Source organism: Moraxella sp. CTOTU46934 (assembly GCF_031979465.1).
Classification (GTDB): Bacteria; Pseudomonadota; Gammaproteobacteria; order Pseudomonadales; family Moraxellaceae; genus Faucicola; species Faucicola tetraodonis.
Genome location: NZ_DALZEG010000002.1, coordinates 57672 through 115342, shown reverse-complemented (window position 1 = coordinate 115342; position 57671 = coordinate 57672). Strand labels below are relative to the sequence as shown.

52 protein-coding genes (1 of these 52 only partly in view) are annotated in these 57671 nt (G+C 44.7%); 30 read left to right on the top strand and 22 right to left on the bottom strand.

The features are described 5' to 3' along the window. The 4 genes from fkpB to ribF form a co-directional block, all read right to left on the bottom strand. Positions 1 to 107, bottom strand: partial view of an FKBP-type peptidyl-prolyl cis-trans isomerase gene (fkpB, locus tag RTN07_RS03070; protein WP_312175632.1) — the 5' end (the start) only. The gene continues 388 nt to the left of window position 1, outside the view; 107 of the gene's 495 nt are visible here — the first part of the coding sequence; it begins with the start codon at positions 105 to 107; the stop codon falls past the left edge of the window. 23 nt (positions 108 to 130) lie between these two features. Then, positions 131 to 679: a signal peptidase II gene (gene lspA / locus RTN07_RS03065; RefSeq protein ID WP_312175629.1), complete on the bottom strand. Its 549-nt coding sequence runs from the start codon at positions 677 to 679 to the stop codon at positions 131 to 133. Continuing rightward, complete coding sequence (gene ileS, locus RTN07_RS03060) at positions 672 to 4016, bottom strand: isoleucine--tRNA ligase, N-acetyltransferase domain-containing (protein WP_312175824.1); 3345 nt, start codon at positions 4014 to 4016, stop codon at positions 672 to 674. The genes lspA and ileS overlap by 8 nt, the downstream gene beginning before the upstream one ends. A gap of 459 nt (positions 4017 to 4475) precedes the next feature. After that, positions 4476 to 5489, bottom strand: coding sequence for a riboflavin biosynthesis protein RibF (ribF, locus tag RTN07_RS03055; RefSeq protein WP_312175626.1), 1014 nt, complete (start codon positions 5487 to 5489; stop codon positions 4476 to 4478). A 125-nt stretch (positions 5490 to 5614) separates the two neighbouring features. Between ribF and RTN07_RS03050 the strand changes: the two genes are divergently transcribed. Further along, positions 5615 to 6139, top strand: coding sequence for a GNAT family N-acetyltransferase (locus tag RTN07_RS03050; RefSeq protein WP_138018604.1), 525 nt, complete (start codon positions 5615 to 5617; stop codon positions 6137 to 6139). A gap of 70 nt (positions 6140 to 6209) precedes the next feature. On the opposite strand, the gene RTN07_RS03045 is transcribed toward RTN07_RS03050, so the two are convergent. Both RTN07_RS03045 and RTN07_RS03040 read right to left on the bottom strand, forming a co-directional pair. Continuing rightward, positions 6210 to 7361: a PilT/PilU family type 4a pilus ATPase gene (locus tag RTN07_RS03045; RefSeq protein ID WP_312175624.1), complete on the bottom strand. Its 1152-nt coding sequence runs from the start codon at positions 7359 to 7361 to the stop codon at positions 6210 to 6212. Between the two features lie 89 nt (positions 7362 to 7450). Then, positions 7451 to 8500 carry a type IV pilus twitching motility protein PilT gene (locus RTN07_RS03040; protein ID WP_095355904.1) on the bottom strand — a complete coding sequence of 350 codons (1050 nt, stop codon included), beginning with the start codon at positions 8498 to 8500 and terminating at the stop codon, positions 7451 to 7453. Between the two features lie 253 nt (positions 8501 to 8753). On the opposite strand from RTN07_RS03040, the gene RTN07_RS03035 reads away from it, so the two are divergent. The 3 genes from RTN07_RS03035 (at position 8754) to RTN07_RS03025 (ending at position 12130) form a co-directional block, all read left to right on the top strand. After that, positions 8754 to 9479 carry a YggS family pyridoxal phosphate-dependent enzyme gene (locus RTN07_RS03035; RefSeq protein ID WP_312175620.1) on the top strand — a complete coding sequence of 242 codons (726 nt, stop codon included), beginning with the start codon at positions 8754 to 8756 and terminating at the stop codon, positions 9477 to 9479. 425 nt (positions 9480 to 9904) lie between these two features. Beyond that, positions 9905 to 10429 carry a C40 family peptidase gene (locus RTN07_RS03030; RefSeq protein WP_007117192.1) on the top strand — a complete coding sequence of 175 codons (525 nt, stop codon included), beginning with the start codon at positions 9905 to 9907 and terminating at the stop codon, positions 10427 to 10429. A 351-nt stretch (positions 10430 to 10780) separates the two neighbouring features. Next, positions 10781 to 12130: a GGDEF domain-containing protein gene (locus RTN07_RS03025; RefSeq protein ID WP_065253303.1), complete on the top strand. Its 1350-nt coding sequence runs from the start codon at positions 10781 to 10783 to the stop codon at positions 12128 to 12130. 36 nt (positions 12131 to 12166) lie between these two features. Here the strand turns inward: RTN07_RS03025 and truD are convergent, their stop codons facing one another. Beyond that, positions 12167 to 13255 (bottom strand): tRNA pseudouridine(13) synthase TruD, encoded by a 1089-nt coding sequence (gene truD, locus RTN07_RS03020; RefSeq protein ID WP_312175615.1) that lies wholly within the window; start codon positions 13253 to 13255, stop codon positions 12167 to 12169. A gap of 316 nt (positions 13256 to 13571) precedes the next feature. On the opposite strand from truD, the gene RTN07_RS03015 reads away from it, so the two are divergent. Both RTN07_RS03015 and RTN07_RS03010 read left to right on the top strand, forming a co-directional pair. Continuing rightward, entirely contained in the window at positions 13572 to 14198 is a 627-nt protein-coding gene (locus RTN07_RS03015; RefSeq protein ID WP_050324741.1) for a GNAT family N-acetyltransferase, read from the top strand. Positions 14199 to 14295: 97 nt separating this feature from the next. Beyond that, positions 14296 to 14805, top strand: a complete 510-nt coding sequence (locus RTN07_RS03010) for an META domain-containing protein (protein WP_312175613.1) — start codon at positions 14296 to 14298, stop codon at positions 14803 to 14805. A 65-nt stretch (positions 14806 to 14870) separates the two neighbouring features. On the opposite strand, the gene RTN07_RS03005 is transcribed toward RTN07_RS03010, so the two are convergent. Then, positions 14871 to 16166 (bottom strand): glutamate-5-semialdehyde dehydrogenase, encoded by a 1296-nt coding sequence (locus tag RTN07_RS03005; RefSeq protein WP_409455534.1) that lies wholly within the window; start codon positions 16164 to 16166, stop codon positions 14871 to 14873. Positions 16167 to 16397: 231 nt separating this feature from the next. Between RTN07_RS03005 and RTN07_RS03000 the strand changes: the two genes are divergently transcribed. The 16 genes from RTN07_RS03000 to RTN07_RS02925 all read left to right on the top strand — a co-directional run bounded on the left by RTN07_RS03000 (position 16398) and on the right by RTN07_RS02925 (position 32685). Next, positions 16398 to 17192, top strand: coding sequence for an ABC transporter ATP-binding protein (locus tag RTN07_RS03000; protein ID WP_186303395.1), 795 nt, complete (start codon positions 16398 to 16400; stop codon positions 17190 to 17192). Between the two features lie 255 nt (positions 17193 to 17447). Beyond that, positions 17448 to 18254, top strand: a complete 807-nt coding sequence (locus tag RTN07_RS02995) for a transporter substrate-binding domain-containing protein (RefSeq protein WP_239742979.1) — start codon at positions 17448 to 17450, stop codon at positions 18252 to 18254. A 76-nt stretch (positions 18255 to 18330) separates the two neighbouring features. Beyond that, the gene (locus RTN07_RS02990; protein WP_312175609.1) at positions 18331 to 19137 is read left to right on the top strand and encodes an ABC transporter substrate-binding protein; all 807 of its coding nucleotides are present in this window, start codon (positions 18331 to 18333) and stop codon (positions 19135 to 19137) included. Positions 19138 to 19227: 90 nt separating this feature from the next. Continuing rightward, complete coding sequence (locus RTN07_RS02985; protein ID WP_312175607.1) at positions 19228 to 20148, top strand: transporter substrate-binding domain-containing protein; 921 nt, start codon at positions 19228 to 19230, stop codon at positions 20146 to 20148. 229 nt (positions 20149 to 20377) lie between these two features. Beyond that, a complete protein-coding gene (locus tag RTN07_RS02980; protein ID WP_007117180.1) occupies positions 20378 to 21097 on the top strand; it encodes an ABC transporter permease in 720 nt (239 codons plus the stop codon). Between the two features lie 11 nt (positions 21098 to 21108). Further along, complete coding sequence (locus RTN07_RS02975; protein WP_007117179.1) at positions 21109 to 21834, top strand: ABC transporter permease; 726 nt, start codon at positions 21109 to 21111, stop codon at positions 21832 to 21834. 57 nt (positions 21835 to 21891) lie between these two features. Further along, positions 21892 to 22452, top strand: a complete 561-nt coding sequence (locus RTN07_RS02970) for a hypothetical protein (protein ID WP_282841318.1) — start codon at positions 21892 to 21894, stop codon at positions 22450 to 22452. 50 nt (positions 22453 to 22502) lie between these two features. Further along, positions 22503 to 23564 carry a tRNA (adenosine(37)-N6)-threonylcarbamoyltransferase complex transferase subunit TsaD gene (gene tsaD / locus RTN07_RS02965; RefSeq protein WP_312175602.1) on the top strand — a complete coding sequence of 354 codons (1062 nt, stop codon included), beginning with the start codon at positions 22503 to 22505 and terminating at the stop codon, positions 23562 to 23564. A gap of 19 nt (positions 23565 to 23583) precedes the next feature. Further along, positions 23584 to 23943 carry a fluoride efflux transporter CrcB gene (gene crcB / locus RTN07_RS02960; protein WP_312175600.1) on the top strand — a complete coding sequence of 120 codons (360 nt, stop codon included), beginning with the start codon at positions 23584 to 23586 and terminating at the stop codon, positions 23941 to 23943. A 394-nt stretch (positions 23944 to 24337) separates the two neighbouring features. Then, positions 24338 to 25498, top strand: a complete 1161-nt coding sequence (pstS, locus tag RTN07_RS02955) for a phosphate ABC transporter substrate-binding protein PstS (RefSeq protein WP_312175597.1) — start codon at positions 24338 to 24340, stop codon at positions 25496 to 25498. Between the two features lie 136 nt (positions 25499 to 25634). After that, positions 25635 to 26585 carry a phosphate ABC transporter permease subunit PstC gene (gene pstC / locus RTN07_RS02950; protein ID WP_036593090.1) on the top strand — a complete coding sequence of 317 codons (951 nt, stop codon included), beginning with the start codon at positions 25635 to 25637 and terminating at the stop codon, positions 26583 to 26585. Positions 26586 to 26602: 17 nt separating this feature from the next. Beyond that, positions 26603 to 27472 (top strand): phosphate ABC transporter permease PstA, encoded by an 870-nt coding sequence (pstA, locus tag RTN07_RS02945; RefSeq protein WP_050324752.1) that lies wholly within the window; start codon positions 26603 to 26605, stop codon positions 27470 to 27472. A 61-nt stretch (positions 27473 to 27533) separates the two neighbouring features. Beyond that, positions 27534 to 28289, top strand: coding sequence for a phosphate ABC transporter ATP-binding protein PstB (pstB, locus tag RTN07_RS02940; RefSeq protein WP_312175594.1), 756 nt, complete (start codon positions 27534 to 27536; stop codon positions 28287 to 28289). Positions 28290 to 28493: 204 nt separating this feature from the next. Further along, complete coding sequence (gene efeO / locus RTN07_RS02935) at positions 28494 to 29378, top strand: iron uptake system protein EfeO (RefSeq protein ID WP_312175591.1); 885 nt, start codon at positions 28494 to 28496, stop codon at positions 29376 to 29378. 79 nt (positions 29379 to 29457) lie between these two features. Continuing rightward, the gene (gene efeB / locus RTN07_RS02930) at positions 29458 to 30798 is read left to right on the top strand and encodes an iron uptake transporter deferrochelatase/peroxidase subunit (protein ID WP_312175588.1); all 1341 of its coding nucleotides are present in this window, start codon (positions 29458 to 29460) and stop codon (positions 30796 to 30798) included. Between the two features lie 90 nt (positions 30799 to 30888). Continuing rightward, positions 30889 to 32685, top strand: coding sequence for an FTR1 family iron permease (locus RTN07_RS02925; protein ID WP_312175586.1), 1797 nt, complete (start codon positions 30889 to 30891; stop codon positions 32683 to 32685). Positions 32686 to 32826: 141 nt separating this feature from the next. Here RTN07_RS02925 and rsfS read toward each other — a convergent pair whose 3' ends face one another. The 4 genes from rsfS to RTN07_RS02905 form a co-directional block, all read right to left on the bottom strand. After that, positions 32827 to 33228: a ribosome silencing factor gene (gene rsfS, locus RTN07_RS02920; RefSeq protein WP_050324756.1), complete on the bottom strand. Its 402-nt coding sequence runs from the start codon at positions 33226 to 33228 to the stop codon at positions 32827 to 32829. Between the two features lie 144 nt (positions 33229 to 33372). Continuing rightward, positions 33373 to 34125, bottom strand: a complete 753-nt coding sequence (nadD, locus tag RTN07_RS02915; protein WP_312175584.1) for a nicotinate (nicotinamide) nucleotide adenylyltransferase — start codon at positions 34123 to 34125, stop codon at positions 33373 to 33375. Between the two features lie 291 nt (positions 34126 to 34416). Continuing rightward, a complete protein-coding gene (gene pta / locus RTN07_RS02910) occupies positions 34417 to 36576 on the bottom strand; it encodes a phosphate acetyltransferase (protein ID WP_312175582.1) in 2160 nt (719 codons plus the stop codon). Positions 36577 to 36640: 64 nt separating this feature from the next. After that, on the bottom strand, positions 36641 to 37816 hold the full coding sequence (locus tag RTN07_RS02905; RefSeq protein ID WP_076773988.1) for an acetate/propionate family kinase: 1176 nt from the start codon (positions 37814 to 37816) through the stop codon (positions 36641 to 36643). 337 nt (positions 37817 to 38153) lie between these two features. Between RTN07_RS02905 and lptM the strand changes: the two genes are divergently transcribed. From lptM to RTN07_RS02885, 4 genes are all read left to right on the top strand, one after another. Then, positions 38154 to 38465 (top strand): LPS translocon maturation chaperone LptM, encoded by a 312-nt coding sequence (gene lptM / locus RTN07_RS02900; protein WP_312175580.1) that lies wholly within the window; start codon positions 38154 to 38156, stop codon positions 38463 to 38465. Beyond that, positions 38455 to 39762, top strand: a complete 1308-nt coding sequence (gene lysA / locus RTN07_RS02895) for a diaminopimelate decarboxylase (protein ID WP_409455533.1) — start codon at positions 38455 to 38457, stop codon at positions 39760 to 39762. Before lptM ends, lysA begins: the two co-directional genes overlap by 11 nt. Before the next feature lie 226 nt (positions 39763 to 39988). Next, the gene (gene dapF / locus RTN07_RS02890) at positions 39989 to 40921 is read left to right on the top strand and encodes a diaminopimelate epimerase (protein ID WP_096489232.1); all 933 of its coding nucleotides are present in this window, start codon (positions 39989 to 39991) and stop codon (positions 40919 to 40921) included. A gap of 24 nt (positions 40922 to 40945) precedes the next feature. After that, positions 40946 to 41980, top strand: a complete 1035-nt coding sequence (locus tag RTN07_RS02885) for a tyrosine recombinase XerC (RefSeq protein ID WP_312175576.1) — start codon at positions 40946 to 40948, stop codon at positions 41978 to 41980. 105 nt (positions 41981 to 42085) lie between these two features. Here RTN07_RS02885 and RTN07_RS02880 read toward each other — a convergent pair whose 3' ends face one another. Together RTN07_RS02880 and RTN07_RS02875 are read right to left on the bottom strand one after the other, a co-directional pair. Beyond that, on the bottom strand, positions 42086 to 42544 hold the full coding sequence (locus tag RTN07_RS02880) for a cyclic nucleotide-binding domain-containing protein (protein ID WP_219299023.1): 459 nt from the start codon (positions 42542 to 42544) through the stop codon (positions 42086 to 42088). Between the two features lie 17 nt (positions 42545 to 42561). After that, positions 42562 to 43575, bottom strand: coding sequence for a nitrilase-related carbon-nitrogen hydrolase (locus RTN07_RS02875; RefSeq protein WP_312175571.1), 1014 nt, complete (start codon positions 43573 to 43575; stop codon positions 42562 to 42564). A 243-nt stretch (positions 43576 to 43818) separates the two neighbouring features. On the opposite strand from RTN07_RS02875, the gene RTN07_RS02870 reads away from it, so the two are divergent. Continuing rightward, positions 43819 to 45618: an RNA polymerase factor sigma-54 gene (locus RTN07_RS02870; protein ID WP_312175568.1), complete on the top strand. Its 1800-nt coding sequence runs from the start codon at positions 43819 to 43821 to the stop codon at positions 45616 to 45618. Between the two features lie 283 nt (positions 45619 to 45901). After that, entirely contained in the window at positions 45902 to 47140 is a 1239-nt protein-coding gene (locus RTN07_RS02865) for a cation:proton antiporter (protein ID WP_312175566.1), read from the top strand. Positions 47141 to 47196: 56 nt separating this feature from the next. On the opposite strand, the gene thiS is transcribed toward RTN07_RS02865, so the two are convergent. The 4 genes from thiS to RTN07_RS02845 all read right to left on the bottom strand — a co-directional run bounded on the left by thiS (position 47197) and on the right by RTN07_RS02845 (position 49437). Next, on the bottom strand, positions 47197 to 47397 hold the full coding sequence (gene thiS / locus RTN07_RS02860) for a sulfur carrier protein ThiS (protein ID WP_060995472.1): 201 nt from the start codon (positions 47395 to 47397) through the stop codon (positions 47197 to 47199). A 47-nt stretch (positions 47398 to 47444) separates the two neighbouring features. Continuing rightward, positions 47445 to 47813, bottom strand: coding sequence for a DUF423 domain-containing protein (locus RTN07_RS02855; RefSeq protein ID WP_312175564.1), 369 nt, complete (start codon positions 47811 to 47813; stop codon positions 47445 to 47447). Positions 47814 to 47818: 5 nt separating this feature from the next. Beyond that, positions 47819 to 49000, bottom strand: a complete 1182-nt coding sequence (rpoH, locus tag RTN07_RS02850; protein WP_312175562.1) for an RNA polymerase sigma factor RpoH — start codon at positions 48998 to 49000, stop codon at positions 47819 to 47821. A gap of 74 nt (positions 49001 to 49074) precedes the next feature. After that, positions 49075 to 49437, bottom strand: coding sequence for a sulfurtransferase TusA family protein (locus RTN07_RS02845; protein WP_312175560.1), 363 nt, complete (start codon positions 49435 to 49437; stop codon positions 49075 to 49077). Positions 49438 to 49724: 287 nt separating this feature from the next. Between RTN07_RS02845 and RTN07_RS02840 the strand changes: the two genes are divergently transcribed. Next, the gene (locus RTN07_RS02840; RefSeq protein WP_312175558.1) at positions 49725 to 51344 is read left to right on the top strand and encodes a M48 family metalloprotease; all 1620 of its coding nucleotides are present in this window, start codon (positions 49725 to 49727) and stop codon (positions 51342 to 51344) included. A 3-nt stretch (positions 51345 to 51347) separates the two neighbouring features. Here RTN07_RS02840 and yihA read toward each other — a convergent pair whose 3' ends face one another. Next, a complete protein-coding gene (gene yihA, locus RTN07_RS02835; protein WP_312175555.1) occupies positions 51348 to 52049 on the bottom strand; it encodes a ribosome biogenesis GTP-binding protein YihA/YsxC in 702 nt (233 codons plus the stop codon). Between the two features lie 489 nt (positions 52050 to 52538). Between yihA and RTN07_RS02830 the strand changes: the two genes are divergently transcribed. After that, the gene (locus RTN07_RS02830) at positions 52539 to 53207 is read left to right on the top strand and encodes a c-type cytochrome (protein ID WP_312175553.1); all 669 of its coding nucleotides are present in this window, start codon (positions 52539 to 52541) and stop codon (positions 53205 to 53207) included. Between the two features lie 162 nt (positions 53208 to 53369). On the opposite strand, the gene tuf is transcribed toward RTN07_RS02830, so the two are convergent. The 3 genes from tuf to rpsG all read right to left on the bottom strand — a co-directional run bounded on the left by tuf (position 53370) and on the right by rpsG (position 57644). Then, positions 53370 to 54560 (bottom strand): elongation factor Tu, encoded by a 1191-nt coding sequence (gene tuf, locus RTN07_RS02825; RefSeq protein WP_007117403.1) that lies wholly within the window; start codon positions 54558 to 54560, stop codon positions 53370 to 53372. Positions 54561 to 54749: 189 nt separating this feature from the next. After that, complete coding sequence (gene fusA / locus RTN07_RS02820) at positions 54750 to 56876, bottom strand: elongation factor G (RefSeq protein ID WP_036590979.1); 2127 nt, start codon at positions 56874 to 56876, stop codon at positions 54750 to 54752. A 294-nt stretch (positions 56877 to 57170) separates the two neighbouring features. Beyond that, complete coding sequence (gene rpsG, locus RTN07_RS02815; RefSeq protein WP_007116467.1) at positions 57171 to 57644, bottom strand: 30S ribosomal protein S7; 474 nt, start codon at positions 57642 to 57644, stop codon at positions 57171 to 57173. Between the last annotated feature and the right edge of the window lie 27 nt (positions 57645 to 57671).

The following is a 57671-nucleotide window of genomic DNA, read 5'->3' as shown; positions in this document are numbered from 1 at the left end:
GAGTCGATGACGGTGCCATTTTCTAAGCTGACCTCAAAATGCAAATCAACGGTTGAGTCTTGAGTGATGCGGGTTTGTTCGTTTGGCGTAATAATGTCATGATTCATGCGGTTGTTCATCCATCTAAAAATTAAAGGGTGTTACGTTTGGATTCTAATAAAAACGCATCGATTAAAATCAACGCAACGCCAATATTAATCGCCACATCAGCTATATTAAAAATCGGGAAATGCCACGCATCGCCATAGTGGACATGCAAGAAGTCAATCACATAGCCCAAACGTACCCGATCAATCAAATTGCCCAAAGCGCCCGCCAGCACCAATGATAAACCCAAAGCCAATAATTTGGCTTGTTGGGGTATTTTGCGTAGATACGCCATGAGACCCAAGGAAACAGCCAATGCCAGTCCGCTAAACAGCCATTTTTGCCAGCCGCCTTTATCTGCCAAAAAACTAAACGCCGCACCATAGTTGTGGGCAAGGGTAAAGTTAAAAATCGGCTCAATAATCGGCGTGGTTTGGTACAGCTGGTAGTTGTGCTCAAAGTACAACTTGGTAAGTTGGTCGATAATCATTACCAAAACCGCAATACCATACCACATCATGGCTTTGTTGCCGTTGATGGGTAGGGTAGTGGATGAATGAGTGGCAGCAGTCGTTACATGTGTATTAGGCATAATGGCGTACCTCGCCTTGACCTTCGACATTCTGGGCGCAGCGACCACAGATTTCTGGATGGGCAGGATTGATGCCGATATCCTCGCGAATATGCCAACAGCGGATACATTTTTCACCCGAGGCAGGCTTGACCACTACCGCAACTTGGTTATTTAAATCAGTGGCTTCATCGGTATAGGTCACATCGCTTGGTTTTTCGGCGAATGGTTTTACGCTTGCTTGGCTTGAAATCAACACAAATTTGAGTTCATCGCCTAATCGATTGAGTGAAGCCATGGTAGTATCTGGTGCATACACGGTGACATTGGCCGATAAATTGGCGTTAATCACTTTATCAGTGCGCGCAATTTCATAAGCTTTGTTAACAGTTTCTTTGACATTCAAAATCGCTTGCCAATCCGATTCGCTCACGTCATCTAAGACCACTTCTGGGAATTCATACCACTCTTCGGTAAAGATGTAACCATTGCCATGGCTTGTATGCGTCCCTTTTAAGATTTCCCAGGCTTCTTGTGCGGTAAACGACAAAATCGGTGCAATCCAGCGCAGTAACGCATGGGCAATATGATAAATCGCGGTTTGTGCTGAGCGGCGCGCTTCACCATTGGCTTTGGTGGTGTATTGACGGTCTTTGATAATGTCTAAATAAAAACCGCCCAAATCTTGTGAACAAAACCCCACCACCGCTTGACACACTTGGTGAAAATCCATATTGGTATAAAATTGGCGAATGTCAGCTTGTACCGCTTCAGCGCGTTTTAAAATGTACTTGTCAAGGCTGACCATATTGCTAGCATCCACCATGTCGGTCGCTGGGTCAAAGTCGTCTGTATTTGCCAGTAAAAAACGAATGGTGTTACGAATACGGCGATACATATCGGTAGTGCGCGCAAAGCCTTCAGTCGATACCGCCATCTCGTAACGATAGTCACTTGAGCCGACCCATAGACGCACGATATCAATACCATATTTATTGGCAAGTTCTTGCGGCTCAAACCCTTTGGTATTGCCTTTGGATTTTGATAATTTATAGCCTTTGGCATCTACGGTAAATCCGTGTGTCAACACTTGCTTGTACGGTGGACGACCATAAATCGCTTCACTCACCAAAAGCGACGACTGAAACCAACCCCGATGTTGGTCAGAGCCTTCAAGGTATAAATCCGCAGGATTGGCTAAGTCGGGACGATTGGCGAGCACGGCAAAATTGGTTGACCCTGAGTCAAACCACACATCTAGCGTATCAGTCGATTTTTGATACTCTTTAGCATCATCCCCGATAAAGTCTTCAGCCGCGGCATCAAACCATGCTTCCACACCACCTTGCTCAATCACTTGCGCGACTTTTTCCATCAGCTCAGCCGTATTTGGGTGCAAATCGCCCGTGTCTTTATGGATAAAAAAGGCAATCGGCACGCCCCAAGTACGTTGGCGGCTGATACACCAATCTGGGCGACCATGCATCATCGATTCGATACGATTTTGTCCCCAACTTGGCGTCCATACCACCTTTGGAATATCGGTCAATGCTTGCTCACGCAGACCTTGCTCACGCAAACCTTGGCTTTCCATGTTGATAAACCATTGGGGCGTTGAACGGAAAATAATCGGCGTTTTGTGTCGCCAGCAATGCGGATAGCTGTGAGTAATCACGTCATGCTTGAGCAAATGGCCACTGGTTTTGAGCGTTTCGATAATTTTTGGTTGCGCTTTATAAATATGTTCGCCGACAAAAACTTTGGCTTCAGGCAAATACACGCCGTTACCTGCGACAGGGTTTTCGGCGGGCAGGTGAAATTTTTGCCCGACCATATAGTCATCGACACCGTGCGCGGGCGCAGTGTGTACCAAACCCGTACCGCTATCTGCCGTCACGTGATCGCCTGTGATGATTGGCACTTGGCGCTCGGCAATCAGTGGATGCTGTGCTTTAAGTACGGTTAATGCATCGCCTTTCACGGTCCCCAACACACTGTATTCTTTGGCGTTAAACACACTCATTAAATGCGGAACTAAATTGTAAGCGACAATCAAATGGCTGATTCTCGGCTGTGGTTTTTCGCCTGCCATTTGATAAAACAAGCGCTCGCCCGAACCGTTGTCAGCGGTTTTTTGATAAGTTGCGCCAATTTTTTCTAACGCTTTGGCAGAACGCTGATTATCGGGGGCAACATGAAACCAAATCGTTTCTCGCTGCGGTAGGGCATGACTTAGCATAACCGATTTAATTTCAGCATTGGCCCCTGAACCCCAATATTCACGGGTCAAAAAGGTATAGCCAATGGCAATCGAATTTTCTTCAATATTATCATCGTAAAAACGGGTTGTGCCAATAATGTTATTGGTTTTTTTATCGACAATCGCAAAGGCTTTTTGCTCAAGGGCTTTTTTGAAATACGGCTCAAATACCGCAGGTTCGTGGCGTTTTTCCGGTAACGCTTCCCAAATCAAAGGGTCAGATGCACTTGCCTGTAAAGCGGTTTTATCGTCTTTGGTTAAACGGCGAAGTAAATAATTAGGCGTGTCAAGCGTAGTAGGAATAGCAAAGGCTTGTTTGTTAAACGTCACTTTTACCACGGAGTATTCTAGCTCAGAGCTTGCGGTAATCGCCTGATTGGCAGGCAACGTCCAAGGCGTGGTGGTCCAAATCACCGCCTGCAAAGCGCCATCAATCGCTTTAGTCGCCGCTAATGCCTCACGGTTGACGATATCAAAACCGACATAAATCGCATCGGATTTTTTATCTTCATATTCCACTTCTGCTTCTGCGAGCGCCGAACCACAATCCAAACACCAATTCACCGGCTTCATACCACGAGTGATATGCCCGTTTTTGTAGATTTCTGCCAATGCACGGACCGTATCAGCTTCTTGCTTGAAGTTCATGGTCAGATAAGGATTTTCCCAGTCACCCAGTACGCCCAAGCGTTTAAAGTCAACCATTTGCAGGTCAATTTGGCTTTTGGCATAGTCACGGCAAGCGCCGCGAAATTCGGTTGACGTCACGATGGCACCGTTTTTGCTTTTATCTTTATGGGGTTGACCCACTTTACCGATAATGCCTTCTACCTTTTGCTCAATCGGCAATCCATGACAATCCCAACCCGGTACATACGGCGCGTCATAACCGTCAAGCGTCTTGTATTTGACAATCATGTCTTTAAGCACTTTATTCACCACGTGACCCAAGTGAATTTGACCGTTGGCATAGGGAGGGCCATCATGCAATACATACTTTTCACGACCTTGGCGAGCGCGACGAATTTGGGCATACACATCGTCGGCAAACCATTGTTCTAGCCATTTAGGTTCGCGTTTGGCAAGGTCGCCACGCATGGGAAATACGGTATCGGCAAGGTTTAGGGTGTCTTTATAGTCGATTGACTGATTGTCAGTGTTGTCGGTCATGTAACTCTCGGTATTCTATAAAAAGTGCAAAAGGTAAAAAATTGATAACAGGGTATTATATGTTAAAATTGGCAGATTGACAAAGCGTGGTTTGGCTTATCTCACTCTTAATTTTGGTAAGTTTGTCACAAAAAAATCTCACTCACCAAAATACCTATAAAATGCTGAAAATAGTTGAAAACGCTAAAGATAGTTGGGGAAGGATACAATTTTCCACTAGCTTACAAGGGTTAAAGCATTTACAGTCAATGCCAAATGGCAGCGCAGCGTATAAGGAAGTATAGGCAGGTTATTTTTAACCCTACCGACTCAAAGAATTTGGCTAGCTTGGGTAAGTCTAGTATGTTGCTTAGGAGTAGCAGGGTGGAGGCTGACACGCCAAAGTCATTAAGGGATTGATTTCGCAAAAGCTTGCTGCTCGCGCCAGTTAAGTAAATCCACCACGTCTTGGGCAATGCCTTGTTTTAATGCGTCAAGCCCAGCATAATTTTTTTCCCCATGTAAAAAATGCAAAAACGTCACCGTCAGTTCTTTGCCGTACAAATCTCCATCAAACTTCGGAAAATTGACTTCCAGTCGCCATTCTACCCCATACTTATTTTTTAGCGCAGGACGAGTACCCACATTGCAAGCGCCAAATAAACTGCCTTTAGTAAGTCCTTGCACGCCAGTTTGACTGTTTCTCCCCAGTGTTGATAAATCTGTGCCATCGGTAGCGGTCACCGATACGGCAAAAATCCCATGTAGGGCAGGCTTGATGCGGTTTAGCGCAATATTGGCGGTGGGAAAATCAAGTGTGCGACCGATTTTATCGCCATGTTCCACCATGCCAGTAATCGCATAATCTCGCCCTAGCAGATGCTTTGCGGTTGCCAAGTCCCCTTGCTGCAAACAGTCTCGAATGCGGGTTGAGCTGACGCGCTCATCTTGATGCGCATGGTCGGTCACAGTATGTAAAATTTGCACAGGCAAGCCAAACGCACGCAAAAACTCACTATCGCCAGTGCGGTCATGCCCAAAGCGAAAATCATCGCCCAATACCAGATGCTTCACGTTTAATTCGACCAACATTTTTGCAAAATCGTGTGCCGATAAATTCCGAAAGTCATTATCAAAATTTGCCACAATCAAGCTATCGATATTGTGTTCAGCAATCAATTGGGTTTTTTCTGCCAAATTGGTGAGTCTTGCAGGGGCGGTTTGCGGGCTAAAAAACTCACGCGGCTGTGGTTCAAATATCATCACCATACTGGCAAGTTGCTGAGATTTTGCCAAAGACTTGGCTTTATCCAGCATCGCTTGGTGACCCAAATGTACCCCATCAAAATTACCAATCGTCAGTACCGAATCAGGTAATAGGGTTGGATTTTTTAGCCAGTCAGATAAATCAATCACGTTCATAGGCATCGCAAACTATCAATTTTATGAAATCGCTTATTATAAAGTAAAAATGTTGCTAACATACGCGCTAATAAGATTTTTCGGCAAATTTTAGCCGCATTTTTTAGTTCAATTTTGGAGTCGCTATGTCTGCAGCGCATCACAACCTTTGTATTCGCCTAGCTGCGATTGATGATTTACCGCGCATCGTTGAAATTTATAACCAAAGTATCGCAGGTAAGCAAGCCACGGCAGATTTACAGCCTGTGAGCGTGGCAGATAGGCAAGCGTGGTTTGACGCTCATACGGGCAACCGTCCGTTGGTGGTTGCCCAAACTAGCTCCGAAAATAGCTTAGGTGAAATCATCGGTTGGGGCAGTTTATCTGATTTATATGCGCGTCCTGCCTATCATATCAGTACTGAAATCAGTATCTATGTGGCACAGGAAGCCAAAGGGCAAGGTGTGGGCAAGGCGTTGGTCAATTATTTAATCGAAGTTGCGCCAAGTTGTGGGGTACAGCAAGTTGTTGCGCTCATTTTTGCGCATAATACACCAAGCCTTGCGATGTTTGGTAAGCTAGGATTTGAGCCATGGGGCAAGTTTAAGCAAGTTTGTGATATGAACGGATTTATTGCTGATGTGGTGATTTTGGGAAAAAGTGTAGCTTAGATAAACAAGGCGCATGTTGAGCCTTGTTTGTGTTACAAAATTATTGTTACTAGCAGACGATTACGTATTATTAGGATATTGCGTTGTCATTGGCTGCGCTATTATCATCAGATTGCAGTGAGAGCTCCAGCTCGCTTTCCTCGGTTTTATTGGCCGATTTACTCTCTAGCTTAATAAGTAGGCGTAAATCGTTGGGTGAATCAGCGTGTTGGATGGCATCGCGGTAAGTGATGTCGCCATTTTCATACAAATCAAACAACGCTTGGTCAAAGGTTTGCATCCCTAGTTCACGGGAACGTTTCATGACAGGCTTAATTTCGTGGATTTCCCCTTTACGGATGTAATCACCAATCAGTTGCGAATTGAGCAAAATTTCAATCGCAGGGCGGCGACCTTTGCCATCAGGGGTAGCAATCAGTTGCTGCGCCACAATGGCTCGAAGGTTCAATGATAAATCCATCAAAATCTGCTCGTGATGTTTTGCTTCAAAGAAGTGAATAATACGCTCAAGCGCTTGGTTGGCATTGGTGGCGTGTAGGGTGGCAAACACCAAGTGTCCTGTTTCAGCATATTGAATGGCATAATCCATGGTTTCGCGGGTACGAATCTCGCCAATCAAAATCACATCAGGTGCTTGACGTAGGGCGTTTTTTAATCCTGCTTCAAATGACTTGGTATCAATGCCAACTTCGCGTTGGGTGATGATACAGCCTTTATGTTCATGCAGGTATTCAATCGGGTCTTCGATAGTAATGATATGACCGCGCGAATTTTCGTTGCGATACCCCATCATAGCTGCCAGTGTGGTGGATTTACCTGTACCTGTCGCGCCGACTAGTAGCACGATGCCGCGTTTTTTCATGGCAATTTCATTCAAAATCGGTGGTAGATTGAGTTGCTCTACCGTTGGGATTTTGGTTTCAATTTTACGTAGCACCATGCCCGCACAGTCTTTTTGGACAAAGGCAGAAACACGAAAGCGTGCGGTTTGGTTTTTGTCAACAATGGCAAACTGGCATTCTAGGGTGTCGTCAAACTCTTTGCTTTGAGCAGGCGTCATCACGCTTTTGACCAGCGTCATTGATTGCTCTGGGGTCAGCGCTGACTTGGTGACTGGCGCGATAGTACCATTGACTTTCATTGATATGGGCGCATCGGCGGTGATAAAAAGGTCGGAGCCGTTTTTTTGTATCATTAGCTGCAGTAATTTATCAAGATCCATAACGCGTCTCTCGCATTGTTTGTATAAATTTTTAGAAACCGTGTTTTGATAAACACTGTTTCTATAAGATAGTTTCTACAAAACAGTGATTACATAAAGCTTTCCGGTTGTTTGGCATATTGGCGCGCTGATTCTTTGCTAATCACGCCTTTATTGACCAGTTCGCGAAGACTTTGATCAAGTGTGGTCATACCATCGCCTGCACTGGTTTGGATGGCAGAGTACATTTGGGCGACTTTGTTTTCACGAATCAAGTTACGAATCGCAGGCGTACCAATCATAATTTCATGCGCGGCGACACGACCACCCGTTTGGCGTTTGAGTAGCGACTGCGAGATAACCGCTTGCAGCGACTCAGATAACATCGCACGAATCATGTCTTTTTCGGCGGCGGGGAACACGTCGACCACACGGTCAATGGTTTTGGCAGCAGATGAGGTATGCAATGTCCCAAATACCAAGTGCCCTGTTTCAGCAGCGGTCAATGCCAAGCGGATGGTCTCAAGGTCACGCATCTCACCGACAAGAATAACATCGGGGTCTTCACGTAGGGCAGAGCGCAGCGCAGCATCAAAGCTTAAGGTATCACGGTGGACTTCCCGTTGGTTGATGAGGGATTTTTTTGATTGATGCACAAATTCAATCGGGTCTTCGATGGTTAAGATATGTTCTTTACGGGTTTCATTGATATAGTTAATCATCGCCGCAAGGGTTGTTGACTTACCCGAACCCGTTGGACCTGTGACCAGTACCACGCCGCGTTTGTAGTTAGAGATTTTCTCAAAAATCGGTCCCATACCAAGCTGCTCCATCGTCAATACCTCAGATGGAATGGTACGAAATACCGCACCTGCGCCCCGGTTTTGGTTAAAGGCATTGACACGAAAGCGCGCCACATTGGGAATTTCAAACGAAAAATCGGTTTCAAAAAACTCTTCATAATCGGCACGTTGTTTGTCGTTCATGATGTCATAAATCAAACTATGCACTTTTTGGTGATCGAGGGGCGGCATGTTGATTTTGGTGATTTCACCATCTACCCGAATCATCGGCGGTAAGCCTGCTGAAATGTGTAAGTCAGAGGCTTTATTTTTGAATGCAAAACGCAACAAATCGTCAATCGATAATTCCTTTGCCATGATAGCGAATCCTACAGGTGGGTAATGAAAATACAAAAGCAGCAATAGAAAAAAGCCGCGGGAAAAAAAGATAGCTATACTATAATCATACGTCCACAAAAAAAACAGAAAAAACTGACTAGGGGTCATAGTTTTTTGTTGATTTTAGCTTATGTTAAACTCAATTGGAAAATTGGGCACACAAGTGCAAAAAAAACGTTACCTTAACCCGGTAGCCATCAAGCCAGTCCACTATCAACAGGAAAAGTTAACCATGCAAACATTCGACGCACAGCAGCCATTGGCGACAAGCGCAACAGATGCTGAAAACCAAGCCTTGATAGCGCGTTGGCAACAGGTGAAAACTGACGTTGCTAGGCTCAATCCAACTGTCAAACTGCTTGCGGTATCCAAAACCAAACCCAACTGGATGATTCGCACCTTAGCGCAGCAAGGTCAGCAAGATTTTGGTGAAAACTATGTGCAAGAAGCGGTGGCAAAAATCGCCGCACTCAAAGACGTTACTGCCAACGAGCAGCCATTGGTGTGGCATTATATCGGTCATATCCAGCGTAACAAGACCAAAGAGTTGGCGGCGCATTTTGATTGGGTGCATGGGGTCGATCGCTTAATTATTGCCCAGCGTCTCAATGGGCAAAGGGGTGAACACCTTCCGCCACTCAATATCTGTATCGAAGTCAATATTGACGATGAAGCCAGTAAATCAGGTTGCCAGCCGGACCAGTTACCCGAATTGGTGACAGAGATTAGCCAATTACCCAACTTGCAATTACGCGGACTGATGATTATCCCCGCCAAAAACTCAACCGCTGCCTTTGTCAAAACCCAGCAATTATTTGAGCAAAACAAGCGATATCATGCGCATCCTGAGCAGTGGGATACTTTGTCAATGGGCATGAGCGGCGATATTGAGCAAGCCATTGCCGCGGGCGCCACCATCGTTCGTATTGGCACCGCCATTTTTGGGGCGAGAGATTAGTGCGAATGACGGGGTAAAAAGACAGCAATTTGACAATTTTTATCATTTTTTACTCAACGATGACGCAGGGTCAGTTACATATTGACCCTGCTTTTTTTACATGACACCAAAATAAATACAGAGTAATAGGCGTTGATTTAACCCAATGGTGTGTTAAATCAACGATTTTCTTACACAATTATTGCTGTATACTTTCTATAGGCTTTCTGTAAGCAAATTAGCTTACATTGTAATATTTTTTAACATTTTCTGGATAAAAGATATCTACATTCAAAAAACTTTATTGGTATGATGGCGTTGTTTTACAGAATGTAACCAGTACAATAGTTATGTAATTTTTATCCGTATATCAACTTTTTAGCATTTAGCAATCAATTGTGATATAGCCCATATACGGATAAAAGTTCTGAACGGATTAAAGCCCTATGAACTTTCTTCAAAAAACTTTATTAACCGCTCTACCTTGTGTCTTGTTAAGCGTAGCCCCAACCGCTGCCAATGCCGACAATGGTATCACAGAATATTTTGGTAGCTTTAACTCAAGCGTTTCTGAAAACCCAGAGGGTGGCTCAAAAGTAGATAGTCTCATTGCAAAAGCCAAAAACTTTATCGGCTTGCCATATCGTTTTGGTGGTACCAGCCCAACGAGTGGTTTTGACTGTAGCGGCTTTATGCAATATGTTTATAAACAAACCGCTAACATCAATCTACCACGTACCTCAAGCAGCATGGCGCAAGTGGGTGAACGTATTAGCCGTAATGAGTTAAAGCCAGGCGATATGGTGTTTTTCTCTCAGGGTGGTGGTCGTATCTCTCATGTGGGCATGTATATCGGTGAAGGTCGTTTTATTCATTCCCCATCAACCGGCAAAAGCATTTCTATTACAAGTTTAGATTCTGGCTATTGGGCAAACAAATTCGTGACAGCACGTCGTGTCTTGGACGCTTAAGTTCAATTGACAACGTCACGATGAATGTTAAACAATCAGGTTAAATCAACCAATCAAGTTAAAATGCTGTAAACTGTAGATTAAGGTAAGCTTAGGCTTACCTTTTTTATTTGGTCGAGGAAATTTTGATAAAAATAGATAAGTCAAGACTCATTAAAAAAAATTAAACATTTACCCTTTGGTTATTAATAAAGTATTAGAATGAAGCAACAATACCTTATATAATCTTTAGGGTAAGTTAACTGCAAACGACTAAAACTAATCAATGAACGACAATGACTGACATCGCTGTTGATTTGTTTAATGCGTGACGCCCTTTTTTAATAGATTTATTGATTTTGCAATAATCCTATGACCCAAACCGCCTTGCCAAGCTTTAAAGAACAATTGCAGCAAACGCTAAAATTTTTTAGCTTTAAACCTTCGCTATATATCAATTCGCCAAGAGTCAACGATACCAATAAATTCATGCTGTTTATTATATTGGCGTTGGTTGAGACATTTTTTCATTTAATTTGGTATGCGACAGTTCTTGTCATCACATTGCCCATAGATATCTTTCCTTTTGCTCAGACGTTCAATCAAATTTTTAATCGCAGCTTGATGATAAATATCACCTATTTGGGACTGGCGATGGTGTTGTTTTGCGGGTATTCACTATGGGTCATTACCCGCATTCCTGAACAGTCAAGACTTTGGCGAGAGTACCAAATCTTTTTTGTAATCATCTATTTGATTTATGAAAATCTTTTTATCGTCTGGATTGGCAACAACAGTGCGCTTGAAGGTGTAATGCTGATTAGTGCCACCGGTCTTGGGATGGTGCTATTAAGATGGCGACTGGTCTGGGTGTCATTTGTCAGTTGTATTGTTGCGTTATTTATTTTTAATATGAGTAATAGCATGAATTGGTGGCAATTGCTGCCTAGGTTGTATCCAAGTTTAGCAGCGCGTAGTCATTGGCTTTGGGGATTGTCTTTTAGCTTTTTGGTAACCGCCAAGGCAACAGTCACGCTGTATTGTATTTTGCAGGGCATGAAAGTCATGAACTTTCAGCGCCGCAAGATTTATGATTTGCTAGAAGCTGATGCGCTCACCAATATTGCCAATCGGCGTACTATTTATAGTTTTTTGAGTTATTTATGGCAACGTAAAAGCGATTGGCATACGCTTAGTGTGATTTATATTGATTTGGACAAATTTAAACATATCAATGACAAATATGGTCATGATGCGGGTGATGCGACGTTGATTTGTACCGCGAATACCTTAAAAAACTTCTTACCGACAGGGACGATGTTTGGACGCGTGGGTGGGGAAGAATTTTGCATCATCTTGCCTAATATGGGGATTGAGCAAGCCTACGATATGGCAGAGCAGCTGCGCCAGGCTTTTGAAAAGCAAGTGGTGAGATATGGCATCTTTGATACAGAAATTCGATTTACCGCAAGCTTAGGTATAGCCAGCCTTTATCAAAATCATGGGGGGGATAGCGAGCGTGCGATTGATAATCGCAGTTTTATCGAATATATGCGCGAGTATATGCATAGTTTACCAACCATGCCTGCACTGCCGCCTGCCCTTGAGCGCATTATCAAATTCTCCGATTTGGCAATGCAGCAAGCCAAAGCCAATGGTCGCAACTGCGTGGTCAAAGGTCAATGTTATTTATTGATGACGCAAATCAATCAGCATTCATAACTTAGCCTTTATAATTTAGCTTCTATAACCCAGCCTTCATAATTCAGTGGTGAGTACCGAGCTTGCAACAAGCGTATCAATCATCGTCGTTGCAAAACTGCCTGCCGGTAATTCAAAATCTAACACCAATGTCTCACCGTCTTGCCAAACCCATTGTAAGTTACTGGCCAGCATACGCAGGGAGCGGCGCTGCTGCTTTAAACCAAACTCAATCAGACCTTGACTTAGCTGCTGATAAATGGGATTGTCAGTGATGACTGATAGTTCTAATGCGTTAACCTTACCACTGCTTTTTAACTCACCTGCGCCCCACATCGGTGCAGTCAAATGGATATCGCCACTTTGTAGCCTTGATAGCATGGTTTCATCTATATGCTGTGCCACAAAAATACTGTTCGAACCCGCCAAATTCATCACGTCGCCATCAAGCGGTTGGTTCCAGATGCCCAATGCGATACGTTTTGCCAAGATGGCATTGAATAATTCACTACGCGCTGCCGACAGATACAGACTGATTTTATCTTGGTCAAATTTGCGATGAATTTTTTTGCCCCTAATTGTATGATGGGTAAATAGTTCGATAGCGGCATCAATATTATTGGCATCTTGCCCAAAGCGCTGCTCGCCAAAATAATTGGGAACACCTTGGGTTTTGATGGTCGCAAGTTGTTGCTCGATGGCGGCTTTCTCGCCCACTACGTTGCGTAGGGTGATGATAAACTGATTGGCCTGATGAGTACCGCGACCCAGTTTTTTATGATGCCAATGCTGTGCCAGTATTTCTAGGGTTTCATCGCTAGCTAATTTGGTCTGGACAAATTGCTGAAAGTTTTGTTCAGGGGTAATTTTTTCTGGCAAACGAAGACTAAACCACTGCGTCGTCAGCGCATGACGATCTTTGAGCCCCGAGTATCCCACATCCTTGAGTGGGATGCCTGCCCATTGTGACAGCAACTTTGCCACAAAATTGGTATTCATACGGGTTTTTTGAATATGAAGCCAAAGATGTTCGCCTGTATGGCTGCATTCAATGCCTAGTTTTTCATGGACAATAAAATCAGTGGGTTGTTGTTTATAAATAGCGGACTCAATCGCAGGGGTATAGGGTGAAGGCAGTTTTGGCATGCTAGGGTTACTTGCAAAAGGTTTATTTTAACAAACGGATGATTGATAAACCATCTCGATTACAGATTCGATTACAGCAGCGGTTTATTATAACCATGCTTTATTGTCTTATGCTAATAGGTTAAAAATATGACGGCAACAACAATGACGTCAAATACGGCTTGAATGCCAAAGTAATAGACAATAAAGTAGTGCTTGCTAAGTTAGGTATGTTGGTTAATTTAGGTGCATTGGGTGGCAAAATCGGTCAGCTGACTTGGCAAAATTTTTAACGCATCCTATGTTTAGCCAATGTGAGCATAAAAAGAGAAAAAACATGAAAGACCCTGATAGCAATATCGATAAAAACGCCGTGCAATTACGCGTTGCCACGCAACAAGACGTCGAAAATTTGGTAACTTTGCTCAATCGCTGTTACCGCTCAGATGAAGGCTGGACCAATGAAGCTGCTTTAATTGGTGGGATTCGTACCACTGCCGAGGAAATGACAGCCTTGATAGACAACCCCAACGTTTATCTATTCGTGTTTGAAAATCCGCACGATAGCGATGATTTGCTCGGGTGTATTTCTGTGGATTTCTCACCCATTAACCATAAGCCAGCGGCGTATATTGGCACTTTTGCGGTTCATCCTGCTGTGCAAGGTAGAGGCATTGGCGATACGATGTTGTCTGCGGTAGAAACATTTGCTATCAGACACGCCCACGCCAAAAACGTAACCCATTTACCTTTAACCCATTTATCCATGTCGATTTTAAGTCATCGACCAGAGCTGTTAAGTTATTATCAGCGCCGCGGTTATATACTGACAGGAGAGAGGATGGCATTTCCAAGAGACGGCAACAATGGCGACCCCAAACGCGATGATGTATTTTTAGAGTTTTTGCAAAAACCCATTCAAGCAAATGAAGTGTCCGTCAAATCTAGTAATACAATCGAATAACAGTAATCGTCATGCTTAGCAATAAAGTCTTAAGAGTATCTTATATAATGATTGCAATAATTTTTTACACAATAATTTTAAACAAAAGGAAATCATGATGAAAAAATATGCCAAAACCTATTCACTAGCGCTAGGTTGCTTGATAGCAGGAACGCTGGCAATGACAGGCTGTCAAACCATAGCGGATAGTAAGTTAGGGATCGTGAACCCGACCCAAGCGGTCACCTTACCGTTAGCCGATGCCACGTTGCAAAATTATCGCTGGCAATTGGTCTCGGTGACTGATTTGTCGGGTAAACCCACTAAACCTGAATTATTTAACCAAGCCAAGCCGCTATTGGTCAGCTTTGATAAAGGTCGTGTCAGCTTTGACAATACCTGTAATCGCATGTGGGGCAATTATAGCCTGACCCATGACAATGTATTGATAAAAAATATCGTTTCCACGCGCATGATGTGTCTGCCAGAATCGCGCATGGCATTTGATGCCGCTGCGCCATCCACACTACAAGGGCAATTTAAACTGACCCAAGATACTAAAGGTCAACCCGTACTGACGGTTACGAGTGTAAATCAAATCAGTATCTTTAAATCTGTAGCTAAGTAATTTGGCAGTTTAATAATTAAAAAAAGCCCACATCAATCAGTGGGCTTTGTAGTGGTAACTAACTATTATTTTCTGACTTCCCCATGCCCAAACACAATCCATTTTTGCGATGTTAAACCTTCAAGACCCACAGGGCCGCGCGCATGGATTTTATCGGTAGAGATACCAATCTCTGCACCCAAACCATATTCAAATCCATCGGCAAAGCGGGTTGATGCATTGACCATCACGCTACTGGAATCAACTTCACGCATGAATGTTAACGATTTTGAGTAGTTTTCGGTGATAATCGCATCGGTATGGTGTGAGCCATGGGTATTGATATGGGCAATGGCTTCGTCGATATCGGCGACTACTTTAATCGCCAAAATTGGCGCCAAATATTCGGTATCCCAATCTGCCTCACTCGCCGCTGACAGATGAGCGGTTAATTCAGCGGTATCGCTCAAGATAGCTAAGGTTTTTGCACAGCCGCGTAATTGCATGGCACTGTCTGCAGCGACAATGGCACTGGCGATTGGCGGCAAGGCTTGCGCAGCGATTTGGCTATCAATCAGCAGCGTTTCCATGGTATTACAAGTGCCGTAGCGGTGAGTTTTGGCATTGACGCAAATATCGGTTGCCATACTCAAGTTTGCATCGCGATCGATAAAGGTATGACAGTTACCATCTAGGTGCTTGATGACAGGGACGCGCGCTTCATTGCTGATACGCTCAATCAGGCTTTTACCACCTCGCGGCACAATCACATCGACATAGCGATTCATGGTGATGAGTTCCCCCACTGCCGCACGGTCGGTGGTTTCGACCACTTGCACTGCCGCCTCTGGCAAACCAACCGCTTGTAAACCTTGTTTGACACACGCAGCCAATGCTTGGTTAGAATAAAACGCTTCTGACCCCCCACGTAAGATAATCGCATTGCCAGATTTTAATGCCAAAGACGCAGCTTCAATGGTCACATTGGGGCGAGATTCATAAATCATCCCGACCACACCCAGCGGCACGCGCATTTTACCTAGCTGAATACCCGATGGACGAAAGGTCATATCCGTGACCTCGCCAATCGGGTCAGGTAGCATGGCGACATCTTTTAGCCCCTGTAACATGCCTTCAAAACGCGCATCGGTGAGCGCTAATCGGTCAAGTAGTGCGTCATCCAGTCCTTTTTGTTGACCGTTTTGCATATCGGTGGCATTGGCCGCCAACACCTGTGATTTGGCTTGTTGCAGGGCGTCATAGATAGCGAGTAGGGCGCTATTTTTGAGCGCGGTGTCTGCTTTTGCCAAAATCGCTGAAGCAGCGCGCGCTTGCTGTCCCACGGTTTGCATATAATGTTTGGTATCAGTCATGGTTTGCATAGTCAGTCCCTAATATAATTATCGCTTCATCATAACAACTTCAATCCAAAAATGGAATTTAGAAAGTTTTGACAGATAAAAATTAATGGTTATGACTTAATCTAAAAACCAGTGCTAAAGACCGGCGCCATGAAATAAAGTTAAATAAGAGAAAAAGTTGCGTTTTAGTAGCGTTTTAAGCGAAAATAGACAGTTTTTTTTCACCTATCGTCAAATTTTGGATTGAATATCATGTCAGATGCTATGCCAAACTTACAGCGTCCTGTAGCCTTGCAACTTAACAATATCCACAAGAACTTTGGATCGCTTGAGGTACTAAAAGGTGTATCGTTGACCGCTTATGATGGCGATGTCATCTCAATTTTGGGCTCGAGCGGCTCGGGCAAATCCACCTTGCTACGCTGTATAAATTTGCTTGAAAACCCCTCGCAAGGGGAGGTTTTCTTGGGCAGTGAAGCATTGGTATTAAAACCAAATAAATCCGGGGATTTGGTTGCCGCCAACCAGCGTCAGCTTGAGCAGTTTCGCTCAAAAATGGGTTTTGTGTTCCAAAACTTTAATCTATGGCCACACCGGACTATTTTGCAAAACATCATTGAAGGGCCGACCCAAGTCCTAAAAATCGCCAAAGACCAAGCCATTAGTGAAGCTGAAGTGCTACTAAAACGCGTAGGACTACTGGATAAAAAAGACGCTTACCCAGAAAACTTATCGGGTGGGCAACGCCAGCGTATTGCCATCGCTCGTGCGCTAGCGATGAAGCCCCAAGTATTGCTATTTGATGAGCCAACCTCTGCCCTCGACCCAGAATTGGTCAATGAAGTATTAGCGGTGATGAAATCGCTTGCTGAAGAAGGTCGCACCATGCTGATTGTCACCCATGAAATGCGTTTTGCGCGCGATGTATCAAGCCAAGTGGTGTTCTTGCATGAAGGACGTATCGAAGAAATAGGCACACCCGAGCAGGTGTTTGACAACCCGCAATCAGCGCGGGTGAAAGACTTTATGGCAAGCCATCAGAAATAATCCAAACAACCTATCAGCCGTCAATTGCCATGCGATTGGCGGTTTTGTAATTTTAGGCATCAGAAAAAATTTATTTGATTTAATTGTTGCTGCATACGTTTTTCACTTGCAAAAATGTTAATTTATGTTAATTTTAACTAAATTGTAAACTCGCATTTATTTTAGTCGCATTGATTTTAAATATTGAAATCGCTGAAAGCGAAACCTGATATTAAATCGCTTTTTACTCAAAAATTTCATTTGTAAGGAACATCCATGCAATCAACCTTGAATTCAACCTACTCAAAACTCGCCTTGGCAACGGTATGTGCAGTTAGCATGGGATTAACCGCCTGTCAAAAACCTGCTGAAAAAACAGAAGGTGCAGCCGCCAGCCAACCCGCTGCCAGTGCCAGCACAGGCAAAAAAATTCGTATTGCCACTGAAGGCGCCTACAAACCATTTAACTATACCAATGCCGATGGCACGTTAGGTGGTTATGACGTGGATGTTGCCAAAGCCTTGTGTGCCCAAGCGAAACTCGACTGCGAAATCGTAGCGCAAGATTGGGACGGTATTTTGCCAGGCTTGATGGCGAGAAAATACGACGCGGTTGCCGCGGGTATGTCAATTACCCCAGAGCGTTCAGCGCAAGTGGACTTCACCACGCCTTATTTTAAAAACACCATGGTTTGGGTCGCTGCCAAAGGTGGCAAATTCAACCCACAAGCGATTTCAGGGCTAAAAATCGGCGGTCAACGCTCAACCACCATGGCACAGTACCTTCAAGATAAACTGAGCAAAACCAACGAAATCAAATTGTATGACAACTATGACAACGCCTACATTGACCTAAAATCAGGTCGTATCGATTCAGTGCTGTCTGAAAAAGTAACCGCTAGCGAATGGCTAAAACAAAACAGCAACTACCAACTCGTAGGCAGTGAGATGGATAATGGTGACAACATCGCAATGGCCATTCGTAAAGGCGATCCACTAAAAGCAGAATTTGATAAAGCCTTAGATGCACTACAAAGTAATGGCGAGTTGGCAAAATTACAAAAGCAACATTTTGGTAATTAATTGACGTTGTATCGATCGTTTTAAAATTTACACAATAGATGTGGGTGACCCTCAAATTTTGACAAAAGGTGTTGTTATGAAACAGTTATCGGTTTTGGGTGTATCGTCGTTAGCCATTTTGATGGGGGTAACTGCCTGTCAAAAACCTGCGGAAAAACCGGCAGACACGGCAGCAGCAAGTAACGCTACCACGGCAGCAAACGCAGATATGCCACAGATTCGTATCGCTACCGAATCAAGCTTTGTCCCCTTTAGTTATAAAGATGCCAATGGCAAATTAATCGGCTTTGAGATTGATTTGGCAGATGCGTTATGTAGTGAAGCCAAACTAAAATGTGAAGTGATTTCCCAAGATTGGGATGGACTGATTCCAGGACTACAAGCACAAAAATACCATGCCATCATGGCGGGGATGTCAGACACCGCAGAGCGTCGCCAAGTGGTGGCATTTAGCGACCCATACTTTACCAATAACCTCGTTGTGATTGGCAAAAAAGGGGTAGAAAAAGGCGCTGATGACCTAGCAGGCAAATCAGTGGGTGCGCAGCGTTCAACGACCGCAGCTGAGTACTTAGCCAAAAACTTCCCAAAAGCCACCCCAAAACTGTATGACACCCAAGATAATGCCTATCTTGACCTAGAATCGGGTCGTACGGATTTGATGATTTCTGACAGTGCCCCAGCCTTATCATGGTTAAAAACCGCCAAAGGTCAAAGCTTTGAAGTCAAAGGTCAACCGATTAATATTGATGACAAAATTGCCATTGCCCTTCGTCAAAATGATCCATTGATTGGCAAATTCAACACCGCACTGGCGGCGCTAAAAGCCAATGGTACTTACGATAAAATCAGCCAAAAATATTTTGCAGATTTGCCGAAATAAGCCGTTAAATAACTGATTAAGTGTTCGTTTTCTTACAACTCACAAGTAAAATTTTGTCATGTGTTAGACGTTAAAAATTAGGAGTATCAGGTGAAAGCAAATATTTCATTATTGGGTAGCTTGGCAGTGGCAGGTCTAGCGCTAGTGGGTTGTCAAAAACCTGCAGAAAAAACGGCGGCAACAACGGGTAGCACAGCCGCTTCTACAACGGCCAGTAGCAGCACTGAGACATCGAGCAGTATGGCAGGCAAAACCATTCGCATCGCCACCGAAGGCACCTATAAACCCTTTAGCATCACCAAAGCGGATGGCAGTTTGACAGGTTTTGATGTGGATTTTATTCGGGCCTTATGTGCAGAAATGAAAGCCAACTGTGAAATCAAGCCACAAGATTGGGATGGTTTATTACCAGGCTTGATGGCAAAAAAATATGACGTGGTAATTGATGCCATGTCTATCACCCCAGAGCGTCAAGCGCAGGTCGATTTTACCGACCCCTATTTTACCAATACATTGGTATTTTTGACCAAACAAGGTAGTCCTATCAATCCGGATGACCCTGCCCAAATTGACAGCCATACAGTTGCGGCGCAGCGTTCAACGCTATCGACCCAGTGGATGGAAAAAAATCACCCAAAAGCCCAGCTAAACCTGTATGAAGGTTTGGACAATGCGTTTATGGACTTGGCAGCAGGGCGTTCGGATCTGATGATTTCGGATAAAGCCCCGGCCGCTTATTGGCTGACCACGCCAGAAGGTAAAGGGTTTGAAATCAAAGGTAAAGAGATTGATGTTAATGACAAAATGGGTATCATCGTCCGTAAAGGCGACCCACTGCGTTTAGAATTTAACAAAGCGATTGCCACGTTAAAATCAAATGGCACGTATGACAAAATCTATAACCAATATTTTGGTAATGCAACCACTACAACGGCGGCGGCAAGCAACGTGGCCGTTACGGTCTCTAGTACTACAACGACCACGACGACTGTGGCAAGTACGAGCAAGTAACTCAACCAAGCGCTTGGGTTCAGTCAAAAACTGGGTGAAAAGTCACTCAGTTTTTTGTTTTTTTGATGGTTTTTGATAGGGCAATCACGTAAAATTGCACCCTGCAAAAAACAAAGCAAAAGGTTATATCCATTATCACCTTTTGTCTATGTGACGGTAAAACTGCGTTTTAAGCATTTTTTGGGTAATAGGTCAACAAACAGAGTTAAAAAGACAGGGTATCGATATTGTGTTAGATCTACAAGGTTTTGGGCAGCTATTATTAAGTGGCGCTTGGGTCACCATCAAACTGGCATTGACTAGTTTGGTCATTGGGCTGATTTTGGGATTATTGGGCGCGACCGCTAAGATGTCACGGTTTAAAGTGCTCAACGCCATCGCCACCGCTTACACCACGATTATCCGTGGTATTCCAGAACTGCTGTCAGTCATGTTTATTTACTTTGGCGGCTCGATGTTGATGGGTCTTATTCTATCGCAATTTGGCAATACGGGATATGTGGATGTCAGTCCGTTCTGGGCGGGTGTCACAGCGCTGTCTGTGGCATTTGGTGCGTATGCGACCGAAACTTTTCGTATGGCATTTCAAGAGATTCCAAAAGGTCAAGCTGAAGCAGCGCAAGCGATTGGCATGAAAAAATTTCAAATCCTTTGGCGAGTGACGTTGCCACAAGTCTGGCGTATTGCACTGCCAGGACTGGGTAATTTGTTTTTGGTACTGCTCAAAGATACCGCGTTGGTTTCTGTGGTCGGGCTTGAAGATATCATGCGCCACGCCAAAACGGCAGCGACTTCTACGCAAAGCCCGTTTACTTTTTATATGGCAGCAGCATTGTTGTACTTGAGTCTGACCGTCATCATCACCGGTGTGATTATGTGGCTAGAATGGGTCAATAACCCAGCAGAGCGTTATGCAAAACGCCTACAAAAAATCGGCATGGCAAAATAGGGGATTCATCAATGAACTGGAATTGGCAAATTATTATTGATAGTATCCCAAAACTGCTGCAAGGTAGTATTATCACCATTGAGCTTGTGGTGTTGTCGGGTTTATTGGGGTTTATGTTGGCAGTGCCGCTAGCCTTGGCTAGGCTGTCGAAAAAACCTTGGGTACAGGCATTGCCGTTTGCGTATATTTTCTTTTTTCGGGGTACGCCGCTACTGGTGCAAATCTTTTTGATTTATTATGGCTTGTCGCAATTTAAATGGGTGACCGAGTCTGTGCTGTGGAAATCGGGTGTGTTAGCGAGTCCATTTTGGTGCGCTATCATCGCTTTTACCCTCAATACAGCAGCTTATACCGCAGAAATCATCCGCGGTGCTATCAAGTCCATCCCCAAAGGCGAGAATGAAGCTGCCGACGCCATTGGCATGTCGTATAGCCAAAAATTGCGCCGAATTATTTTTCCTCGTGCCTTTGGCATCATGCTGCCGGCTTATGGCAATGAAGTGATTTTTATGCTCAAAGGCAGTGCGCTGGCATCGACCATCACTTTGATGGATATCACCGGTGTGGCAACGACGATTATGTCAAAAACTTATACTGTTTTTGAATTGTTCTTTGCCTCAGGTATCATTTATTTGTTATTGTCTTGGCTATTGATTGGGATGTTTCGATTGGCAGAAAAACGCATCAATCGTCATCTTTCTTATCAGCCCGTCAGTAATGGGGGCGTTACTGCCTAAGCTGGGCTAAGCTAGGCTAAGCTAAATAAAGAGTTTGGATGTATTGGAGGCGTGCCAATGAAACAAGCAGTTATGATATCAAGTTTGCTGATAGGTGGGGTGTTACTCTCGGCTTGTCAACCTGCCAGTGATAACAAGCCACAGCAAAACAGCACAGCAAGTGCCACAGTAGCTAGTATTCAGAGTCCACATCACGTTGCCAGTGTAGCTGCTGCCAGTACCGTATCCCCCCAAGCCGCCCAAAACGGTGCGCCCAAACAAATCAACTGGGCATTGGTGGATTCGGGCGTTAAGCCAGTCGATAAAGCTAGCTTTAAATACCCGTTTGCGCTCGATAGTGAGCCTGTCAAAGCGTATGCCGAGATGTATCATGTGGATAATGAAACCTCCCGCTACAACTTAACGGTGGGTATGGCAGTCAATGAAGTCTTATCCAAAGTGCTCGACCAGCTGGGTACTGCCTATGTGTCACATGAACTCACAGCCGGTAAAAACAGCGCGTTTGTCATTCATACCACCCAGCAAATTGCCCCGAGTCAATACACTTACGTCTTTGCCGAGCCCTTTGCCAAAGGGTTAACCATTCCTGTCAAAATCATCAATGATGGCAAAAAATAACTAAGTTGCCATCGGTATGTTGACGTTTATTTATCGTTTAAGGAAATACCATGCGTGTGCTAGGACTGGAAACATCCTGCGATGAAACGGGATTAGCCATTTTTGATAGTGACCAGCGTCACCAACCCAATCAAGGTTTGGTCGGGCAAGTGCTATACAGTCAAATCGCGCTACATGCGACGTATGGCGGGGTAGTCCCTGAACTTGCAAGCCGCGATCACATCCGTAAATTAGTGCCCTTGTTGCAGCAATTGCTTGATGACTGCCAACTCAAAAAAACCGATATCGATGCAATTGCCTTTACCAAAGGTCCTGGACTGGTGGGCGCGTTGATGACTGGGGCATTGTTTGGCCGCAGTTTGGCGATGGCGCTTGATATTCCTGCGATTGGCGTACATCACATGGAAGGACACTTACTCGCGCCGCTATTAGGCGCCAATCCGCCCGATTTTCCGTTTGTCGCGTTGCTGGTGTCGGGTGGACATACCATGTTAGTGGCGGTCAAAGGCATCGGGCAATATGAAATATTGGGTGAGTCGATAGACGATGCTGCAGGCGAGTGCTTTGATAAAGCCGCTAAAATGCTAGAGTTACCTTATCCTGGTGGGCCTAATATTGCCCGCTTGGCGCAAACAGGCAATCCGTTAGCTTATGAATTACCGCGCCCGATGCTCGGCAAAGGATTGGATTTTTCTTTTAGTGGTATGAAAACCGCCGTGCATAATTTGATTAAAGACCATCCAACCGATAGCCATAATCCTGAGCATGCCCAGACGCGCGCCGATATTGCAGCAAGTTTTCAATATGCGATGGTCGATACGTTGGTGAAAAAATGCGTCAAAGCCTTGCAGCAAACGGGTATGAGACGATTAGTAATCGCAGGCGGGGTGAGTGCCAATCAACAATTACGAGAATCGTTAGCCGAGGCATTAGCCAAAATCAATGCCACTGTGCATTATGCACCGCCTGCCTTGTGTACCGACAATGGCGCCATGATTGCCTTCGCTGGGTGGCAGCGCTTGAATGCCGGTCAACACGATGAGCTAGCGGTTAGCTGCTTGCCGCGTTGGGATATGACATCGCTGCCTGCTGTCAACCTAGCTAAACCATAACCACCACAAGGACTTAAATATGCCATGGCTGTGGATAGGACTGGGGGCGGCATTTGGGGCAATGCTGCGCTGGTGGTTAGCCAGACTCAACAGCGTACACCCTTGGTTGCCGTATGGTACACTATTTGCCAATGTACTAGGCGGGCTGTTGATGGGATTTGCCTTGATACTCACCCAAAAGATGCACCCAAACTTACGACTGTTTATCACCACAGGGTTCTTGGGAGGACTGACAACGTTTAGTACGTTTAGTGCCGAAGTGTTTACTTTGTTGAATACCGGCAAAGTAGTGCAAGGTGTCGCCTTGATTGGCATCCATGTGCTTTTAACTTTGGTTGCGACTGCCATTGGTTTTTATAGTCTTAAGCTACTAAGTTAAGAAGTTGTTAAGTTAAGAAGCTGTTAAGTTGAGAAGCAGTTAAATGGTTAATCGCTTCTTTCCCATGCACCGCTAAAAGTCGCAAAGCTTTTAAAGGCTTTGCGAATAGATAAGTGAGTTAAATGTACTTATCTACTCTACTTATAACGTGCGCAATCGGTCAGTCATCAAATTGTCATGATACTGTCACATTTCTTTGTAATCATATACACAATTTTTATACAAACCGAATTATGGTTATTATCATGACAGTTAAATCGGTCAGCATTGAGCTATATCAGCTTTGAGCTATCCTAGTGAAAATAACCAAAAAAGTTAAATCGTACCGTTGGTGACATTTATTTCATTCAGGCAGTTTCATTGTAAACTCAAAAAACGTTTTTAGGAGCTATCCATGCGTTATTCATTATTAAGTATTGTCGTAGCATCAACGTTAGCATTAACCGCTTGTGGCAACAAACAAGCAGACAATCAAGCCGCGGGTGCCTCAGCAACGTCAAGCACTTCTACTACAGGCGCGGCAGGTAGCGACAAAAACGCCGTATTTACCATCACAGGTGCAGGCGCATCTTTCCCACAACCTATCTATGCTAAATGGGCAGGTGAGTTCAAAAACGCCACTGGCGGTCAAGTAAATTACCAATCAATCGGTTCATCAGGTGGTATCAAACAAATCCAAGCCAATACCGTTGACTTTGGTGCGTCGGATGCGCCTTTAAGCAAAGAAGAGTTGGATAAAAGCGGTTTAATCCAGTTTCCAACCGTTATCGGTGGGGTTGTACCGGTTGTTAATATCGATGGCATTGCACCCGGTCAATTAAAACTAGACGGTGCCACCCTTGCCAATATCTACTTGGGTAAAATCACTAAATGGAATGACCCAGCGATTACCGCATTAAACGCAGGCGTGACACTACCAGATGCGCCAATCACGACGATTTTCCGTTCTGACGGTTCAGGTACAACCTTTAACTTTGCAAGCTACTTAGCGGCTGTATCACCAGAATGGAAAGCAGGTCCAGGTGTAGACAAATCAATTAAATGGCCAACCGCTGCGACAGGTGCAGGTGGTAAAGGTAACGAAGGCGTGGCAAGTAACGTCGCTCGTGCCAAAAACTCAATCGGTTATGTTGAGTACGCTTACGCAAAACAAAACAAAATGGCTTACACTCAGTTGAAAAATGCGGCGGGCAACTTTGTACAACCATCCGCTGAAAGCTTTGCCGCTGCGGGTAATGCAGATTGGAAAGGTACACCAGGCTTTAACATTGTATTGACTAACCAAGCAGACCCAAATGCCTGGCCAATCTCTGCGGCAACCTTCATCTTAGTCCATACTAAACCCACCAACCCAGAAAACGTCAAAAATACCCTTAAATTCTTTGACTGGGCGTATTCAAGTGGTGATGAGCTAGCAAAATCATTGGACTTTGTACCATTCTCAGCAGAAAGCAAAGCTATCTTCCGTGAAGAGTGGAAAAAAGTTGTAGGGGCTGATGGTAAACCACTGTTTACCTCAGATGCTGCCACAGCAACTGCTTCAGCTGCAAAATAATCTAATGATGATTAACAGTTAACAGGGTTATGCATGTCAAACGATACGTAGAGCAATAAACAAGTTAATGCTCTACGTTTTTTTTCAAATTTCTAGAATTAGTAAACTAAAACTATTTTTTGATGGCTGGGTTCTTATGTCGGATTTACACGCAAAACTCGCAAAGCAAAAACAATTAGACTGGTTGTTTGTCAACGCGACTCGTCTTTTTGCGTTTATCGTGCTGTTGTTGTTAGGTGGTATCTTAATCTCACTATTTCTTGGCGCATTGCCAAGTATGAAGGCGTTTGGCATTAACTTTTATACCAGTAAAGACTGGGATACAGGGATGGATGTATACGGCGCACTCGCACCAATCTATGGTACGTTGGTGACTTCTGTCATTGCCATTTTGATTGCGGTGCCGGTAAGTTTTGGTATTGCCATGTTTTTGACCGAGCTTTGCCCAAATTTTTTAAAACGTCCTTTAGGGATTGCCATTGAGTTGTTAGCGGGTATCCCTTCAATTATTTATGGTATGTGGGGATTTTTCGTATTTGCACCTTGGTTTTCAGAACATATCCAGCCCTGGCTGATTGACCATTTGGGTGATGTGCCTTATGTGGGTCGTTTATTCCAAGGTGCGCCGATGGGTATTGGTCTGTTCACTGCAAGTTTGATTTTGGCTGTCATGATTATCCCGTTTATTGCATCGGTCATGCGTGACGTTTTCTCCATTACGCCAAAGATGCTCAAAGAATCTGCTTATGGTTTGGGTTCAACCACTTGGGAAGTGATGCGATACGTGGTGTTGCCTTATACCAAAGCCGGGGTGATGGGCGGTATCATTTTGGGATTGGGTCGCGCATTGGGTGAAACGATGGCAGTCACCTTTGTTATTGGTAACGCTTATAACGTCAGTCCAAGTTTGTTCCAGTCAGGGGTGTCAATCACTTCGGCATTGGCAAATGAATTTGCAGAGTCTGAAGGCTTGCACCAATCATCGCTACTACATTTAGGTTTCTTACTATTTATCATTACCTTTATTGTACTGGTGATTTCAAAATTGATGCTCAGTCGTATGGATAAAAATGCGGGTACGAAATAAGGACGCTGGGGAATACTATGACTACTATCAACATGAATCGTAACAATGCCATTTACAAACGCCGCCGTCTAAGCAATGCTTTAGGACTGGTATTTGCCGGTTTGTCCATTGTATTTGGCTTGACCTTCTTAGGCTTAATTTTATTCAAATTGTTTTTATCAGGCTCGCATGCGTTATTGACCATGCCTATTTTTACTCAAGACACCCCATCGCCAAACGAAATCGGTGGTCTTCGCAATGCGATTATCGGCTCAATCATGGTGACAGGATTGGGGCTTGTAGTCGGCACACCGATTGGTGTCATGGCAGGTATTTATCTTGCCGAATTTGCCGAAAACAGCTGGCTTGGTAAAGTCACCCGTTTTATGAACGACATTTTGCTATCAGCACCATCGATTGTGATTGGTTTATTTATTTTTGCTTTGATGGTACAAGGTCGTAACTTCTCAGGTTGGGCAGGTGCAATGGCTTTAGCGCTCTTGGTTATTCCTGTGGTGGTACGTACCACTGAAAATATGCTGCGTCTAATCCCCAATACATTGCGTGAAGCGGCTTATGCGTTAGGGACGCCAAAATGGAAACTGGTAACATCGGTTACTTTACGTGCTGCCAAAACTGGGGTATTAACAGGTATCTTACTGGCATTTGCGCGTATCTCGGGTGAGACCGCGCCGTTACTATTTACCGCGCTCAATAACCAATTCTTTAGTACCGATATGGGTCAACCCATTGCCAACTTACCAAACGTGATTTATCAATACGCCAGCCAGCCATACCCTATTTCAAACCAATTGGCTTGGGCAGGTGCGTTACTTATCACTCTGGCAGTATTAACGTTGAATATTTTGGCACGTGCGCTCAGTGGTAAAGAGCAATCATCACATTGATGATCAATAGAAGATTAGAGCTATTTGCTAGTATCAAACAAATTTTATTAAGGTATTCATCATGACCGCAAAAATGCAAATTCGTAATTTAGATTTTTATTACGGTAAATTTTTAGCCCTTAAAAATATCAACATCGATATCGCTGACAAAAAAGTCACCGCGTTTATCGGACCTTCAGGCTGTGGTAAATCAACGTTACTGCGTACCTTTAACCGCATGTATGACCTCTACCCAGGCATGAGTGCCACGGGCGAAATCAACCTAGATGGACAAAACATCTTGGATAAATCGGTGGACGTCAACTTGCTGCGTGCTCGCGTGGGTATGGTATTCCAAAAACCAACGCCATTTCCAATGTCAATCTATGACAACGTGGCATTCGGTGTGCGTCTGTACGAAAGCTTAAGCCGCGCTGAGCTAGACGAGCGCGTTGAATGGGCGCTCAAAAAATCGGCACTGTGGAATGAAGTCAAAGATAAACTTAAAGCATCGGGTCTGTCATTGTCCGGTGGTCAGCAGCAGCGTCTGTGTATCGCCCGCGGTGTGGCAACCCGTCCTGAAGTATTGCTACTAGATGAACCCACCTCGGCACTTGACCCTATTTCAACAGGCTCAATTGAAGATTTGATTTCAGACCTAAAAAATGATTACACCATCGCCATCGTCACTCACAACATGCAGCAAGCGGCACGGGTGTCTGACTATACCGCGTTTATGTACTTGGGCGAAATGATGGAAATGGGGGAGACTGATAAAATGTTCACAAACCCAGACCGTAAAGAAACTGAAGAATACATCACGGGTAAATTCGGCTAGGTTATTTTGTTATTAGGCGATCTGCGCGTCATTTAGTCAATCACAATACCTCGCTACTTTGCTGCTGCGGGGTATTTTTTTGCCTAAACTTCTAAGCTCAATCAGAGCAAAATAAATATTGATAACGATTCTCATTTACCCTATAATTCGCCAATTGTCATTATTTTTTTATTTTTTATCACTTTTTACTTTTAAGGATGTTTTATGTTGAGCCGTACTTTTACCTTATCAATATTACCTCTAGCGATATCTGCATTACTATTGACGGCTTGCCAAAAAACCGAACAAAAAACCGACGTAGCACCTGCTGCAAGTGCAACGACTAACGCTTCTGCAGTCACAGCGTCGGCGCAGAGCTCAGTTGATTTGAGTAAAGAAACGGCGGAATACAAAGCTTGGGTACAAACCCAAATTGATAGCTTGCTCGCCGATACCCAAAAATTTGTCGCACTGCTCGAAGCGGGTAAATTAGAAGAGGCGAAGGCGTTATACCCAAAAGTACGCATGTATTATGAGCGCTCAGAGCCGATTGCTGAAAGTTTTGGCGACCTTGACCCACGTATCGACAACCGTGAAGCCGACCTTGAGCCCAATGAAGTATGGACAGGGTTCCATGCGATTGAAAAAATCTTGTGGACACAAAATACCACCAAAGGCACTGAAAAACTGGGTAAACAACTGATTGCAGATGTCAAAGAATTGCACGCCAAAATTCCAACGGCAGAGGTCACAGGCGACTTGATGGTACAAGGTTCAGTAGATTTGCTCAATGAAGTATCAACAAGCAAAATCACCGGCGAAGAAGAAATTTTCTCGCACACAGACTTGTATGATTTTAAAGCCAATATTGAAGGCGCCGAGAAAATATTTGCCATTTTAAAACCAAAAATCCAAGCCAAAAACCCAGCGTTAGTCACTGAGCTTGAGCAAAAATTTGGCGCAGTCAACCAACTACTTGCCAAGCACCAAGTCGGGCAACAAGATTATAAATCCTATAAAGAGCTAACCCCTGCAGATACCAAAGCGCTAGCTGAGGCGGTGAATAAACTTGGTGAACCCTTAGCGCAGATGGGCATTGTATTGCAATAAGTCAAAGGTGAAGCAAAAAATTGCTTCACTTGACGGTTTTAGGGTGGCATAAAAAGGTCAGTACGGTGTTAGAGGCAGTATGAAACATAGTAAATTAGATAAGCAAGCGCAAGAAACAGGGGTGGGATTAAAAACGTCAAATCGTCGCAGTTTTTTACGCCAATTTGGTGCGCTCAGTGTCGCAGGCGCAGGTTTAGCCGTGTCGGCCTGTCAGCAAAAACCAAGCGAAAACTTACCTAACTTGCAAGCTTTAGATGGCAATCAGTCCAAAGATAGCGATAAAAACGAAAATCCTAAACATGCTGGTAGTGATGCCAATACTACCAAAAATAGTTTTGCCGATGTCAAATATGATTTTTATGGCGAACACCAAGCAGGCATTACCACGCCGTCACAGCGTAATATTTATTTTTTGGTGATGGATTTACATACCGACAAGCTCGACGATGTCAAACAGATGTTCAAAGACTGGACAACCTATGCGGCCAATTTGACGCAAGGTAAAAACATCAAAGCGTATGAAAAAAACCCGTTTGTGCCCCCGACCGACACAGGCGAAGCAGACAGCATGGGCGCGTACGGATTGACGTTGACCTTTGGTATTAGCCCAAGTTTTCTCAAAAAAATGGGACTTGCCCATAAGCAGCCCAAAGAATTCCAAGACTTACCCAAGTTCCCACGCGATCAATTACGAGAAAACTTGACGGGCGGTGATATCTGTATTCAAGCCTGCGCCGAAGATGCCCAAGTGGCATTCCATGCGGTACGGCAACTGGTTCGCCAAGCCCGTTCTAATATCACCATGCGTTGGAGTCAGTCAGGTTTTGTTGGGTTTGATACCGGCAACCATACGCCCCGTAATTTATTCGGTTTTAAAGACGGCACTGCCAACCAAAGCACCATCAAAGCTGCGGACAAAAACTTATGGGCGGACGCGCCTGATTGGATGAAAGGCGGCACTTATTTGGTCACCCGTGTCATCCAAATGCATCTTGAAACTTGGGATCGCACCTCACTTAAAGGTCAAGAAGACACCTTTGGTCGACATCGTGATAGCGGTGCGGCGATTGGACAAAAAGGTGAATTTGACACCTTTGATGTGCACGCCAAAGACGCGCAGGGTAAAGCAGTGATACCTGAAATTTCCCACATGGGACTGGCAAAACGCACAGGCGTGGAGATGCTACGCCGTTCGTATTCTTACAGTAGCGGCATTAACCCAGCCACTGGGCAGTTTGATTCAGGGCTGCTGTTTATTTCATTCCAAAAATCGCCCGAGCAATTTATCATCATCCAAAATGCCCTAGGTCGTCTTGATAAAATGAATGAATACACCACCCACATTGGCAGTGGGCTATTTGCTTGCTTTGGTGGTATTCCGCAAGGTGGCTATATTGGGCAAGCATTATTTGAAGCTTAGGGTTCAAATGCAACATCCATCACTTAAAATAGACGGTTAAAAATACACGCTTAAAAGTAGACGGTTAAATAGACGGTTAAAAAGTTACTCATGATAAATATCATCCAAAAAACCTTGCTAAGTTTTGGTCTAGCAAGTTCGCTGCTCATCACCAGTCAAGGCTTACAAGCGCAGCAACCAACGCCTGCAAGCGCCCAGATAGCGACGCAAGCCAGTCAACCAGCCAGCAAAAAGCTGAATTTAAGCCCTATTTTTATCAACCTATCAGACGCGATGGCGGCAATTAAAGCCAATGATATCCCAAAAGCCAAGGACACCCTTGCGCAAATTCAAACAGCCTTTGATGCCATAGATGCAACGGCAAAAAATTCCACGCTTGGGCAACAAACAAGCCAAGCGATTGGGCAAGCCATCAGCAACCCCACAGAAGCCAATTTATCAGCCGTGTCAAATGCGTTATATGCCTTTGAAAAAGAACAAAATCCTGTAGATTACAGCGCGAAGCGAAAAGAGTTTGCCAAAAAAATGGTACCGGCGTATGACAATCTTAATCAAGTCATACAACGGGCAGCAGCGACAGATGTCGAAGCGTTACGGGCGGCTTACAACGAGTTTAATGCAATTTGGCTAGGTAATGAGCGGGTCGTACGCAATACCAGTATGGGGCACTACGGCAAAATCGAAACATCCATGGCGCTGATGCGAGTGGCAATTGAAACCCAACCCATCAATATGGCGCAAATCAAAACCCAATCTGCCGCCCTAAAAGATGCCATTGACAGTTATAACAAGGGTGACGTAGCTGCTGTACAAACCACACAAACTGTCACCTTGGCGGATAGTATCCAGTTACTGCGCGATGGTTTACAGGCGTTTAAAACAAACGATGCAGCGACTGGTCAAGCCAAGTTAGGCGAGTTTATTAGTATTTGGCCAATGGTGGAAGGCGATGTCAGCACGCGTAACCCCAGTTTATATAATCGGGTGGAAAGTCAAATCCCGCTAGCCATGGCGAAGGGGCAAGACCCTAAACAGCAGCAAACACTGCAATCGATTATCAATGAATTGGCGGCAATCAATCCAACAGCCCAATATACCGCGGTTGACTCGATGCTGATATTGCTTCGAGAAGGGTTGGAAGCCTTATTGATTGTCATCTCGCTGTTATCGGCTTTAACCGCTGCCAAACAAGTCAAAGCCAAAAAATGGGTGTATGCTGGCGTGGCTTTTGGCTTACTTGCCAGTATCGCAGGCGCGATGGCATTACAGCTATTATTCCCTGCAGTGACTTCTGCCGCCAATCGTGAGATGTTTGAAGGGGTGATAGGCATCGTTGCGGTCATTATGATGATTGGCATTGGCGCGTGGCTGCATAGCAAATCATCCGTCCAATCATGGAACGCTTATATCAAGCGTCATATGGGACAAGCCATGACGGCAGGCAGTTTTGCGTCGTTATTTGGATTGAGCTTTTTATCCGTGTTTCGAGAAGGCGCAGAGACCATATTGTTTTACGTCGGTATATTACCCAATATCAGCATGAGTAATTTTTTAACCGGGATTGGTTTGGCGCTCGTAGCACTGGCAGCAGTGGCTTGGGTGATGCTAAGAACCTCGGTCAAATTACCGATTCCACAGTTATTTAAACTATTAACTTGGGTGATTTACTTACTGGGCTTTAAGATTTTAGGCGTTAGTTTGCACGCGCTGCAATTGACAGGGTATCTACCGATGACCGCCATGAGCGGCTTGCCAGCGATTGAATGGCTAGGATTTTACCCAACACTACAGACATTTTTGGCACAAATCGGCTATATTATTATCCTTATCGGTATCAATCTTTGGATGAAAAACCATCAACGTCAGCAAACGGCTGCATTGGCATAACCTTTAATCAAAGATAATTAACGCCATAAAAAAATGGGTAAAACTTATTTACCCATTTGGTTGTAGCGTCTAGTTTATAACGCATAGTTCGCATAGCATAGTTTATATAATAGTGTAGTCTAAACTAAGCTATAGACTACACTACGCCGTTTTTTCCATACGCTCGCGCTGCGATTGACCTTGCCATAAGCCTTCTAGGTCATAAAACGTGCGTGCTTGTGGCATCATCACATGCACCACCACAGCGCCCAAATCAATCAAGGTCCAATCACTGGTGCCTTGACCTTCCACACCAATCGGATTAAATCCTGCTTGCTTCGCTTTCATCGCGACATGGTCGGCAACCGCTTTAAGGTGGCGGGTAGATGTCCCTTCGGCAATCACGATACGCTCCATGACTTCAGTCATATCAGCAACATCGAGTACGGTAATGTTTTTGGCTTTTAAATCATCCAAGGCATCTTGAACGATGTCAAGGCAGGTTGTTAACTGTTGGTGGGCAGGGTGTTGATTGACTAAACTAGCAAATTGGGTATCGGTCATAAATGCGTGGGTTCCATGGATTGGGTCATAATGATTGGGTTATAAGGGTAGCTTAAAATAGGATCATGACAATCCTAAAAAAAGTGCGCTATTTTAACAAAAATCTAACGCACAGGTTATCAAAAAATGTAAATCAATATCAGGCTAAACGTCTGGGGCATATAACTGATGCTCAACAATATACCGATAAACTTGACTCGGTAAACTTAGCCGCGCTTGCTGTCGTTGCCGAGCTTCTACGCTGTATAGCCAAGCTCTGATATCACGACTGGCGATATCAGGCACGACAAACTTATCAATATAAATATGGTTAGTGGTTTGATTTATCAAGTCTTTTGGCGAATGAATGATAAAAGGCACTAGCCGATTATCAATATTTATACTAGGGGGTTTATCCGTATTCGCTAAAGCATTTTGGTTCAAATTTTTATTTAAATTGTGGCTTAAATTGTCGCTAGGGGCACCCAACGCAGGACGGGGTAGCACCCATAGATTGGTCAGCGAAAGTAGCTCAAAGCCGCGATACCACCTATCAAGTTGTTCAACACTGTCTTGCCCAAGGACAAAAATCAGTAGGTCATTGGGGTAACGCTGTTTAAACTCACTCAAGGTATGAAAGCTATACACAGGTGGCTGACACTGCAGCTCAGTCTCATCAATCGATAAAAAAGGAAAATCGTCAATCGCAAGCGCAAGCATCTCAAGGCGCTGCTGGTTGGAGGTTGGCTGGGTTTTTAAGGGCGAACCTGCGGTAGGCAATAATTTGGCGATGATATCAACATTGGGGAAGGCGCGCATGAGCTCATGGTACACATGCGTAATCATCTGTAAATGCGCCAAATGTACCGGATCAAATGAGCCACCCAACCACACACGAATACAGCGAGGCATTGTCATAACCACACGCCCAACACAAGTTTAGGGTAAAGAAAACTAACATCCTTCATCATCATTGACGCATCTTACGGCTAGTTTGGCGGTTTATTGGTTGGTAAATTGCGCACAAAAATCACTTTGTGCGGAATTTTACCATAAAGCAATTTTTGGGCATAACAGATTGTGGCGCACTAACTTAGTGGTGGAACAGTAGCCTTGCATTGCATTTAAGCTGATATCCTGTGTGACAGGCAATGGCGATAGACAACAAAAAGGTGAGTGTCAAACTCACCTTTTTTTAAATATAAACGCTTAAAACTCACCGCTATCGGCTTGAACGGCTGTGAGCGCAATGGTATAGACAATATCTTCAACTAAGGCGCCACGCGACAAGTCATTCACAGGCTTGTTGAGACCTTGGAGCATAGGACCGACGCTCACCACGTTGGCAGAGCGCTGCACCGCTTTATAGGTGGTATTGCCAGTGTTCAAATCTGGGAAGATAAACACATTGGCTTGACCTGCCACCAGCGAGTTTGGCGCTTTGGACTTTGCCACGCTTGCGACACTGGCTGCGTCATATTGTAACGGACCGTCAATGAGTAAACCAGCCATGCCCATCTCAGCCGCTTTAGCTTTGGCGATTTCGGTGGCTTGACGCACTTTATCCACGTCTGCGCCTTCACCTGATGACCCTGTCGAGTAACTAATCATGGCAACTTTGGGTTCGATACCAAACGCTTTGGCGGATTGGGCGGATTGTAAGGCGATTTCAGCCAGCTGCTCTGCGGTAGGGTCTGGGTTGATGGCACAGTCACCATACACCACGACTTGCTCAGGCAGTAGCATAAAGAAAATCGACGATACCAGCGAGTACTGCGGCGCTGTCTTAATTAACTGAAACGCCGGGCGGACGGTATTGGCGGTGGTATGTACAGCGCCAGATACCAGACCATCGACTTCACCCAAGTGCAGCATCATCGTACCCAGCACGACAGTGTCTTTGAGCTGTTCATGGGCTTGTAGTTCATCGAGTTTGCCTTTACGGCGCTCAACCATGGGTTTGACGTACTTGTCAATCAAATTCTCTGGGTCAAGAATCTGCAGGCCTTCAGGTAGGGTGAGCCCCAAGTTCTTGGCAACCTCTTCGACCTCACTGCGTTTGGCAAGTAAGATACAATGGGCAATACCACGATTTTGACAGATGACCGCCGCTTCAACGGTACGGGGCTCAGTGCCTTCAGGCAGTACGATGGTTTTTTTGGCAGTTTGGGCTTTTTTGACCAAGGTATGACGAAAAGCCGAAGGGGAGAGTTTGCGGTTGTTGTTGCCTTGACTAAAAGTGGTTTTGATCCAGTCCAAATCCAAATGCGCGGCGACAAAATCGGTGACTTCACAAGCGCGAGTGGTATCGTCGGCGGGGATTTCATGGCTGATGTGGTTAAGTTTGGTAACGGTATCAAAGCTGTCAGTGTCAACCAGCATCACAGGAATCCCCGTTTTTAGCGCGGGGCGACACAGATTGATAATTTTTTGGTTCGGCACGATACCGCCTGTCAGAATAAGACCTGCTAGCGGCACACCATTCATGGTGCTAAGCGCAGTTGCCAAAATTAAATCATCACGGTCGCCTGCCGTCACCAGTAAGTTGCCACGGGTGAAAGAATCTTCAATATTGGCAACGGTACGCGCAACCAGTAAGGTATTGAGCACACGGCGGTTTTTGGCGTCACCTTCATTGAGCCATTTGGCATCAAGTTCACGAGCCACATCCCAGGTACGGGGTACACTTAAGGTATTGCTAAAAGGTACTACCCCAATCAAGCGAAATTTATCAGAGTCAAAATAAGGGGAGTGGGATTTAATCGCCTGTAACTGCTCAGCTGCCAAATCAACTTTGGCTTTACCAGGGGCGACGGGTGCTTCGTCATAGTGGTTGTCCACGTTTTTGACGCGCATCAAAATCGTGCCTAGCGTACGCTCGCTTGCCATACCGCCAAAATCACGGGCAAAAATATCTAGCTTGTCTACCAAACTATCAGGGTTTGCAATATCGCCACTACTGACCAAGATGACTTTGGCATCTAGCGCGTTGACGATGGCTAAATTCACCAATTCCGCATAACTTGAATCATTGTCGGCAGCCAGACCTTCACAGACGATAACGTCATATTGCTCAGCCAATGCTTGGTGTTTGGCAACCACTTCTTCCATCAAATCATCTAACTGACCATCCCCAATCACACGCTCTAAGCGGCTACGATCAATGGAGGGTGGCGGGTTTAAGTTAAAGGCATGTTTTGCAAGCACGCTTGAGCTGTCATCACTCTCATGATTGGCGGTGGTATTTTGGCTAAAGGGTTTTAAAAATCCTGCTTTTAGCCCGATATAATCGAGTGCACGGATAAAACCCAAACAAGCTGAGGTCAAGCCAATGCCGCTACTGGTAGGCACAAATAAAATAGTTTGCATGATAGTTCCTATTTGTTATTTTATTCAAACTAAAAACCCTGATGAGGCATCAGGGTGAGAGGGTTTATAAACCTAAGACTTCTTTGGTTTCTTTGGCGATTTGGTATTCTTCATCGGTCGGAATCACCCACAATTGCAGTTGGCTGTCGGCTTGGTGGAAACTGCCTTCTACGCCACGAGAGAGCTCGGCATTTTTGTCAAGGTTCGCTTTGATGCCAAAATGCGGCAAGTTCTGTAAGATTTTTTGGCGAATTGAGGCGCTGTTTTCACCGATACCGCCGGTAAATACCAAGCCAGTGAAGGTCGGTAATGCACAGCTGAGAGAGGCGATATAACGGGCTGCCTTATAACAGAAAATTTCGATGGCAAGTTTGGCATCTTCGTTGCCTTCGTTGGCGGCTTGCTCGACCGTGCGCATGTCGCTTGAGATACCTGAAATGCCGAGCAACCCGCTTTGTTTATTTAAAATCGTATCAATTTGGTCAAGGCTATAGCCCAAAATACGGTGTAAATGAATATGCAAACTTGGGTCGACATCACCACTGCGCGTACCCATGACCACACCTTCAAGCGGGGTCAGACCCATGCTGGTGTCCAAACTTTTGCCATCATACACGGCGGTTAACGAGCAACCATTGCCCAAATGCACGGTAATCCAACCATTGGCTTGGTGATGAGGGGCTAGGCTGTCAGCGCGGTGGCTGACATAGGCGTGCGAGCTACCATGAAAACCATAGCGACGGATATAATGCTCATTGTACAAATCTTTTGGAATGGCATAGCGGTAGGCTTTGGCGGGCATGGTTTGGTGAAAGGCGGTATCAAACACGACCACTTGCGGCAAATCTGGGTAGATTTTTTCCACCGCCTCAATACCTAAGGCATGGGCAGGGTTGTGCAGGGGCGCCAATACTTTTAGCCGTTTGACTTCCGCCAAGACATGGTCGTTGACTTTTTCAGCATGAGAAAATTCACGTCCGCCATGCACCACACGGTGACCCACGGCAACGGGTTTGTAAGCGGCTAATAAACCTAATATTTTTTGCAGCGCCCATTGGTGATTAGCGCCTGCCAAAGAGATTTCGACTTTTTCCCCATTGAGGTCGGTGTGTTTGATACGTGCCGTATCTAAGCCCAAGTTTTCCGCAAGACCGGCAACGCGCTCGCTGCTGTCATTGCTTAATAACGCGTATTTGATTGACGAAGACCCACAATTAAGTACTAAGATCGGATTTTGCATGGCTGTTCCTTTAGACAAGATCTTGTGCATTCCTTGCAACAAGCCCCTTCCTAACTGGATTAAATTTTAAGCTATCCTTGTCTTAAGTAATTTATTGTAGATTAAAAAAAATGTATTGTGGTAATTTTTTGCCAAATTTTTGTTGTCATCACTATAGCAAAAAAGCATACCACAACAATGAGGGTGTCAACAAAATGAAAAATTAACAAAAATCATCCATTTAATGCTCATCTTTAGTAAGGTGAGATAATTGCTTATAAAACGCAAAAACAGCTACAATAACCCCATCGCAAATTTTATTTTTACACTTATTTTATTCTTAAAATTAAGGGCATTCATGCAAATTTCAAAACTATCCCCAACAATGACCGTGCTGACGGTGATGTTGGCAACCCATGTGCTGACAGGATGTGGGCAAAAAGGGGCATTGTACCTACCGAGCAACCATAGCCAACAAGTAGTCGATGCTGCCGCCAAACCCACTAGCACCACTGCCAATGCCTCTGATACCAAAGTTGATGTCAACACCCAAGACCCCAACGTCATGATCGACAATAACGCAACATCAGCGCCGCAATCAGCGCCTCACTCAGCGACTACGCCATCTGTGCCATCTGTGCCATCGGTTGGAGATAAAAATGATTACTAATGATGCAGCCCCAAGCTTAGCAATCGACCCGACCGAACACGTCAAGTCAAGCAACTGTCTGAGTTATGATGGCACTGCCTTGATGATGGATGGCGTCAGTCTTGCAGATATCGCAAAGACCTTCGGTACACCGACCTATGTGTATAGTCAGCAGGCGATTTTGGCAGCCTATAAAGCTTATGATGATAGTTTTGCTGAGATTGACCATCAGATTTGTTATGCGGTAAAAGCCAATAGTAACCTTGCGGTATTAAACGAACTTGCCAAAGCAGGGGCAGGGTTTGATATTGTTACAGGGGGCGAGCTTGCGCGGGTTTTGGCTGCGGGCGGTGACCCCAAAAAAATCGTATTTTCAGGACTTGGCAAAACCGTCGACGATATCGGCACTGCCCTTGAAGTAGGGATTGCTTGCTTTAATGTCGAGTCAGAAGCTGAGCTGTACCGCATCAATGCAGTGGCAGGCAAACTACAGCAGCAAGCGCCAATTTCGCTACGCGTCAATCCCAACGTCGACGCGCAAACCCATCCGTATATCTCTACAGGGCTCAAAGAAAATAAATTCGGCATTACCCATGAAGATGCGCCCCGTATCTACCAAATTGCCCATGACTTACCGCACCTAAAAGTTGTCGGTATTGATTGCCATATTGGCTCGCAGTTGACCCGAGTTCAGCCTTTTATGGATGCATTGGATAAAGTCATTGAGATGATTCACGCACTTGCCAAGCAAGGTATTGCGCTTGAGCATATTGATTTGGGCGGTGGCTTGGGTGTGCAGTATATTGACGAAGACGTTGCAAGTATTCAACAATTTGCGCAGTTACTGTTACCAAAACTGAAAACTTTAGGCTTAACCCTCTATTTAGAGCCAGGTCGTAGTATCGTTGCCAATGCAGGTGTATTATTGACCCGCGTGGATATTTTAAAACCTACCGAACACAAAAATTTTGCCATTGTCGATGCCGCGATGAATGATTTGATTCGTCCGGCACTTTATCAGTCAGAGATGGCGGTCATCCCCACACAGTTGAACTCACCCGTTGAACCCAAAGTATGGGATATGGTCGGGGCGATTTGTGAGACTGGCGATTTTTTGGCAAAAAACCGTGTGTTGGCATTGGCTGACAATGATATTCTAGCCATCACAGGCGCAGGGGCGTATGGGTTTGTGATGTCGAGCAATTACAATAGCCGCCCCCGTGCTTGTGAAGTTTTAGTCAAAGATGGTCACGCCCATGTCATTCGCGAGCGTGAAACGGTTGAGAGTCTTTGGCAAAATGAAAAATTAATAGATTAAATCTATCCTGTCAGGTTTGCTGGCAACGCTAAGCCTTATTTATTCCTCTGAGCCCAAAACCTTAGCAACTGAAACCAAAACCTTAGCAACTGAAGCCAAAACCTTAGCAGCCAAGCCCAAATTTGCTTGACTTGCTAAGGTTTTTTTGTTCCCCAATTACCTTATAAAAAATCAGCTATCATGATAAGATAGCGTGCATAAATCAAAATAATTTTAAGGAATAACAATGTTAATTGAATTTACCAAAATGCATGGACTGGGGAATGACTTTATGGTCATTGACCTAGTCACACAGCGGCTTCACTTGACCAAAGAGTTGGTAGCGTTGTTAGGGGATAGACACTTAGGCATTGGCTTTGACCAGTTGCTGATTGTTGAGCCGCCAAGCCGCCCTGATGTCGATTTTCGCTATCGTATTTTTAACAAAGATGGCAGTGAAGTGCAGCAATGCGGCAATGGCGCTAGATGTTTTGCCCGCTTTGTGCAGGCGCGTAAATTGTCATTTAAACAACGTATTCGAGTAGAAACCGCCAGCGGTATTATCACCCTTAGCACCGATGATTATGGCTGGGTAAAAGTGGATATGGGTAAACCAAAATTTGAGCCTGATGAGATTCCTTTTACCCCCAAAACCATTACTAAAGTTCAAAACTCATATCGGCTCAATGTGGATGGTACGCCTGTGACACTCTATGTCGCCAATATGGGCAATCCCCATGCCGTCATCAAAGTGGATGATGTGTTGACCGCCGAGGTGGAAAAACTCGGTAAAGCCATTGAGAGCCACCCTGCATTTCCGGAGCGCGTCAATGTCGGGTTTATGCAGGTGATGAATAATCGCCATATCAGGCTACGCGTCTATGAGCGCGGTGTCGGCGAAACGCAAGCTTGTGGTACGGGCGCGTGTGCTGCCGTTGCCACAGGGGTGCGTGAAGGCTGGCTAGATGAAGGCGTGGATATTCGAGCCCAGTTGTATGGGGGCAGTTTGGTGATTCGTTGGCAAGAAGGCTATCCTGTGTATATGACCGGTCCTGCGACCTTTGTATACGAAGGGGTGTTTAGTCCTGAGGGTTTGATGGCAGGTGCGGGGCTGAAATTTGCGCCGGCACAATCAAGTGAGGAACATCGCTCAGACGAGGGACATCCTTACCATGAATAGCACCCAACCTCGCTAACCGACACTATGCCAACTAGCCGTAGCCTAAGTCAAGGCAAAAATAGTCAAGGGAAAAAGCGCAGCCGTGTAGGCAAATCAGCAAACGATGATTTGCCTACCCACTTAACGCCGCATGAGGCAGAAACTGTGCTCAATACCAATGACCAAGCTTTGGTAGATCGCTGGCTTGCTGAGCTAAGCAGTAAGCGTTATAGCGCAGCAACTATCAAAAGCTACCGCCAAGCGCTACAGCCTTTTTTGGCATATTGCTATGAGCAACATACCGCGCTTTGTCACATCACCCGTCAGCAGTTGTCAGATTTCCTAATTCAACGATTGGATGTCGATAAAATATCCAAATCCAGTAGTCAATATGAACTGACCGTGTTGCGTCAACTTTATAAATGGTTGATTGCTCAGCAGCTGATGACACTAAATCCCACCACAACCATACGTCTTAAACGCGCCCCGAGACCCTTGCCCACGTTACTTGATATCGATGTATTATCCCAGTTATTAGACCAAGCTGCGCCAGAAGATAGCCATGAAGCGCGGTTATGGATGCGCGATAAAGCCATGCTAGAATTACTATATGGCAGTGGTTTACGAGTCGGCGAGCTCGTGGGACTTAATATGTCTGATATCGACAAATCACAGCGGCTGTTGCGAGTACTGGGTAAAGGCGGAAAAACGCGCATCGTACCGATTGGCGAAAAAGCCTGGCAGGCACTCATCAACTATTTGCCGCATCGCTCGCTATGGGTGGAAGAGCAAGACCCTGCGGTATTTGTCAGTGAGCGTTATGGGACGCGTATCTCAACACGCACCGTGCAGCTGCGTATCAAGCTACAGGCCAAACGTGCCGGTATCGCACAAGATTTATACCCACATCTACTTAGACACTGTTTTGCGTCACATATTTTAAGTGATAGTGGTGATTTGCGTGGCGTTCAAGAACTGCTAGGACACAGTGATATCAGTACCACACAGATTTATACCCATTTGGATTTTGGGCATTTATCGCAAGTGTATGACAAAGCGCATCCACGCTCACGGCGATAGCTCACGACGATAACAGGCAGGTTAAACAGCAACTTAAGCCTGAAAAAAATATTAAACCTAGCCACCTTAAGCTTAGCGACCTTAACCACATTAACCTTAACCATATTAAACATTAACCGCGTGCGTCAAATGCTCAGAAGTACGGCGAAGATTAAGACTCAAGATAATCGCTAATCCACGCAGCATCTCAACACCGATACGAGGATAATCTGATAAAATTCGCTCAAAGTCGGCTCGTGACAAGGTGACAAGCGCACACAGGCTGGCGGCTTTAATGGTGGCGGAGCGAGATAGCAAATCTAACAGCGCCATTTCACCGGTACTTTCGCCCGCCCGAATCTCCCCGACTTTAATTTCTGCCCCTGAAGGGCTGTATTTAATGACTGATAGCTCCCCAATCAGCAAAAACGCCATAAAATCGCCATGCTCGCCTTCCGTAAATAATACTTCTTGCGGACTCAACTGTCTAAAATGCAATGAGTTTTCGACCACTTGAAACATATAAGGATCAAGACGACTAAAAATTGGGCTATTCTTTAAATATTCAAAAAGTGGATTATCCATTTTTCGCTTAAGGGTCGTTAGGTATTATTTGCTATGATAGTCAATTTTTGACATTCGAGCAACGCAATATTCTGCCGAATTATTTGCTGCGCATCCGCATCAAAGTCGGCCAAAATCACGGTCGGGGCTTGCTGTAATAGGGTTGTTTTATTAGTATTTTGCTCAGCAGTTTGGTCAAGCTCTGGGCGACCATCTGACTTAGGCAGCCAGCTTGCTGCTTTGGCGGATAAAGGTAGATCATCCAGATTGTTAGTGATATCAAAATCTCGGGTTACTGCATCGATTGTTTGTGTCAAAACGCTCTCACCATGACTGCTGATAAATTCACTATGCCCCCAAGTGCTGCGAACGTTGCTAGGCGCTGAGGGATTGACCACATGGTCACCCGTCTGACCTGCGCCAATGACCATGCACTGGCTATCGAGCGCCCTTGCGGTGAGTAGGGCGTGCCAATGTGCTTTACCTGTTTGGTAAGTAAACGCCGAAGGCGCGGTGAGTATATCTGCGCCTAGTTCGCGTAGTTTGACCGCAAGGGTGGGGAAACGAATATCAAAACATACCATCATGCCAATTTTGCCAAACTCGGTATCCGCCACAATGAGCTCATTACCGGCTTCGAAGGTTCTACCTTCATCATAGTTGCCTGTGCTATCATTGACGGTGGCTTTGAACAAATGAATTTTGTCATAGCGCGCTAAGCAGTCGCCAGCAGGGTCAAATAATAGTGAGCTTTGCCGAAGTTTGCCGTCAGCGACAGGCGTACCGTCAGGTCGATACGGGCAGGGCAAGGTTCCTGCCAGTAGATACACACCATAGTGGCGGGCAGCCTGTGCCGACCAAGCTTTCAAGGCATCAAAATATTGACTGGCAAAACCCTGTTTGCCAAAACAAAAAGCGTTTTCTGGCAAAATCACCATGCACGTGCCGCGTTCACTGGCAATTTTAATACCTAATTCAATAGATTGAAGATTTGCTAAGATATCGGTCTGGCTATTGAGTTCAACAATCGCAAATTTTGTCAGTTTTGTCATGGTGTGATTTCGTAAGCAAAAAATTTAGGGAGTTTGTGGGTGCTGCAGCTAAGTAAAGTTAAGCTAATCACAGTTAAGCTAAGTACAGATAATTAATATACGGCTGAATGTCAAAAAATACTAGCATATCTTGTTGAAACAATACTAAACTAGCAACCTAGCAGAGCATGAACACACCATAGACACACCATAGACACACCATCTAAACTAACCTCACTAGAATAAGGCTTAAAAAAACGCGTTATGAAAATTGGTATTGGGGCAAAGCTAACGACGGGGATGACACTCACCCCGCAAATGCAGCAGGCAATTCGCTTGCTGCAATTATCGAGTCTTGAACTTGAACAAGAAGTGCAGCTTAAACTCGATAGCAACCCCATGCTTGAGCGTGAAGAAGAGTGGGAGACGTCTTATGAAGACGCTGATAACCTACCTGATGGCGAAAACTATCCAGAACACGATACAAATGACGACTATGACTATGACTATGACGAAGATGACTATAAAGTAGAAGGTGTCGAGTTGTCTGAAGCTGATTTTGATGATTATACCCGTCATGAAACTGAGGTGTTGGAAGATTATCTAGCATCGGATGATTTTTATGCTGCTTCTGCTAGCCAAGATTATCCCGAGCACAGTGAACCCTCGGCAGTGCATGAGTATGCCAGTCATAGCCCAAGTGATAGTTACAGCGACAGTTATGATGACAAGCATAGGGACAGTGATGCAGACAGCGATTATCGCTATGATGAGGAATATGGCTTAGACGGGATAGATAGTAGCGAGCATCTTAGCAGCCAGCAAGTCGACATGCCGGTGGATGCACAGTGGGATGATATTTATAGCTATGAATCTTCGGCAGCCACGGGCATTGATAGCGAAGACAGTCAGGATGATTATAAGCTTGCTACGCAAGGAAATATTCAAGATTATGTCCGTTGGCAACTGAATTTAAGACGGCTCTCCACCATTGATATGCTGATGGCGGAGTATCTGATTGATAGCATGGATGAGCGCGGTTTTATCACGCTATCGAATGATGAGCTATTTCAAAGTTTTGATACCATGTTGTCATTTTATCAAGTTGAAAACGTGGACTTGGCGCTAGAAGACATTGAGCTTGTGGTTAAGCAAATACAAAACTGCGAGCCACTGGGCGTTGGTGCGAGAAATTTGGCAGAATGCTTGCTGATTCAGCTCAACAAATTGCCGAGTGATACCCCCTCTTGGCAAGCAGCCAAGCAAATTTTGATGCATTCAGAATTTTTTGCCAACAATAACATCAATGCCCTGCTTAAATCATCCAATCTTGACGTCTCTGAGATTCAGCCTGCGCTCGCCTTATTGCGCACATTAAACCCCAATCCTGCACTGTCTTATGAAAAATCACAGCGCCAGCTTGATAATGGCATTGAAAGCTACGACATTCCTGATGTTATTGTGGTGCAGCGAGGACAGCATTGGGAAGTCAGCCTAAACCCAGAGACTTTGCCAAAACTGCGTATTAACCAAGTGTATGCCAAGCTTGTCAGCCGCAATGACAACAGCGAGCAAGGCGTTTATCTAAAAGAGCAGCTGTATGATGCGCGGCTGTTTATCCGTAGTATCGAAGAGCGTAATCAAAATCTACTAAAAGTTGCAACCTGTATCGTCAAGCGTCAGCAGGCTTTTTTTGAGCAAGGCGTCATGGCAATGCAGCCGATGGTACTCAAAGATGTGGCAGATGAAGTGGGCTTGCATGAGTCAACCGTTTCTCGTATCACTACCAGCAAAACCATCGTTACCCCCAAAGGGCTATTTAGCCTAAAATATTTCTTTTCCAGTCAAGTCAGTAGTGATGAAGGTGAGGGCGTTTCTTCAACCGCTATCAGTGCGATGATCAAGCAAATGATTGAGTCAGAAGACCCCAAAAAACCGCTATCTGATAGTAGTATTATGAAGCATTTGCAAGGTAAAGGTATTGATATTGCCCGTCGTACCGTGACCAAATACCGAGAAGGTATGAACATCGGTTCTTCTACGCAGCGTAAAGTGCGGTTTTGACCGCAATGTTGTGATTAGAGGGTCAGTCAAAATCTTTTCTAGCTGAATTCTCAAATTTAACTAAGCCGTCAAATATAACTAAATTTTCAAATATAACTCAGCTTTTAAATTTAACTGAATTTTCAAATTTAACTCAACGCTCGAACTGTTAACAAATCTCTTGGTATTTTGCTAAACAGCAATGGTTGATGGCATGCCTACCTTTTTGCATAATGGATTCATAAGGGATAAACCTTTTACGCAGTAACATGGATCTTTTAGCAACTTATCTTGGTACACGGGTATGCTTGAACACTATAATTTGATTTTACTTTTTTTAGGGTTGGCGTTTTTAATCGGGGCATTCTTTCCTGTGCTACCGCGCAAGCTTTCGATATCCCTGCCTATGATACAAATTACCTTTGGCGCACTGCTAGGGTATTTTTTTATGGGGCTGCCTAGAATTAATCCGCTTAATTATGGCGTTCCTATAGAAAAAGTTACAGAAGTGGTGGTGCTGATTTCATTGGTTGGTTGTGGTATCAAGCTCGATACTCCGCTCAATTGGAAAACTTGGCAACCGACCTTAAGGCTGTTGGTGATTGTGATGCCAGTGGGTATCGCCGCGATGGCATTGATGGGGCATTACATTTTTGGACTCAGTATGGCGGCGGCTATTTTGCTCGGTGCGGTGCTAGCGCCAACCGACCCTGTATTAGCGGCAAGCATCCAAGTCGGTCCACCCAACTCCGAACGACAGGAAGATGTGACCCGATTTACCCTCACCTCTGAGGCGGGTCTCAATGATGGACTGGCATTTCCGTTCGTGTATTTAGCGATAGCCATTGCTACGGCTGCCTCACTCAATCAGGGTTTTGGTGCAGAGGATTGGCTGCATTGGTTGGGCTATGATGTGTTATGGCGAATCATTGCAGGGGTGGTGGCGGGTTACTGTGTCGGTAAGTTTTTGGCAAACTGGCTATTTACCAAGGCATATCCCGATAAAGTCGAGCAGAGTTATATGGTGTTAGCCTTGATGTTACTAGCTTATAGCATTACAGAGTTTGTGCATGGTTATGGTTTTATTGCAGTATTTGTGGCGGCCTTAACTTTTCGGCGTTCAGAATGTGAACATGAATATCATGAAGGCTTGCATGATTTTGCTGAGCAAATTGAAGGTTTGCTGATGTCGCTCGTGATGGTATTCTTGGGACTGCTCGTGGGTCAGGCGTTAGCGAGTGATGTTACTCTTAGCTGGCAAGTGTATGTGGTATGTTTGGCGTTTATATTTTTGATACGTCCCATTGTGGGTTATTTTAGTCTAGGTAAACTGGGGATGAGTCGCAATGAACGCTGGGTAACGGCAGGACTAGGCATTCGCGGGATTGGTACCTTGTATTATATCGCCTATGCGATGAATAAAGGCGTATTTACCAGTGATGAAGCGCTAAAAATTTGGGTGATTTGTGTGGTAATGATTGCAATGTCGGTGTTCTCACATGGGCTAACCGCCAATCGTTTATTAGCCATGACCAAAAATTAGTGTAATGCAAAAATAAAAAAGCGGGTAAGTTACCCGCTTTCTTTACGATGATATGATTAGCCACCACCCACCGCTTGCACCACTTCAATGTTCATACCATCTTGCAAGGTAACATTTGCCAATTGGCTTTTTGGAATCAATTCACCGTTAATTTCAACAGCAAAACGACCTTGGGTTTGTCCCATTTCATCCAATAGTTGTAAGAGATTTTGATGTAACGTTTGTTTGACGTCACCATTTAAAGTCACTTGTGGCATTATTTCGCTTCCTGTTTTGTTACGCTTCCTGTCATGGTTAAATAGGGTTAAACTGATGAAGTGTGCTTAGCAACACTGATCGCAAGCCAAACCCATGCAATAATAAACAGCGTGCCGCCAATCGGGGTAATGGCGCCTAACCAGCGCGGCATACCCAAAGCCATCAAGTACAGCGAACCTGTAAAAAGCACAATACCCAGCTGCATCACCCACGCGATAGTAGGGGAGGTGAGGTTTATACGCAATAACATACCAACAATCAACAACCCAAGCGCGTGATAAAAAAAGTACTGCGTACCCGTCTGCCACCAAGCCATCTGCTCGGCTGATAAACGCGGTTTAAGCCCATGTGCGGCAAACGCCCCACAGGCGACCGCCACTGCCATATTTATCGCGCCAATACTTAGCCAATTCATGACAGTTAATCCAACTGCAAATGGGTATTGGCTAACATGGCTTCTTTGATTTTATCCATGGCATTTTTTTCAATTTGACGTACCCTTTCTGCGGAGATATTGTACTCTGCCGCCAACTCGTGCAAGGTCGCTTTTTGCTCATTGAGCCAGCGCTGCTGTACGATATCCCGCGAGCGATCGTCTAAGTCTTCCATCGCTTCCATCAAGGCTGAATTGTTATTTTCTTCCCAATCAGCATCTTCTACCATATCGGCAGGGTCAGCCGCATCTTCCAAAAAATACTGCGGTGCATAGCGACCTTCGTCTTCATCATCACTTTGTGCTTCAAACGATGCATCATACGAAGTAAGACGGCTTTCCATCTCTAGCACTTGTTTGACGGTAACATTTAAGTCTTTGGCAATCGCTTCGGCTTCTTCGAGCGTTAACTGGTTGTTGGTTTTTTTCAGTGAGCGCAAGTTAAAAAACAGCTTGCGGTGCGCTTTGGTGGTCGCGACTTTGACAATACGCCAATTGCGAATCACAAACTCATGGATTTCAGCTTTGATCCAATGCACGGCAAAAGACACCAAACGCACACCTTTGTTTGGGTCAAAACGTTTCACTGCTTTCATCAAACCGACATTGCCTTCTTGAATCAAGTCACCTTGTGGCAAGCCATAGCCAGAGTAGCTGCGCGCAATGTGAATCACAAATCGCAGATGCGACATAACCAGCAGCCGTGCTGCTTCTACATCCCCTTCGTCAGTATAGCGATGCGCAAGCTCCTGTTCTTGTTCTGCTGTCAAAATAGGAATTTGATGAACCGCGTTGATATACGCGCCTAAATTTACCCCAGGGGCAGATAAGGCAGTCGGCATGGTAGGAACAAGCGCATTGGTCATGGCTTTCTTTTGACGGGATCGCGATACAGTTTTTCGTGGTTTTTCAGCAAACTCATCGTCATAGTCGTCATCAGCCTCGTCCACTAATTCATCATAGTCATCATAACTATCGGGGAGCTGTGCAAGGTCGATATCGTCGTCGCCTAAGCTATCAAAGTCTGGCTCGTCAAATTCATCGCGTTCGTCATCGTCGATGTCATCAAAGGCAGCGTGTGGGTCGTCACCCAGCTTAGCATCAAGCTTGGTCGATTTTTTTGCGTTGGCAGTCTTTTTTATTGTCGTTGTTTTGGTCTTTGTAGCCATGAAATAGCCTGTCAATTGTCCTTTAATTTCTGTTATTTAGTATGCCTTAAAGCTAGCTTTTTTGTAAGAGGCGTTTAGCAACTTTTGGTTATGATCGAGTGAAAGATTGTGTCTGTTGTATTTTCAGACGGTGTGATTGATGTCTGTTGCACCAGGGTATATCCGGCATGCTGACAAAAAGCTGCGATGTCACGCTTGCTGTTAGGATCGGTTGCGGTTACATACACCGCATGACCTAACGCAGTCTTTTTTAGTGCCATTTTCAATTTAAGCAGAGGCATCGGGCAGGCGAGTCCTTTGCCATCCACATAATGCTCAATTTGAGCATTGATGTTGAGATTGTTATATTCGTCTGAGTGAAACAACCCCCAATCTTGGCAAAAGTCGTCATCCGATAGTAAGGCAGGATTTAGCGTAATCTGAGAAGAATCCGTCATGGTAATAAAATCGCTACTTGAAAATTCAAAGTGTGTTAGATGGTTATTATAGGCTAAATTACAAGTGTAGACGATTGAGATAAATCAAAGTTAGCATTATATTTTTGAAAATCTAACCTTTATGCTGCCCTTAGTAGTCGGTAGATTGTAGCAAGATATCATTACAAAATTTGGCTTTTTAAAGCTGCTGAAATTTGTATATTGAGCAGTATTATTTAGCATTTACCTTTTTTTAAATATCATTTTTTAAACATCATTCTAAGCTAATTCGCTGTCAAAGGTCGCGCATGCCCATCAATCCACTTACTGGTTATTTATCTGCTGGTTATTTATTTAGAAAAACGCCCGTAGTGGCTGTATTAAGTACCCTATCAACGGGCGTGCTTGCTGTCGATAACTTCTCCTATCAAAGTGCGCCTGCTTTTAATCCAGTCATGATTACAAGTGCTGAGCCTACCAAGGTCAATAGCCAATTAGCCGCTATGGACAATGGGCAAGCGCTCATCGATACCGAGCAAAATCGCCAAGTCGGTGAGTGGGCGCTTCGACAAATCAACGGCAATGCAGCGCTGATAAAAGACCCTTGGTTGCAGCAATCGCTTGAACAAATTGTGTGGCAAATCAATGCGGTGGCAGGTCTCAACGCACCCATGGGGCTGGTGATTATCAATGACAAGCAAATCAATGCCTTTGCAGTACCCTCTGGACTTATCGGCATCAATGTCGGTTTGTTGGATAAAGCCAAAAGTCTGGATGAAATAGTGAGCGTCATCGCGCATGAAATTGCCCATGTCAGCCAGCGCCATTATCAACATCGCAATGATGAAAAAACCAAACAGCTACTGATGCAGGCAGGCGGTCTTTTGGCGGGCGTCGCAGCATCTAAAGTCGGGGATGGTGATGCCGCTGCCGCTGTCATGCTAGGCTCTCAGGCGATGTCGGCCAATGCTGCTGCTTCCTATAGCCGTGGTCAAGAGCGAGAAGCTGACCGTATTGGCATGCAAATCATGAACCAAGCGGGCTATGATGTCAATGCCATGCCCAGTTTCTTTGCCACCCTAGACCAACAAAACCCTGTCAAAAGTAACACCTTGATTCCCAGTTTTATTTTAAGCCATCCGCTCACCGCAGATAGAATCAGTGAAGCAAGAGCGCGAGTCGCAACTTACAAGCGTGATAGTCAGGCTAATATGGCGTCAAACCGTTATCAATCTATTCAACAGCAGCGCGCGCAACTGTTTGAACAAATCCAGTGGCGTGCTCGCTACTATGGCTATCTAGTCAACAAAGCCGATTTAGAACAAGGGGCAAAAACCAGTAAAGCTGCCAAGCTTGCGCTGATTAATTATTATATCGATAACGGACAACCCAAAGCGGCACAAAGCTTAATGCAGGATTTTGACAAGGACATCAACACACTCGCCAATCCGCTAGCAGTCGTGACATTTAGTCAGTTAGCGGCGCAGCAAGGCAATGTCGATGTGGCAATCGCTAAATTGCAACAACTCGCCGCTGTGTATCCTGAGCGCACAGATGTGCCACGTTATCTGAGTGACATTTATTTAAAATATCGACCTACGGCAGAAAGTGGTCAAAAAGTATTAGCGCTGCTTCAACCCTTATCCAAGCAAAATCCCCGCGACGTCATGCTGTGGGATCGATTGCAGCAAGCCAGCCAACTACTGGCAAAACATGGTAGCGGCGATGAGCAGCTGATTCATCGCATCAATACATTACGCTATCGCGCGTATGGCGAGTTATGGCGCAATGAGCTAAAAGACGCGGTGACATCACTCACCCAAGCCAAATCGTTAGCAAAGCAGCTACCTAGTAACCAATCTTTGCTAGCACTGCTGAATCAGCAAATCAACCAAGTACAAGACGCCAATCAGTTTAAACCATCTTAACCATTAGACGGCTAACGTAGGTTCATTATCCGTTGGCTCATCCTCCTCGGGTAGCGCCAACCAATTGCCAAGTTTTAATGACAGTTCTTCGAGCCCAATTCTATCTTGGGCAGAAAATAATTGAATACTAAACGGCAATTTTAATTTATTAAGCTGATTGCGGGTTTGCTGCAGCGTGTTTTTGGCAGCGCCGTATTTGAGCTTATCGGCTTTGGTTAATAGCACATGAACCTCAAGCTCACCGTCTTTTGCCCAGTGTAGCATTTGCTCATCAAAGAATTTTAGTGGATGGCGAATGTCTGTGAGCAGCACTAAACCGGCGAGGCTTTTACGCGAAATTAGGTATTTTTCCAGCTCTGACTGCCATTCTTTTTTCATCGCCTCGGGCACGGCGGCATAGCCATACCCCGGCAAATCCACCAACCGCTGATCCAAATTGCCCATATTAAAAAAGTTAATCATTTGGGTGCGACCTGGGGTTTTGGAGGAACGGGCTAACTGGCGCTGCTGGGTCAAGGCATTAATGCAAGAGGACTTACCAGCATTTGAGCGGCCAGCAAAAGCAACTTCGCGACCCGTATCGGCAGGACACAGTTTGAAAGTAGGGGCAGACAGCATAAATTGGGTTTGATGCAACCAGCGTTTTGCTGCATCACTATCGTCAGTAATCGCAGTTGGCGCGGGTGTGTTAGTAGAATCCATCATCAGCACATAATCTTAATGTTAAAGCGCTATTGTATCAGCAAATACCCATAACCCAAAATTTTGAGCACTTGCTACCGCTGTTTTGTGAGATATTTTTTGTAGTGAAACCCGCTTGCCAACCTGCAAATGACTTTTACATGATTATCGAGTTATGGCATAATAATCAGCCATATCAATTATTCGATTATGGTTTTAATCATAACCATCACTGTAATCGACAAAACCCTCGGTGTTTTAAAATCATTAAGCTAACTTAAATGTCGTATTAGCCATATGATTAGCGTTCATTAGTAGGGTAGCCTACAAATTTTGCAGACAAGCGCATGGTTGTCTTGCTATAATATTGTAACTTAGTAGATACATTAACCAGTGTTAAAGCAATAAATATGTATGATGATAACTGGGTGTTGCTTTGATATTGTAAGTAATGCCTTTGTCGCTAGCTCATTGTGAGTCATAACCAACACGCTTTAGTAGGAATTGTTACCGATGAAAAAAATACTCACTGCCGCAAGCCTTTTAATTGCCAGCGTAAGCGGTTCTGCAGCTGTTACCGTACCAAAATATGACATAGCCAAAGGTAAGGTTATTGCTGAATCAGTTTGTGGTGCTTGTCATGGCGTCAATGGTGTTAGTAGTGTTCCTGCACAGCCTAACCTTGGCGGACAAAACGTTAAGTATCTCTATAAACAGCTAACCGAATTCAAATCAGGCGCACGTGTCAACCCTATCATGTCAGCGCAAGTGGCAAAATTAAATGACCAAGACATGGCGAATGTGGCAGGTTATTATGCAAGCCAACCTCGTTGGGGGGTAGGTTATGCTAATCCTGCTTACGCAGCAACAGCGCAAAAATTGTATTATGGTGGTAATAGCACACGCGGTGTGATTCCTTGTGCAGGCTGTCACGGTGGTAAAGCCAATGGTAATGATTTAGCCGCTTTCCCACGTATTGGCGGTCAGCATTCAGCTTATATCGCAACCCAATTAAAACTGTTCCGTGCGGCAGGTCGTGAAGACGATGTAACCGACCCATCACAAACGCGCATGAATGATGCAGCTAAAAAAGGCGATAAAGGCATGATGCAAATCGTGGCATCAAAATTATCAGATAATGATATTAAAGTATTATCTGACTATATCAGCGGTCTACACTAGTATTTAGCGGTATATCATTTAGCCAAGCTTAGCGCTTGGCTTTTTTATTGCCTAAAACCACCTGAACCAATAGTAAATTTTAGTGGCAAATTAACCGGTTAACAAAAGCTTAAGCATAAAAAAAGAGCCACCGAAGTGACTCTTTTGTATGCTTGCTAACGATTAGTCGTTAACTTTAGCAACAACACCCGCACCTACAGTACGGCCACCTTCACGGATTGCAAAGCGTAAGCCTTGGTCCATTGCGATTGGGTGGATTAGCTCTACGTTCATTTCAACGTTATCGCCAGGCATTACCATCTCTGTACCTTCTGGTAATTGGATTGCGCCAGTTACGTCGGTAGTACGGAAGTAGAATTGTGGACGGTAACCATTTAAGAATGGGGTGTGACGACCACCTTCTTCTTTTGATAGTACATATACTTCTGCGTCAAATTTGGTGTGTGGTTTGATTGAACCTGGTTTAGCCAATACTTGACCACGTTGTACGTCTTCACGTTTGGTACCACGTAGTAGTACACCACAGTTCTCGCCTGCACGACCTTCGTCTAACAGTTTACGGAACATTTCAACGCCAGTACAGGTGGTTTTTGCGGTTGGTTTGATACCAACGATTTCAATTTCTTCACCAACTTTGATGACGCCTGATTCTACACGACCTGTTACGACTGTACCACGACCAGAGATTGAGAATACGTCTTCGATTGGCATCAAGAATGGTTTGTCAATCGCACGTTCTGGTTCTGGGATGTAGCTGTCTAGGGTGTCAAGTAGTTCTAGTACGGCTGGTTCACCGTATTTGCCTTCGCCGCCGTTTAGGGCTTCTAGGGCAGAACCTTTGATGATTGGGGTGTCATCACCAGGGAAGTCGTAGCTTGATAGTAGTTCACGTACTTCCATTTCGACGAGTTCTAGTAGTTCTTCGTCATCAACCATGTCACATTTGTTCATGAATACCATGATGTATGGTACACCTACTTGGCGTGATAGTAGGATGTGTTCACGGGTTTGTGGCATTGGGCCGTCAGTGGCTGATACGACTAGGATAGCGCCGTCCATCTGTGCTGCACCGGTGATCATGTTTTTAACATAGTCAGCATGGCCAGGACAGTCTACGTGTGCGTAGTGACGTGCTTGGGTGTCATATTCAATGTGTGAGGTGTTGATGGTGATACCACGGGCTTTTTCTTCAGGGGCTGAGTCAATTGACGCGTAGTCTTTGGCTTCACCACCGTTGTGTTTTGCTGCTACGGTCGCAATCGCAGCTGTTAGGGTTGTTTTACCATGGTCAACGTGTCCAATGGTGCCTACGTTAACGTGTGGTTTAGTACGTTCAAACTTGGCCTTTGCCATAATTTAATCCTCTTTTGTTAATATTAACCTAATGCTATTAGGTCATTTACTTTATTATCAACGCTTATAGGTTATGAAAATTTGACCCATTAAATTTAACAGGTCAAATTAGCTAACTTATAATTTTTTTCAGTGTCGAATAGGATAGAAGAATTTGAGTGGTTTTAACAATCAAATTACCCATCAAATTTATTCGTCATCATCTTTATGAGTGAATTTTTTGATGATTTCATCAGCAACGTTACGTGGTGTCTCAGCGTATTTTGCAAACTCCATTGAGTAGGTTGCACGACCTTGAGACATTGAACGTAATTGGGTTGCATAACCAAACATCTCGGCTAGTGGCACTTCAGCACGGATTTGTTTAACGCCGCCAAACATGTCATCCATACCTTGCACCATACCGCGGCGACGGTTTAAGTCACCCATGATATCACCCATGTAGTCTTCCGGTGTCTCAACTTCTACTTTCATAACTGGCTCAAGTAGAACAGGGTTTGCATTCATAAAGCCTTTACGGAAGGCCATAGAACCTGCCATTTTGAACGACAGCTCATCTGAGTCAACGTCATGGTACGAACCATCATACAGTGTCGCTTTAATACCAACGACTGGGTAACCTGCAAGAACACCATTTTTCATACGTTCTTGAATACCTTTGTCTACCGCACCAAAGTACTCTTTTGGTACCACGCCACCAACAACTTCTTCAGCAAATTCATATTCTTTGCCATCAGCTGTGTCAAGTGGCTCAAGACGTAACCATACATGACCGAATTTACCACGACCACCAGTTTGGCGTACGAATTTGCCTTCTTGCTCAACGGTGTTACGAATCGTTTCACGGTAAGCGACTTGTGGTGCACCCACGTTGGCTTCAACGCTAAACTCACGTTTCATACGGTCAACAAGAATTTCTAAGTGAAGCTCACCCATACCGCTGATGATAGTCTGACCAGATTCTTCATCGGTGTGAACACGGAATGACGGGTCTTCTTTTGCCAAACGATTAAGCGCGATTGACATTTTTTCTTGGTCAGCTTTGGTTTTTGGTTCAACTGCCAATGAAATAACAGGATCTGGGAACTCCATGCGCTCAAGGGTAATAATATTGTTTTCGTCACATAGGGTATCACCCGTTGTTACATCTTTTAGACCCACAAATGCAACGATGTCACCTGCGCGAACTTCATCCACTTCTTTTTGTGAGTTAGCGTGCATCTCAACGATACGACCAATACGCTCACGTTTCATTTTCACTGGGTTATAAACAGAGTCACCTTGTTTAGCAACACCTGAATATACACGGACGAAGGTTAAGTTACCTACGTATTTGTCATTCATGATTTTGAACGCAAGACCCGCAAATGGTGCATCATCCGATGATTCACGAGTCGCTTCAGTTTCAGCTTTGTCATCTAACACACCTTTGATCGCATCAACGTCATTTGGTGCTGGTAAGAATTCGATAACCGCGTCAAGCATACGTTGTACGCCTTTGTTTTTAAACGCCGTACCACAAAGCATTGGTTGAATTTCGCCCGCTAAGGTACGTGCACGTAAACCTGCTACGATATCTTCACGTGATAAATCACCTTCTTCTAGATATTTATCCATCAACTCTTCTGAAGATTCAGCCGCTGCCTCAACCATGTTGCTGCGCCATTCATCGACGGTATCAACTAAGTCGGCAGGAATTTCTGCGTACTCAAATTTCATACCTTGAGAAGCGACATCCCAAATGATGGCTTTCATCTCTAGAAGGTCAACAACCCCTTCAAAGGTATCTTCTGCACCGATTGGCACAACTACAGGTACTGGGTTACCCCCAAGACGTTGTTTTACTTGGTCAACAACGCGGAAGAAGTTTGCCCCTGTGCGGTCCATTTTGTTCACGAACGCAAGACGCGGTACTTTATATTTGTTTGCTTGACGCCATACTGTTTCTGACTGAGGCTGTACACCACCAACCGCACAGTAAACCATACATGCACCGTCAAGTACACGCATTGAACGTTCTACTTCAATGGTGAAGTCAACGTGACCGGGGGTGTCAATGATGTTAATGCGATGCTCTGGGAATTGATGACCCATACCAGACCAGAAACAAGTCGTTGCCGCTGAGGTAATAGTAATACCACGCTCTTGCTCTTGTTCCATCCAGTCCATGGTTGCAGCACCTTCATGCACTTCACCTAGCTTATGGTTTTTACCTGTATAAAACAAAATACGTTCAGTTGTTGTCGTTTTACCCGCATCAATATGTGCAGAGATACCGATATTACGGTAGCGATTCAAGGGTGTTGTACGTGCCATAGTTAATTCCTAAGGACTAAAGATTAAAATTATTCCATTATCAATAAACAGTTATGTCTTAAAATGAATAATAATTAGTTTTAACGTTTGATTGAAAGATCGACAACCAACTAGATAAAAGAAAGCCTTACTCTTGACATAAGTGCTGTATGATAAGAGCTTGCCATGACAAACGCATGACAAGCTTCTTTTTCAATATGCAATATTGGGCTGAATTTGCAAACTTCAAGTCACCCAATATCATCTATTTTATTATAAGCTAATTGCTACCTAGGTGATAGCAATCAGTATCAATTAGAAACGATAGTGTGAGAACGCTTTGTTTGCGTCAGCCATACGGTGAACTTCGTCACGTTTTTTCAGTGCATTACCTTTGCCATCAGCTGCGTCTAGCAATTCACCTGCTAAACGTAAAGCCATAGATTTTTCAGAACGTTTTGCAGCCGCATCAACTAACCAACGCATTGCTAATGCAGTACGACGGGAGGGACGTACTTCCATAGGAACTTGGTAGGTAGCACCACCCACACGGCGAGCTTTCACTTCCACCATTGGGCGAACTCTTTCTAACGTATCTTCAAAAAACTGGACAGGATCAACGCCCGAGTTTTTTTCTACAACACGGTCTAATGCACCGTATACGATTGATTCTGCAACTGATTTTTTACCGTCAACCATTACATGGTTGATGAATTTAGCAAGTGTTTTGCTACCAAATTTAGGATCTGGTAGGATTTCACGGGCAGCGATGACACGACGTCTAGGCATGATAATTTCCTTGTGTATTCAGGGTAG

Bases quoted from the DNA above. Each gene is read 5' to 3' on its own strand.
- crcB (WP_312175600.1), top strand. From the start codon at position 23,584: ATGCCATGGCTGTGGATAGGACTGGGGGCGGCATTTGGGGCAATGCTG.
- ribF (WP_312175626.1), bottom strand. From the start codon at position 5,489: ATGAACGTGATTGATTTATCTGACTGGCTAAAAAATCCAACCCTATTA.
- RTN07_RS02855 (WP_312175564.1), bottom strand. From the start codon at position 47,813: ATGAATTGGCTAAGTATTGGCGCGATAAATATGGCAGTGGCGGTCGCC.
- pstA (WP_050324752.1), top strand. From the start codon at position 26,603: ATGACTACTATCAACATGAATCGTAACAATGCCATTTACAAACGCCGC.
- tsaD (WP_312175602.1), top strand. From the start codon at position 22,503: ATGCGTGTGCTAGGACTGGAAACATCCTGCGATGAAACGGGATTAGCC.
- tuf (WP_007117403.1), bottom strand. From the start codon at position 54,560: ATGGCAAAGGCCAAGTTTGAACGTACTAAACCACACGTTAACGTAGGC.
- rpsG (WP_007116467.1), bottom strand. From the start codon at position 57,644: ATGCCTAGACGTCGTGTCATCGCTGCCCGTGAAATCCTACCAGATCCT.
- yihA (WP_312175555.1), bottom strand. From the start codon at position 52,049: ATGATGGATTCTACTAACACACCCGCGCCAACTGCGATTACTGACGAT.
- efeO (WP_312175591.1), top strand. From the start codon at position 28,494: ATGTTGAGCCGTACTTTTACCTTATCAATATTACCTCTAGCGATATCT.
- RTN07_RS03000 (WP_186303395.1), top strand. From the start codon at position 16,398: ATGTCAGATGCTATGCCAAACTTACAGCGTCCTGTAGCCTTGCAACTT.
- RTN07_RS03015 (WP_050324741.1), top strand. From the start codon at position 13,572: ATGAAAGACCCTGATAGCAATATCGATAAAAACGCCGTGCAATTACGC.
- RTN07_RS03005 (WP_409455534.1), bottom strand. From the start codon at position 16,166: ATGCAAACCATGACTGATACCAAACATTATATGCAAACCGTGGGACAG.
- RTN07_RS02925 (WP_312175586.1), top strand. From the start codon at position 30,889: ATGATAAATATCATCCAAAAAACCTTGCTAAGTTTTGGTCTAGCAAGT.
- RTN07_RS03050 (WP_138018604.1), top strand. From the start codon at position 5,615: ATGTCTGCAGCGCATCACAACCTTTGTATTCGCCTAGCTGCGATTGAT.
- RTN07_RS03030 (WP_007117192.1), top strand. From the start codon at position 9,905: ATGAACTTTCTTCAAAAAACTTTATTAACCGCTCTACCTTGTGTCTTG.
- RTN07_RS02905 (WP_076773988.1), bottom strand. From the start codon at position 37,816: ATGCAAAATCCGATCTTAGTACTTAATTGTGGGTCTTCGTCAATCAAA.
- lysA (WP_409455533.1), top strand. From the start codon at position 38,455: ATGATTACTAATGATGCAGCCCCAAGCTTAGCAATCGACCCGACCGAA.
- RTN07_RS03010 (WP_312175613.1), top strand. From the start codon at position 14,296: ATGAAAAAATATGCCAAAACCTATTCACTAGCGCTAGGTTGCTTGATA.
- pstB (WP_312175594.1), top strand. From the start codon at position 27,534: ATGACCGCAAAAATGCAAATTCGTAATTTAGATTTTTATTACGGTAAA.
- truD (WP_312175615.1), bottom strand. From the start codon at position 13,255: ATGCCAAAACTGCCTTCACCCTATACCCCTGCGATTGAGTCCGCTATT.
- rsfS (WP_050324756.1), bottom strand. From the start codon at position 33,228: ATGACCGATACCCAATTTGCTAGTTTAGTCAATCAACACCCTGCCCAC.
- RTN07_RS02865 (WP_312175566.1), top strand. From the start codon at position 45,902: ATGCTTGAACACTATAATTTGATTTTACTTTTTTTAGGGTTGGCGTTT.
- nadD (WP_312175584.1), bottom strand. From the start codon at position 34,125: ATGACAATGCCTCGCTGTATTCGTGTGTGGTTGGGTGGCTCATTTGAT.
- efeB (WP_312175588.1), top strand. From the start codon at position 29,458: ATGAAACATAGTAAATTAGATAAGCAAGCGCAAGAAACAGGGGTGGGA.
- RTN07_RS03040 (WP_095355904.1), bottom strand. From the start codon at position 8,500: ATGGCAAAGGAATTATCGATTGACGATTTGTTGCGTTTTGCATTCAAA.
- RTN07_RS02875 (WP_312175571.1), bottom strand. From the start codon at position 43,575: ATGACAAAACTGACAAAATTTGCGATTGTTGAACTCAATAGCCAGACC.
- dapF (WP_096489232.1), top strand. From the start codon at position 39,989: ATGTTAATTGAATTTACCAAAATGCATGGACTGGGGAATGACTTTATG.
- RTN07_RS02970 (WP_282841318.1), top strand. From the start codon at position 21,892: ATGAAACAAGCAGTTATGATATCAAGTTTGCTGATAGGTGGGGTGTTA.
- RTN07_RS02830 (WP_312175553.1), top strand. From the start codon at position 52,539: ATGAAAAAAATACTCACTGCCGCAAGCCTTTTAATTGCCAGCGTAAGC.
- pstC (WP_036593090.1), top strand. From the start codon at position 25,635: ATGTCGGATTTACACGCAAAACTCGCAAAGCAAAAACAATTAGACTGG.
- RTN07_RS02845 (WP_312175560.1), bottom strand. From the start codon at position 49,437: ATGACGGATTCTTCTCAGATTACGCTAAATCCTGCCTTACTATCGGAT.
- RTN07_RS02840 (WP_312175558.1), top strand. From the start codon at position 49,725: ATGCCCATCAATCCACTTACTGGTTATTTATCTGCTGGTTATTTATTT.
- RTN07_RS03035 (WP_312175620.1), top strand. From the start codon at position 8,754: ATGCAAACATTCGACGCACAGCAGCCATTGGCGACAAGCGCAACAGAT.
- RTN07_RS02880 (WP_219299023.1), bottom strand. From the start codon at position 42,544: ATGGATAATCCACTTTTTGAATATTTAAAGAATAGCCCAATTTTTAGT.
- RTN07_RS02885 (WP_312175576.1), top strand. From the start codon at position 40,946: ATGCCAACTAGCCGTAGCCTAAGTCAAGGCAAAAATAGTCAAGGGAAA.
- RTN07_RS02975 (WP_007117179.1), top strand. From the start codon at position 21,109: ATGAACTGGAATTGGCAAATTATTATTGATAGTATCCCAAAACTGCTG.
- rpoH (WP_312175562.1), bottom strand. From the start codon at position 49,000: ATGGCTACAAAGACCAAAACAACGACAATAAAAAAGACTGCCAACGCA.
- fusA (WP_036590979.1), bottom strand. From the start codon at position 56,876: ATGGCACGTACAACACCCTTGAATCGCTACCGTAATATCGGTATCTCT.
- RTN07_RS03045 (WP_312175624.1), bottom strand. From the start codon at position 7,361: ATGGATCTTGATAAATTACTGCAGCTAATGATACAAAAAAACGGCTCC.
- lptM (WP_312175580.1), top strand. From the start codon at position 38,154: ATGCAAATTTCAAAACTATCCCCAACAATGACCGTGCTGACGGTGATG.
- ileS (WP_312175824.1), bottom strand. From the start codon at position 4,016: ATGCGTGGCGACCTTGCCAAACGCGAACCTAAATGGCTAGAACAATGG.
- RTN07_RS02995 (WP_239742979.1), top strand. From the start codon at position 17,448: ATGCAATCAACCTTGAATTCAACCTACTCAAAACTCGCCTTGGCAACG.
- RTN07_RS03025 (WP_065253303.1), top strand. From the start codon at position 10,781: ATGACCCAAACCGCCTTGCCAAGCTTTAAAGAACAATTGCAGCAAACG.
- lspA (WP_312175629.1), bottom strand. From the start codon at position 679: ATGCCTAATACACATGTAACGACTGCTGCCACTCATTCATCCACTACC.
- pstS (WP_312175597.1), top strand. From the start codon at position 24,338: ATGCGTTATTCATTATTAAGTATTGTCGTAGCATCAACGTTAGCATTA.
- RTN07_RS02990 (WP_312175609.1), top strand. From the start codon at position 18,331: ATGAAACAGTTATCGGTTTTGGGTGTATCGTCGTTAGCCATTTTGATG.
- RTN07_RS02870 (WP_312175568.1), top strand. From the start codon at position 43,819: ATGAAAATTGGTATTGGGGCAAAGCTAACGACGGGGATGACACTCACC.
- thiS (WP_060995472.1), bottom strand. From the start codon at position 47,397: ATGCCACAAGTGACTTTAAATGGTGACGTCAAACAAACGTTACATCAA.
- pta (WP_312175582.1), bottom strand. From the start codon at position 36,576: ATGCAAACTATTTTATTTGTGCCTACCAGTAGCGGCATTGGCTTGACC.